Raw genomic sequence first — 54,751 nt, 5'->3', positions numbered from 1 at the left:
CTTCACCAGCTGATTGTCCACGGTGTCCAGGCTCTCGCTGGTTTCCGTCAAAAACTCCCGCAACAGATCATCCATGAAAACAGGCCTTCATACAGGGAGGGCGCGCACACAAGACGTGATGCGCCAATTCGGAATGGGGCCAGCTTCACCGCAAAGCGTTTAATATTGGTTGAGTATGTGGAAAAGAACGGAATCAACAAAGAGACAAGGCGCTCCGGACAAGCCGAAGCGCCTTGTAAAGATTCGATTGACGTTTGAGAGCGGCGACGTGTCTACGAAGCGATAATGGTGATGGCCTCGCCTTCATGCGCGAGCCTCACGGTGAGCCCGCAGGCCTCTGCCAACAGCCGCGTATAGTAAGGCTGGATCGCGTGCGCATCCGCGGCCGGACCGCGCTCGCCGCTCAGCAGCTCGGAGATGTTCTGCGGCAGGCGCGCATTATGTCCGGTCGCGGTGATGCGGAAGCTCATGGTCTCGCCCTCGCCGATCGGATCGATCGTCAGCGTGCCGCCGCGCGGGATCGTGTGCTGCGAAACGACCAGCATGTTGAGCAACAGCTTGACGCGATTCTTCGGCAGCAGGATCCGCGGCAGATTCCAGGTGATCGAGCACTTGCCGTCCTCGATGTGGCCGCGCGCCATGGTCTGGGCATCGCCGAGATCGATCTGCGCGCCGGACGAGCCGGCCGCACCAAAGGCAAGGCGGCAGAACTGGAGGCGGGCGGAGGCGGTTTTCGCGCTCTTGCGAATCAGGTCGAGTGCGAACTCGCGGTCGTCGGGCTTGGGATCGTCGTCGAGCACTTCGAGCCCATTGACGATGGCGCCGACAGGGCTGATGAGATCGTGGCAGACCCGCGAGCACAGCAGCGCAGCGAGTTCGAGCGCATCTGGAGCGGCAACGGTAGCGGGTGACGAAGCGTCAGACATAAAGGGTTCCTGGAATTGCACGGCGCGGACGCGGCGAATCAAGCATGCTTGACGAATGCCGCAGGTTCTAACATTCGCAAGCCCATGGCAGCTAGCTTGCGATCGGTTCGAAGCGGCCCTAATGCCGCGGCGAATCACTCGAGCAGGGATGGAATTGCCGATGAATGAGGCATGCAGGTGAAACGGATCATCGACGGCGCGGCCGCCTCCCATCTGATGGAGCCGCTCACCGCGCTGGTGGTGAAAGCGGGCGAAGCCATCCTCGCGGTCAACCGCGCGGCGATGCGGGTGGACGGCAAGCAGGACGGCTCGCCGGTGACCGAGGCCGACCTTGCCGCCGACCGCATCATCGCGGACGGGCTGGCGCAGCTTGCGGGCGACATCCCGACGCTGTCGGAAGAGCGGACCCAGCTCGCCTCGCCGCCGTTCCGCGACAGCTTCTTCCTGATCGATCCGCTCGACGGCACCAAGGAGTTCGTCGCCGGGCGCGACGAGTTCACCGTCAACCTTGCCCTCGTGACATCGGGCGTGCCGCTGCTGGGCATCGTCAGCGCGCCCGCGCTCGGGCTGCTCTGGCGCGGCATCGTCGGCCGCAGCGCCGAGCGCGTCAGGTTCGATGGCGCGACGATCGGCGCTGCCGAGCCGATCCATACCCGCAAGTTGCCGCCCCTGGGCGAGCCCTGGATCGCCGCGGTGAGCCGTTCGCATGGAGATCCCCGAACCGAGGACTTCATCGATCACCGCCCCAACGCCGTCAGGAAGACGGTCGGCTCGGCCGTGAAATTCGGCCGGATCGCGGAAGGCAGTGCCGACATCTATCCGCGCTTCGGGCCCACTTGTGAATGGGACGTCGGGGCAGGCTACGCGGTCGTGACCGCGGCCGGCGGCAGCGTAACCGACGGCAAGGGCGGCGCGCTCCGCTTCGGCGAGCGGCACGATGGCGGCTTCATCATCCCGGAGTTCATCGCCTGGGGTGACCCGCAGGCCGCAAGACTCTGAAATCGTAAAGGCGCTACTGGCTGAGCTTGTCCTCGAGGGCCGGCCAGCGCTTGCCCACCTCGTAGAGGAAGCGCTCGGGGTTGGCGGCGAAGGCGTCGCGATTGCCTTCCCGGCTGAACAGATAGAGCCGCTGCGCCGCGATCGCGAAGAAACGGGGGTTGCCGGCGATGGTGACCCCGCGGGCGATATCGACCGGATCGTAGCCGCCGAACTGCGGCCCGTAGACCTCGGGATGGGCCAGGAAAGAGGCCCGGTTGCCCTCGTTTCGAAAGCGCCAGACTGCGCCCCACAGGTTCGCCTCGAACTCGGCGGCCCCCTGCACGGCCGTGCCAGCGACGAAGTAGGCCACGGGGTCGAAGCCCTCGATCGCCACGCCGCTGAAGCGGTTGACGACGATCCGCTCGGTGGTGGCCGCCTGCGCCGGCAACCCCGCGCAGAGGATCCAAATGCCCGACAGCATGCAGACCAGAAGGCCGATCAAGGCAATTCCGGGGCGCAAAGGGCTAGCTTCCTGCCGTTCTGCCGTCATAGTTGCTGCGGATAACATCCGAGTCGAGGGGACATCCGGCGCAACCTAGAGCCGCGCCTGTTGGCGTCAGGTTAAGGAAGCGACCGGATTCGATACCAGGGGTTCTTTTATGACTTTCGCATCACGCCTTGCCGCAGTCGCGCTTGCCGCGATGGTCGGGTGGATCATTCCGGCTTCCGCCCAGCAGCCGCCGCCGCCCGATTTGCCGCCGCCGCAGCGGACCCCGACGCCCAGCACCTATGGGCCGGACGAACTCGTGAACGCCGGCCACCGCTTCTTCGGCAACGTCTCGCGCGGTCTCGCCTCGATCATCGAGAAGGCGGTCAGCCAATGGGGCCTGCCCAACGGTTATATCCTCGGTGAGGAAGGGTCCGGCGCTTTCGTCGCCGGCCTGCGCTACGGCGAAGGCACGCTCTACACCAAGAACGCCGGTGACCTCAGGGTCTACTGGCAGGGCCCCTCGCTCGGCTTCGACTGGGGTGGCGACGGCGCGCGCACCATGACGCTGGTCTATAATCTGCCCGCCACCAACGCGATCTACCAGCGCTTCGCCGGCCTCGACGGCTCGGCCTACATCATCGGCGGCTTCGGCATGACGGCGCTCACCGCCAACAACATCGTGCTGGTGCCGATCCGCTCGGGCCTCGGCCTGCGGCTGGGAGCCAATATCGGCTATTTGAAATTCACCCCGCGCGCGACCTGGAACCCGTTCTAGCGTCCCGCTTTCCCCTGCGGCGACGGATCAAGGTTAACGACATGTCGGGGCTGGCTTTTTGCCGGCCCCGCATGCAATGTCCTTGGTAAATTTTTCCTTAGCTTTGGGAGTTCTGGCCCATGGTCGAACCGATCATGTACCTGGCGATCGGTTTCCTGCTCTCGATGCTGTGCGGGCTCGCGATCGTGCCGCTGGTGCATAACCGCGCCGTGCGCCTGACCACGCGCCGGCTCGAGGCCGCCACGCCGTTGTCGATGGCCGAGATCCAGGCCGACAAGGACCAGCTCCGCGCCGAGTTCGCCATGTCGGCGCGGCGCCTCGAGATGAGCGTCGACCAGCTCAAGAACAAGACCACGAGCCAGCTCGCCGAGCTCGGCAAGAAGAGCGACGCCATCAACCGCATGAAGATCGAGCTCGGCGAGAAGAACGCCACGATCTTCGCGCTCGAAGCGCGCGAGAAGGCGGTGAAGGAGCAGCTCCGCGCCACCGAAGAGGAATTCAACACCAAGACCGCGGCCCTGCGTGCCGCCGAGATCGCGCTGACGGACAAGCAGGGCGAGCTCGCAAAGATCAATTCCGAACTGTCCGACCGCTCGATGATGGCGGAGAGCCGTCAGGTCGAGCTGGTTGTGGTACGTGCGCAGATCGAGGAGCTGAAGAACCGCGTCGGCGACGCCGAAAAGGAATTTGCCGCGACGCAGGCGCGGCTGGCGCAGGAGCGTACCGAATCCGAGACCGCCTCGCGCGAGCTCGGCGACGCCCGCGGCCGCGTCGAGAATCTGAGCCAGCGCGTCACCGACCTCGATCGCCAGCTCATGTTGCAGGTGAAAGAGGCCGAGATGCTGTCGGGTCGCGTCGGCGATCTCGAGGGACGCCTCGCCACGCAGGGCAAGCTGCTCGCCGAGCGCGACTATGAGAACAACCAGCTCCGCCAGGCCAATGAGAGTTCCGAGCGCACCATCAAGGAGCTGCGCGTCGAGATCGCGGCCTTGAGCGGCGGCAAATCGTCGGCCGCGATGGAATCGATCCGCGCGGAAAAGACTGCGCTCGAGGAGCAGCTGCGCACCGCCCGCGACGAGCGCGCCAAGCTGCAGCGCGACATCAACGCGATCCAGCAGCAGGCCGAGAGCTCCTGGGCGACCGAGCGGATGGAGAACGCGCTGCTGCGCGAACGCATCAACGACATCGCCGCCGAAGTGGCCAAGCTCGCGATGCAACTCGAAGGGCCGAACTCGCCGATCGAGGCCCTGCTTGCGGCCGAGGCCGGCCAGCCGCCGAGGCCGGCGCCGCGCCCGGCCAATGACGCCGCGACCAACGGCACGGCCGCCGGCACCCTGCCCGAAGGCGGCGGAACACTGGCCGAACGCATCCGCGCGCTCCAGGCCCACGCCTCCCGCGCCCGCCAGCAGGGCGCGTAGGCGGCCCGAAAACGGTCGCGCCGCCGAATTGCGGGTCCGGTGAAGGTTTTCCGGCCCGACAGCGCCTCGAAACTTGACACCTTCGGCCCGCACTTCTAAATCGCGGGCTCCAAAGCGCCGGCGGCCGAAACTCGGGTCGCCTGCATGATGGTTTCGGGTGCATAGCTCAGCGGGAGAGCGTTCCCTTCACACGGGAGAGGTCCAAGGTTCGATCCCTTGTGCGCCCACCATTAGTCCCATAACTACAACAATTTAGCGGGTTGCTTCCCCCATATTGTGCCCCGAAAAGTCTGGGGCATAACAGGGGCACGTGGCAAAAAAGATCGTCCCTCTACCTTCGGCCGCCGCTCCGACCCCGACGGCGAAAGCTCGTTAGTGTTTCACGACGTGATCCGCGTCTGCTCAATCGCCGTGCGACAAGGATCAATGGAGTTGGAGGGATCGCGTCGAATCGCGGTTGCACGATTGTCAGGTCATTCGATGCAGCCCGCAGTGCCTTCAATACGCGGTGGCAGCGGCTTCTTTGCGTTTCAGTCGATTCATTACCATTTCATTGCACCATTCTTCATCGAGAGCTGTATTTCCGTTCTCCTTAAAAACTGTCATTACGGTTTTCAAACTCGGCCAGGGTGCTCTCCTGAGTAGGACACTCGTTTCGGGAAACTAGGACGCGTTCGGATCCGGTACCGGAACTCCGTGCTACTACGGATTTCTCAGGCCTATTGAAGGAGTCAGGATTGCTCCTGCCGGGGCTGTTATTTCATTCCCAACAAATTTTCCGGCAGGGTCGCGCGAATGCGACCCTTTCTTGATTCCACACTCGCGGAGGGATCAGGACAGTCCTCGGCGCCAGGTACTGGCCGAAATAGCCCACTCGGGATTTCAAAGTAGGCCACGCAACGAAAGGCCCGGCTGGCAGCATCCCTTCATCTAGGTTGAGCACCTCGCTGCCGGCGATGGTGACGACTACGACGAGATCTCCCTGGCAACATTGTAAAGCGGTACTGCGAGCGCAACGCGTCGACGTTCTGGAGTACCTTCAGGCGCAGGAAAGGGTAATCGCGCTTGCGAACCCCAACTCGGCGCCGGGCTTCGGGACGATCACCGTCCGCCAGGCCTTCGAAAACTAACTGCCCACCCTCGCGGGAAGGAACGAACGCAGCGCGCGGCTTACGAGAGGTCGCGTCGAGAAGCACATCATGCCCAAGCTAGGGCACCGCAGGGTAATCGATCTCACGACCACCGAACTGGAGACCTGGCAGGCGACCATGGTCGCCAAGGACCCTGACAAGGAGGTGGTGCGCAAGTCGAAGGATTCGGCCAACCGGGTGCTTACGATGTTCAAGGCGTTCCTCAACCATGCTTGGCGGGACGGCAGCAACGGAGTCTCGACGGACGATGCTTGGCGCAAGGTGAAACCGTTCCATAACGTGTCCCGACCGAGGGAAGTGCGCTTTTCTCCGGACCAGGCGCGAAAGCTGATCGGCAACGCAGAGGAACCGAAGTTCGCCGATCTGCTTAAAGGCGGCTATCTCACGGGCGCCCGCTACGAGGAGCTCACTGAGGCGCGCGTTCGGGACTTCGATCGTAAGGGGAAACACCTGTACGTAAACGGAAAGACCGACGGTCGGCATATCATTCTGCAAAAGGACGCATAGACGTTGCTTGATCTGCTGACGCGTGGACGCCCGAATGATGCGTTCATTTTCCTCAAGGAAGACGGCGCGAAATGAAAGGCTTCCGACCAGATCCATCGCATGAAGGACGCGATCTCCCGGGCGGGATTGGACCTCCGAGGTACCTTCTACTCGCTCCGTCATTCGTACATCTCCGAGTCGATCGAGAAGAACGTACCCTTGACCGTGATCGCGGAGAATTGCGGAACGAGCGTGCGGATGATCGAGATAACTTATGCCAAGCTCTTGAAGCAGTTGAAACGTCAGTTCGTCGAAGACGGCGCCCCGAGCCTGCACTGAGGCATCCACATGAGCACCGAACATTTGATACCGAGAGGCGGCATCCGGATCAGCGAAGCGTTCCAGATCCTGTATAGAAGGCTTACGCCCGATTGGCAGGACCTTGAACAGTTCTGCGTCGTGTGGGACGAGGGTGCAAGCGACGACGGCTCCGCCTCGGACGAAAATCCATACGAGCTCATCTTCGAGGCTGAACGTCGGGCCGAACGCGTGCTACGGGCGGCGCTGTCGGACGGAGCTCTCAGAGCACACGTGCACAACGTCAGCACGGGCATCGACTTCGAACTACCGACCAGGGGCTGGTGGCAGTTTGGCGACCATGCCGGAATTCATCGTGATTCCACCGATGACCGCTTTCCAGGCCCGAACTGCGCAATAAATGGCGTTCGCCTACCTATTTTTCTGATCCGCGGTGAATTCGAAAAGTGGCTACCCGACGTGGGATCACCTGAAACCAATGTAGCTGCCTCCGATCCGAGCTCAACATCTCCGGCGGACGCCCTTCCTTCGGGAAGCCGCATGCCTTCGGTTCAAGAGGCCGTGGAACGATCCGGGACCTCCCGAACCAACCTTTATCGCGCCATGCGCTCGCAGGCCCTATCCAGCAAGAAGTTCGGCAAGCGCAGATTGATAATGCAGGCCGAGTTGGACCGGTTCTTAGGAGGCCTGCCCGTTGCAAGTTCGGGGTAGGCCTGAAAAAAGCGCGAACCGCCCTGTTTGCGCGTCGCGAATCGACTGGATCCCGTCATGCGCGAACGGCACCGCCCAGCCCACGTGCGCTGCGCACTCTCGATCTCCATCGATTGAAGGAGATGCAATAATGGAAGACGGCGGTTAGGCGCGGACGAGCTTAGGACGATATCCTTCGATCAAGCCCAGCACGTCATGGAATACGAGTACCTAACCGGAGCAATCCGGCCCCGCGCCGATTCCGATCGTCGGGATCCGGGATTCGGTCGCTCGCGCGGCGAGCTCCGCCGGAATACCTTCAAGGACCAGAGCGAAGCATCCGGCCTCCTGCAGAAGATGAGCGTCTTCGAGCAGCTTACCCGGCTGCCGGGTATTGGGCTCAATCGCCCCTCTCGCTCGGCTGCTGACGGCTCCGCGCTAGACCGCGCCAGCGCCAGCTTCCGTGCAACTTCGGTGGGGTCGCGTTCGGCGCGATAATGAGTGCAGTTGCAAGCCGGACATGGAGCGAGGCCGACCAAGGCAGCTTTACTTGGCGGCCATCGCCTTTGTCGCGGCCTCGCGCTTTGGCCGGGCCCTTGCGGCCTGTGCCAGCTTTAGCCACTCATCGGCGAATATGAGCCACTGTGCCTTGCTTGACGGGATGTCGCTCTTGGCAGCTTCCGCCAGACATTCCTCGCGCTCTTTGAGGAACGCTACCGCGTCCTGTTTGCCGGGTGCGTCCGCCAACTGATCCATAATTGGCTCCCACAACCAAAATGAGCATATTGACCTAAATCAACCTCGGCATTGAAAACCTATTGCGACCGTATGTCCAGCAATGCGGAGCAGACATACGGTGGAGCTTCCGGTGAAGTTGCTGGCCGAGTACATCGAACGCGCGCTGCAACTGGAAGCTCTTGCCGAGGGCGAAGCCGAGCCCAAGTTCAAGGTGCAGTTACTGAAGCAGGCGGATGCGTACCGTAAGCTGGCGGCCAAGCGTGCGGAGCTTTATGGGATGCAAGCGCCGAGCGGCCCTGACAGATCACGTTAGCCGCCAAAACTGGGCCAACTCTCGCGATACCGCCAGTATCCGCCAGTCCTGGATTGGAGGCTTTTCGCTTATCCTACAAAAACGCCGCCCGCTTAAATGTCACGCGGGCGGCGGCTTTCCAGCCCCGGCGGGTTTGACGCAAAACTCCGGTGACGATGATACTGCACAAGTTGTGCCAAGGTTTTGTGTCGCGTTTTGTGACAGTGGTACCGACATGAAAGAGGCCGCCCAGTGAGGCGGCTTTACTGTTCCGGCTCAAATCTTTCGATCTTGGTCGCGCCTTGCCAAAGCTCCACGGCATGTCCGTTGACAAGCTGTTTGGCTCTTTCCCGGGCTATCGTCTCATCAGGGACCGTCAGGTCCACGCGAAGCTCTATGTGCCCGTCTGCCCCGATTACGTAAGCTCGATATTCGCCCATGGTCGCGCAGTTGAATGCTTCGTCGAGGCAAGTTTAAAGCCCCATCTAAAATGATGGACTATCAAATGAGACACCCCGTAGTTTTACGTAGGACACTTACGGGTCCGAAGTCACGAGTCGGCCCCGTGCTCGGAGCCAGCCCCGGTTCCATCGGAACGAAACGCGCACCGAGCGCGGCGCGCGCGGTTGGCGAGCCTCTTTTGGGTTTACCCACACGAGACATGCTGCCGAGACAACAATGCCGTCTCAATAGGATTAACTTCCGAATTGTGAGACATCATGGTCTCATGGTCGTCGGAGCGAACTGGCACCATTCTACAGCTTGACCGGGCGGTCATCGATTGATCCTGAGCTGCTAGTCTGGATGTTGCTGGTCGGCTAGCCCTTAGGAATAGGAACGCTGGCGGAGCCAGCCTGCCCTACGAAAAGAGGCCCCCGGAACGCGTGAGCATAGCGACGCCGCAGGCGGCACGCGGGACGAGTGCAGTCCCGAGACCGGTTAAAAGGGCACCCGAGGAGGGGCAGTGATAGCGACGCCGGCATGAAATGACGGCGGGACCCGACGCGAGTGCCCCCGGCGAGGGACACATGCATTCTTCTCTATCATCGGCGCGAGGGATCGATGCCGCAAGGCCGAGACGCATCCGCGGCTCGGTTTACGAGAGCCCGCCCGGCACCGGCCGGACGCGCCATAAAAGTGAAGACATCGATACAAGATAATCCGTCCGCGCATCGCAAGGCTTGGCATGTGCCTGAATGCACCTGTCACATTTTCGCAGCGCGCCGCATGGGATTCGACAACTTTTAGATGTATTGGTATGGATGGGTATGATGATGAGCACGCCCATTTGGATGCCCTCCGTTTCCACCGATCTCGGTGATGCCTTCAGTCGCCATCTGGCTTTGTTCCGAGGGCAACGAGCTTATGCGCTCGGCGGTATCGAGCTGGACTGGCTCAATGCCCTTCGGGATCGCGCTCTGCGGCGGCGCGAGCAGCCGCTTGTCGATAGCACTGACAAAATGCTCGTCTTGCTTGCGCACCCTTCGGCGAATCCTTCTTTCAAAACGGAATTCGAAACGACGTTCGCTGCGGCGTGGCGTTCAGCCTATCCTCTCAGCGCATTGTTCCAGGACGAGCGCCGCTTTCTCAGCGGCACAACGATGGACTACACACTTAACTGTATCGACCCCGGCCAGGTGCGCGCGATCGAAGACGCCGCTCTGGCGGACCCCTCGATGCAGACCTTTGTGCAGGACATGATAACAAGATTGACAGCGACATCGGCGCAGCCGCGCTACGGCGTCTATCGCGGTGTCTTTGATATTTATTCAGAGGCGCTCGTGTGCCTTTTCCTTCGCGTGCGCACCGGAGGAAGGCTGACGATCACAAAGATACCTGAGACGAAACTGGCGGGGCCTGACTTCGAATGCTCGCTTGATGTGGAGACCAACGGCAAAACAGAGACGCTTGCGTTTTTTATCGAAGTCAAATCGCTCGATATCGTCCATGCGCCACAGCGCCTCCCCGAAATGCTCGATGAGGGCATGGAGGTGCAGATCGACGTGGATCGTCAGATCGCGGACGGCCAGCGAGTGGCGGTGGGAGTCGGAGAGATTGCGCCGCACCGCCCCTATGGGAACGATCCCGATTACGATCCAAGATCGGTGAGAGGAACGATCGAAACCCTCATTGAGAAGGCCGCCGGAAACTTCAAGAATACACAGTTCAAGCGTGGGCCGACTTTTGCGCTGGCGAACATACTCCGCTTGCCAAGGCCAGAAAGCGGAACCGGCACGCTGGCACCTTTCTACTATGATCGGGCAATGGGCGGCGCTTGCGTGAGCGGCGTTCTTTGGAATATGGCGTTTGGAGAAGTCGGCGCACCCATCCACAGGACACCTGATTTCGAAGGAAAAGGTACAGCGGATGGAACGCTAAAACGGGCGGGAATTCTGGTCGACCCGTCTCTTGGGCTTGAGACCCCCGGCCTTATCGTTCTTCACTACGATCAACGGGCCTACCGCTTCGACGGCTTCTACGATCCGCACTGGACGTCAAAAGAGTGGGTCTGGAGCGATGTCCAGGTGGAGGCAGTGCTGTATGCGCTTTGCGGCGAATACAACGACCGAAGCAATGGGCATGCGCATGAGTACGCCATGAACCGCGACCGCACTTAACGCTTCGGCTTATTCCCGGGCTCTTCGAGATAGCGCGGCGGCAATCCATTCACGAGACTGCTTACGACACGGCCGATTTCATAGGTGCCGACTTTCTCGAAACGCCCCTCGATCGGCTCGGCCCAGAAACGCGCCGCCATCGAAGCCGGGAAGCTCGAGTCGTCTAGCTTGACCGACGGGTAGTCACGGCCGCTCTGCTCAGAGTGCTTCTGCCAGGCCGCGCCCAGCTCGACGGCGCCGGAGTAAACGCGAAAGTGCGGGCCCTTGCTCGGGGCGTTCTCGAAGCGCACCAGCTTGACGTTCAGCGTCAGCGTGCGGATCGAGCCGGTGAAGCCATTCTCGGTGGAGGTGAAGGTGCCGATGGTCGCCGTGGTCGTCGTCCTTTAGGGTTGCTCGGGTCGCGCCCGTCGCGACGTCGATAGCGGTCGACAGACTGGAGGCGATCGGCCCGCACCCGAAGGGCCGGAACGTCAGTGGGGGCGGCCGGCAGAGACCTTTTTTTGCGTCGCGAGGAATGCGGCGCAGCCGCAGAGGAAAAAAGCTGGCGACGGCCGTTGCGGTATCAAGATCGAGACGGCGCGATAGCGCCATCGCGCTTCAGTCAGACCAGCCACATCGAGGACGTGATCGGGGCGCCCCTCGGACAAACCGGCGACGACGTCTGCTCGCCTCCCGTGTCGGCCTCACCCCCCGCCGCCGCCAGCTCCACGACGTCAAGGCCGCAAGCGTTCGCCGACGCCGCCGAATGGGCCGTAGCTGTCTGCAGGTTCGGAGAGCGGGGCAACGAGCGCCTGCGCAAACTACCAGGGCGAGTGGATGTGGATGCCGGTCCGATCGCCGAGCCACTTGCCGGCCTTCTCGGTTTCACGGGCTATGTTGCCGGGAGCCTCCTTGATGGTGTCGATCGGCTTCTCCCGCAGCTTGTTGATCTGGTCAACCGTCTGTTGTCCGACCCGGATGCCCGCCTTCACGGAGTCGTCGAGGAATTTCACGATCTCATTGTGCGGACCGATCTCCGCATTATCGACCAGAAGAGCGAGCTCCTGCTCCGGCGCGCATGGCGCCTCTTTCGATTGCTCACGCAGTGCGTCCGCAAGGGCGCTCCGATCGCTATCGGGGGGCCCGCCTGGCTGCGTATCGGAGCCGCTCATCGACAAGCGAGCCTGGATCCTGAGTCCGTCATTTTCCATGACCACGGATGTCGGCGACCACCGGATCTCGACTGCCGGCTTTGGCAAACGCAAACCCTCCGGCTTTCCCGTCGCATTTGGCCGCGGCGCACCCAACCCGTAAACCCGCGGCAGGCTGTCGACCAGGGAAACAGGTGATTGACGGCCACCGCCGACATTCCTCTTCACGCGCACGCCGATTCTACCGACCTTGACCCAGCCGACATTCACCAGCGCAGCCTGACTGTAAATGTCCGCCGCAATTCGCACGCATGACAACTCAGGTTGCAGGATGATGGCCGTTCCCTTCTGTGTTTCCTGTCTGCTGACAGCGATCTGCGACGAGAGAGTACCGCCGGTTGATCCTTCAATCGTCGTATCTCCTCCAACCCCGCCTCCAATTTTTCCGGTCGAGAGGTGGTAATGGATTGCCGCTCGCACTGCGGCCTGAACATCAACACTCACGGTCAGACCCTTATCTGGAGACCAGCTCGGTTGGGCGAAATTCGCGCTGAGCGTGCCTGAGACAAACTCGGCGTGCTGTGGCGTGACCTTGACGCCAGCGTCGCCGAGGAAGTCATCCTTTAGAACATTTCCCTCGGCGATCACGCCGTTGGCGCGTGTGGTGCTGATTGGGATAGCGAACTGACGACCCGAAACCGCCTTCGCGGCATCCAGCAACGGACGGACCGGCAACCGCACCTCGACGTCATTTCCCGCGACGTCGAAAGCGCCGAGAGTGGCGGCCAGTTGATTGCGCTTCAGGTCTATCGCGCTGCGCGCGGCCGCCCGGTCAACCGGCAGTGGGTCTGGAGTCTTGAACGTGACCTTGGCGCCTCCGAGCAGCCAAACCCCTGACGCCGTCATGAGAGGATAGGGTGCCTCGAACGAACCTTTAATGTCGGGACCATCCAATTTGGCGTGGAGCTGATATCCGCCCTGAAAAGGAAAGACGAGGTCTTGGTCCACCGCCAGGTGCACCGGCAGCTTGAACTCTATCTTCAGCGGCGGCAGCGGAATCGCAAGCTGTTGGGCGAAGCGCTCGATGACGGCATGAGAGAGAACCTCGGAGGCAAGCTTGCCCGCCGCAACGTCGAAAAAATGCAGACCGGTAACCGGGGCAATGCGCGCTGGAACAATCTTCAGCACAGCCGGCGTGTCATTGGCGCCGACCGTGGGAAGAAACTCGGCGTCGACAGCAAACCGCACCGACGCGCCACTCCACCACGTTGAGCCTCCAGCAGGTCGAAACCCCACGGTTATTTCCAGGTGTGGACGAAGACGCGATGCCTCGGTTTCGACCTTGAGGCTATCAAGGCGCGCGACAAAGGCGCCTGCTGGAAGCGCGCCGTCGCTGTTCGCCACCTGAGAGCTAAATTCCGATCCGACGAGGAGTCGGGCCGCATCTCGAAGCGAGCCCGCCGGCAAGAACAGCCGCGTATCCCATGCCGCGGGCTGCGTCCCTGCCTGAACAATGTCCTGTGTGTAAGCGATCGCTTTCGCCTCCTCGTCCAGAGCCGCGTACTCCGCGACGCTGTGTAAGGACGAACGCCATGAAGCGATCGCCACACCTGCCAAGATAAGCAGAAACGCCAACGGGCCAGCCAAAGAACGCAGGCGCATGCCATCCTCCCCTCACAATGACGCGGTGCGCGTTCTTACGACCGGAAAGTCGCGCACCAATCTATCGCTACAGTACCATCTCCTGAACTCGAGCATGTGCGAAGCTCGACGAATTTTTGGATGCTTGGCTCATTTCGATAACGCTCGAGCCTGGGACCATTGCTTCGCGATTGCATAACTCATACGGATGCTGCCGATCAGGCAGATCAGATAGAGGTAAATCTGGAATGGTGGATAGATCCACGGCATATTATCGCTGATGTTCCCAACACAGTAGGTCGAGGCGGTGCCGATCATGAGGTACTCGGGATCGTAGAACTGCTTCCAGAAATATTGATTGCAGGCCGTCCCGTGGGGCACAACGTTCAGCAAATACTGAATGATGAAAAACACCGTACTCATGACCGGCACAAAAAACAGGGCCAAGACCGCAATACCAGGCCGCTTGAGCGAGGCAGGTAGCGAAGTCGCTTCGCTCAAGACGACGTCCCTCGCCACGCGCAGGCTGTCAGCTTCGATTTTCAGGCCAGCGAGGAGGAAAACGACAAGCAGTGGTCCGAATATCACGATGATGCCAGGATTGATGTTGAGCGACAGGCCGAGAGCTGAAGCATTCCCGAGCTTTTCGCCAGTTCTGGTTAGGGCACAAAGAAAGATCAACAGCAGGCTTCGGTTACAGAACGCCCGAACAAAAGCAGCTTCGGCTGTAAGATAAGAAAGCATACCACCCCTCCCCACCGCCACCGGGTCCAATTCTATTATGGCCTGAACGATATAGCACTCGCTGTCGCGTGTTGAGGAGATACTAGGCTGATCTATATCGACGGCACGCAATATTCGCATATGTGCGGCCACGGCACGATCGCAGTCGGCATGGCGACAGCGGTTGTCATCGACGCGCAGAAGATTGACGCTTTCGCGAGGCTCACGAATGAAAAGCTCGATGCAGGCGACACGAATACCCGCAAGACGTACATCCGCTCGATCGTTGAAGCGGTCGAAGTCGACGATCGGGCTATCCGGATTGTGGGCAGCAAGGACATCTTGCAGGCCGTGATTGCCGGCAAACAGAACCAGAACGGAAAAGTTCGCGGTTTTGTGCGCAAATGGCGCGCCGAAGTGAATAAAAGTTCGAACACATATGTAATTGAACTTGCTATGTAATTTTTTGGAGCGACTGCGCCCTCGCGTGCGCTAATCCTTTATCGCGAGCTTTCTTGTAGATTGTACGTCCGTTTTGTTAGTCTCGTTCGCCCTATGGATTCTGCGTGTTGCTTCCGCTGTGTTTGATTGGAAAGCGTCCCGAATTGGGGGCTGTTTTTTCGGAGCCGGCCATCGCGCGCCTTCGCCCCGCCCGGGGCGCGCGTGGACGGCCTAGACAGACCCAGGGACAGTTTTTTGGTGAGGTCGGAGCCGCTGTGTGACGATGTCCGCGTCACTTGAGGCGGAGAGCGCAACAAGGTGAGAGCAGGCAGGACGTTAGCAAGCTCCATGCCCGACCGTCGTTTGCGTATTGGAGAGCGGGTGCAACCCATCTGCGCCATTTGCGGCCGGGACATTGAGCCTGACAACGACTCCGAGGAGCACGTTCTTCCCGGCGCGATCGGCGGGCGCCAAACAGTTCGCGCATTCCTGCACGGTGACTGCAATAACCGCTCAGGTCACACTTGGGATGCGGCGCTTGAGAAGCAGCTTCGGCCTCTGGCTCTCCATTTCGGCGTAAAGCGTCAACGCGGACGCACTTTGCGCATGGCGGTCATCACCACTGCCGGTGAGAACCTCCTGCTGAATGCCGGCGGTCAGCTGGAAATGGCTCGGCCGGAGATCAATCGCACGCTGACCCCGAGCGGTGAGAGTATCCAGGTGAAGGCGGGGTCGGTCGCCCAAGCGCTCGATGTTCTGAATGGGATAAAGCGCAAATATCCGAAGTTGGACGTCGAAGCGGCCTTGGCCGGCGCCGAGACCCGACAATCATACGCGAATGGTGTGATGCGCATTGATCTGGACTTTGGAGGCCCATTGTCTGGCAGGTCTCTCGTCAAAAGTGCCTTGGCGCTGGCCCACAACGCCCATCTTCCTATCGATCTATGCCGCGATGCCTTGTCTTATCTACGCCAAGCCGATGCGGAGCCTTGCTTCGGATATTATTACGCCGATGATTTGGTGAGTGGCCGGCTACCGGGGACACCCCTACACTGCGTTGCGATTGATGCTAATCCAGAGACAGGTTTGATTCTTGGCTACGTAGAATACTTCGGCATCCATCGCGCCGTCATCTGCCTCGGTCGTAACTATTCCGGAGACCGCCGGACATCCGTCTACGCGTTAGATCCCCGCACCAGCGAGACCCTCAAAGTTGCGGTTCGCCTGGACTTCGACGTCGCGGATGTCCAGGCGATCTATAACTACGAGCGGGACGACGCGGAAAAGCGGCAAGAAGCCTTCGGCGCTGTGTTCGGACCAGCATTGGCAGCGCACCAAGCAGCCGAGCGTGACAGAGTGATCCGCGACAGCCTGAACTTCGCCTGGGCAAACTGCGGCGGCGTGCCGGATCAACCACTGACCGCGGAGCATTTGGAAAAGCTAAAGGAGCTGTTTGCCGATCGTGCGACGCCGTGGTGGAAGCATGTCACTGGGCTGAACGATACCGCCGCACGTCAACTTGCCCTTGCCTATATCAGCCATGTGCTGACGGTAGCGCAATCGCCTCCGGTTTAGTGTGGCGGGTGCCCGCCATGCGCCTCAATGAGCTCGACAAGCTCGCCGAAGACGCTGAAAGTTGCGGTTGCGACCGAACAGCGCAAGAAGCGCGGGCAGCGTGGCGGGGGCGTATTGGGTGTAAACGGCCAGATAAGCCGCTTCTAGGCCTTGTTGCGGGCGGTCACTGCGAGATGCAGTGGCCGCCGTTTTTGCGCTGACCCGGGTCTATGCCTACCGATTTGCCTATCCGCGCATGCGCGACGCAAAGCGATGCAGATCGACGCGGTCACTATCCATCATGACGAACCCATAAGCCGGATAGTCAGGGACATTAGTTTTCGACACGCGCTGGTCGTCGATCTGCGTGAGGATATAGGCGAATGCGGGATTGAAGCGGCGGAGCGGCCATCCAGATTCTTCATGGAGCGCGGTCGCACCGATGAAATCCTTCTTGTCCTTTACCAAATCCACGAGCGTCGCGGCATCGACGGCCGGATCTGTCTGAAGTGCATAAGGATCGAACGTGAAGTACAGGTTGGGAGTCGTGGTGATGCGCGGGAGGCGCGGGCCGATGTACGACGTCGTGTTCACGAAGTCGTCCCTTGCGAGCTCGGCGACCGCAAAACCAAGTTCATCAATCGTGACGTTCGGAAATGCGGCGATCAACTCGTCTTCAGGTACAAAATCGCTGTAGCCATGCGTAGATTCCTTAGACGCCCACAAGCCTATCTTGATAGCCAGCGGGCTGAGTTCACCAATTTTCAACGGGGCAGACTCCCTGGCCGCGAGCGCAACCACCGGACTGCTCGCCACGTTCTCGACTGGCGGCTGCGCGCCATTCGCCAGCCAGCCATCGATGCCGTTGACGACCGTCTGGGCTATCTCCGCGAATTGAAGAATATCATCGCCGACCAGCGGGACCCTCTCGCCCACACGGGCATCGGCCGCGTGCTCGGCAAAGGCGGCATCCGCGACGCCAAGATTATGCCCGATGACATGACGCTTCTGAATATTTAGCGTGAGTACCGCCAACTCGTCCGGCGACAGGGCGCCATACGGATCGAACGCAAACTCACCAAAACGCTTCCGCCCGCGCTCGATGTTCTGAAAGGCATTTCCGACTGGCTTCACCTCGGGCGAGCCTTCCGGACGCGTCGCCACGTTATGATGATAGATCGTCTTCAGCGTGGCCTCGAAAGCGGTCAGTACATCCTCGTGCGCGTTGCCCAGCAATCGATACGCTAATTCGCTCTGATCTTCGCCAAGGCTGTCAGCCAGCTTCACTTGCTCGCGGACCAGCGCAGCCTCGCGGGCGAAGTGGAGATGGATATTCAGTGCGCCGCAATCGGGACAGAAGAGCGAGATGGCGAATACGCCATAGTCCCGTCCGCACTCGTCGCAAACCAGTTCGCGCAAAAGATCGCTGCGCGCGAAGCGCGGAACGGGTTTGGCGACCGGCCGCAGCCCCGTCTCGACCTTAATGAATTTGCTGCTCGAAAATTTCCTTCCGATATCCGCAAACATGTCATGGAATTGCGCAGCAGCGTCGGCACGAAACGCGTGCTCCACCAGCTTTAAGGCAGCGGCGCGATCGTCGGGGTGAGTAAAGTCATCATCCTTTGCGACAATGCCGCTGTAAGGACAGACCGTCTCCGGAAAACCTGGCTGGTGCGTCATCCTCGGCGTCATGTTTTCAGGCAACGGAAAGCCGTCGACCCGCTGCCCGAGCACAAAATGGCGCGGATGCGCATTTTCATTGGGCGAGTATCGATAGACCCGACCGTCAGGCGTTTGAGGTAGCGGGATGCTTAGCTGAAGCGTGCTGCCCGTCTTCCCGGTCTGATACTTTTCAAGGTTGCGAAATCGCATGCGCAAAAACTTCTCCCGGCACGCCGGCGGGCCTACTGATTCGCATCCAGAATCCCGCGCTTTCCCGGCCCTGGAGTCAATGGCAGATATCGGCAGTGGCGGTCATGGCTCAGCGCACCCGCTGCGATGGGGTGACCGGTCATGCGCAAGCCCAGGCCGGTTTGCAGCCAAGGGCTATCCATCGGCCGCAATATCGAGAGGCAGCCTCGAAAATTAGTCTTCCGGACCCGCGAGCGCTATTCTCTACTGTCTGACCGATGCCTTTTTGAGCCCTTATGGACGATCCCAGTCAAACAGCAGATCTTTCGCGCGAGCAGCAGGACACGACAGCCCTGGTTCGACGACTGCTCGGCAAGCGAATCGCAGACCGCTATGTCGATTTCTGCCGGCTCGCGGCTGGCGGCTTGCCCTTGCGCGTTTCTGCCCCGCTGGCCGCGCACGCCCTACGCGAGCTCGAATCCATTCTCCGGCAGACGCTCGATGTCCCGATGGATGTAGCCATTCAGCCGACGGAAGAAGAGCTCAAAAAATTGGAGGCGGCAAAAACGGCACTGCGGACGCTTGGATATGGAGACGACCTTGTGCTGCGCGCCTCAGGCCAATTGAGGCCGCGCCTCAGTCACAAGGAAGAAATAGAGAAAATCGTCACGCGCCTCGACCTCGCACCGGACGGCGATATCGCGCGGGCATGGAAATCCATCTCGCAAGCCCACGGGCAGGCCCATGGAGGGCGCGCGCTGCACCACTCCACGACGGTCGATGACGCTTTTCGCGCCGCGTGGCAGGCACCGTTCGATGTGGTGCTTCGCGGCTTGATGATTGCTCTCCAAGGAGAATATGCCGCTTTCATGCACAGGATTGACCAACTGGTGGCGATGCCGAACCGAAGCGCTGCGGTCACCAGCTTTTCCAAGGAGATTCCAGGCGCGCTGCCGTTGCTGTGGCATTTCTTCAACGAGCTCGAAACGCCGGACTGGCTCCCGCATCTCATGCAGCGAAATCTGCTGACTGGGCCTTCGTCCGAGGAAGACGAGACTTCCGGCAACAGCGTCCGGTTGCGCCAGTGGCCGGCAAGCCGCTACTTGCTTCGCATGGCCAAGACAGCCGACGATGCTGGCCGGGCGCAAGTCGCTGAAGCGCTCAAACGCGTCGCACGTTCCACCCATCCGGATGTGCAACTGGCGGGTATGGAAATCCTGGCCGCCCTTCCTGCCGCTGAAGCCGCGTCTCTCGTTGACGTCGCCGAGGGGTGGCTGACGCCAAAGGCGCGCTTTATCATGGCGCAGAGCCCTTACGATCTGATCCGCAATCTCGCGACGGACGGCCAGGGCGATGCGGCGCTACGGATCGCGCGGGCGCTATTTCAGGTTTTTTCCGAGAATGGCCGGCTCGCCACGCTGTTCAGCCGGCACATGTACGAGCATTTTCTGCCCGAGACCGTCCGCGCCATTGCTCCCGTTTGCAAACTGGAAGCCGTGCATTTGCTCGCTTGGTTGCTCGATCAAGCGCTCCGAGCGTCAGGTAAAGTGTCGAACGAGCCCCCGCACGACTACAGTTACTACCTGTCTGGCGGCGTGACGGAGCACGGCGTGAAGCACGACGTCATCGATGCTCTCGTCGGTGAGTTGACCCGTGCCGCCAAGCTTGTAACCGAAATCGAGCCGTCAAACACAGCCAATGTGGTAGCCTGCATCAAAGGCTATGGATGGAAACTTTTCATCCGCATCGCACTGCACGTGCTCTCGTTCGGGCCCGGCTCGGCGCCAGAGACCGCGCAAGCGCTTCTGGCGGACAAGGAGCTCATCGACGCCACGTGGGCGCGACTGGAGTACGGGGAACTCGCGCGCAGTTGGTTTCCATCGCTATCACCCAAGATACAATCGGATATCCTCGCTTTCGTCGATGCTGTACCTGAGCGCTTCCGTGAACCAATGAACAAGCGCTTCGAGGAAGTCGAGAAGCGACCGCCGACGGCCGAAGAGCAGAATGCGCGCGACGCCTCTATCGTCAGGGACATCATCTGGCATTGGCGCGACGTGGTGCCCGAGGAGCGGCGGCTGGCCGCCGAAAAGCTTGGCGACCCGGATGCATGGCGGCGTAAGTTTGACGAGCCCGATGTGAGCCCGTTGACTGCACCTGATTTCTCTTCGCGTCCGATCGAAGAGATCGTGGCGTTTCTTCAGACATGGCGACCAACTGCGGAAGAAAAACGCGAAACGACGACCGCGCTTGCTCAGCAACTGCGCGAGGCGGTCAATGCCGACCCGCTCCGCTATTCCACAGATGCAGCAACGTTTGCCAGCCTGGCTCCAATCTATGTGCGACGGCTGCTTGAAGGACTTTCACTTGCTTCAAACAATGGAAACAGCATCGCGTGGGCTGGTGTGCTCAACCTCGTTGAGGCGATCACATATTCAGATTCCCGGTCTGGCGCAAATGGCATGGAAGGCGACGATCCCGACTGGTCCTGGGCCCGCAAGGCTGCCATCGACGTGCTTACGTCCGGCCTCGGGCGGGGCAACGAAGGAATCGCCGCCGCCGACGCGTCGCGTGTTCAAAGTCTCATTCTGGCGCTTTACCGCAGCGCGCCGCGCAAACCGGATTCCGATGACTTCGAAGAGAGCTATCGCCAGTTCCCGCATCACGGTGCGCGATCGACGTCACGCGGCGCTGCCGTGCAGCTCCTCATGTACTTCCTGTTCTGGATGAGCAAGGTCGATGAAGCCGCTATCGGCAAACCGCCGCGCGGCATGATTGAGAAGCTGCCGGCAGTTAGGCGGGTCCTGGAAGCAGAGCTGGCCGATATGTCGGCGGATGGCCGCATTCCACGCGCCATTCTTGGGCGGTTTCTCCAATGGCTCTTCTTTTTCGATGAAGACTGGCTCAAGCGACACCTCGAAACGCTTTTTCCGGAGAAGTCGCGTACGCTAAGCGACGCGGCATGGCATGCGCATCTTAGCGCCGACAATGGCCCGGTGAGTGTCCTCGCTTGCGGATGCAGCGCTGCTACGAGACCGAGATTGATGCGCTAAACGAGCCTGGCTACGCCCGCGACCAGCGGCATGTTGACGACCGGCTCGCCGAGTATCTTGTCATTCTCTACATCGGCGATGCCTTGCCCGACGCGTTGTTTTGAGCGCTTCTGGAATACGGCGCCTTCGTGTGCGCTTCAGCACGCCATGTGGTTTCTGGGCGAGCAGCTCGAACTGCCGCCGAAGAATTTGCCCGAGCCGCTTCGCGCGCGTGCGGTGTCGTACTGGGGGAGGCGCCTTGCCGCGGCCGAAGCGTCATCCACACCCGACAGCTTCCGCGACGAAATCGGCGCGCTCGGACAATTCTTTTTCAGAAAGGGCATCTCCGATGAATGGCTTATCGGCCAAATTGCCGCCGCGGCTGAGGCCGGCTTTGCACCAAGCGATCCCTACAGTGTTCTCGACCGGCTGGCGAAGGCCTCGCCCAAGCTCCCGGATTGTGCAGCGCGTGCGCTTGCCGCCCTCATCAAATGCAAGCATGCCGACGCGTGGACGTATATGACGCAGGGAGCCAGCATGCGGGCCATCTTCGTCAACGGCCTCGCGGTGAATGCGCCCGAGATCACAAACCTCATCATAGAGGCGATCAATTACCTCGCTTCCATCGGTGACACGGGATATCTGGATCTCTTGCCGAAGCGTTCGTGAAAAGCAACGTTAGCCTAATACTTGATCAGGCTGAGCTAAAGGCTCAGGCTCATTTCCCGGCAATTCCGCCGGCAGTTTGAGCGGCGTCGACCAGCGAAGCCGTTGCTGGACGCAGATTTCGAAACCGATGGTTTCAAGATAGTGGACGGCATGTACAGCCGCACCGAAGGCGAGCCGGTCAGCGCGTGCGTTGTCCTACCGGCCTGCTTCGCTTCCAGGCTATCAGCAAGATGGCCATTCCGCGCTAGGAGCGCCGAAGCGCATTCTTCTCTTCTGGAATCGTATTGTATTGGCGCGCGGGCGGTAGCGTTCTCGCCATCGAGCCGAAACTCAGCCACACAGATAAATCATCCGACTTCCTTTGACTTACTGCGATGAAGCCTCAGAGGATCACCATACACGTGCATGGCCAAAGCCTTAGCTGGCTCAGCACCGAGTGCCTTTGCAACATGTTGGTTTGCTAGGAAGTTTGCTTCAATCAAAGTCATACCGGTCATCCAGTTAGCAAGGAATGTTGGCAGCCACTGGTAGGTAACAACAGAATCCAATGGCCAAGGCGATGCCACGACCGCTGAACAACCCTGATCGAGAATGGCCTTCGCCAGTCCTGTCGTGGTGACAGCGTCCGGCACCTTATCCGCCCGCCCACCACTGCAAACGAAGAGAACGACAACACCGACATTACGGAGTGACGCTGCAAGTTCCCGGCCGGTCGTGACAAGGCGACCTTCATCGCTGACCCTCTGGAAAAAACGTCCATCAAGACCAAGTCCTCCGTGGGCGGTGACTATGACAAGCTCGGATTCTGCGAGATTGCTTGGAATGACTGGCCCGGTATCAAGTCCGATCCCGTGTTTCTCTAGCGCCTCGCTTATTCGCGCCGCGATTGCAACGAAGGTCTCGCCAAGCCTATCTTCTTGAGAAATCCAGGCGACCATTCGACCATTTGTAGCGGGTGGATTTGCACGCGCGGCCTTTAGCCAAGAAAGCGAAGGCGCAGAAGCCATCGGTCGTTTCTGGCCCGCAAAGTCGTCACTTATCCGAATAATATTACTGGGCAGTTGTTGCAACTCTGCATCGGCAACAACGACGGCGGGGCCGTCTGGCATGTCAGTAACGCGGAGACGATCGGTAGTGTTGTAAAACAGATTGACTGTCTTTTCGTCGATCCCGTAGCGAAAAGGAAACTCACTGGTCCAATCACGATAATCACTGACGGAGAAAACATCGCTCGCTTCCTTCGTAACGCTTTCATGCCCATCAACCCAGTCGATACGTGTCAAACGTTGCTCGGTATCAGTTCCTAACAAGACAACCGATATACCTTCCTGAGAGACGCCTCTCGCGATATCCGCTGCATCCTCGATCTTCTCCAGTCCGGGAAGTGGTTTGGACGTGATTTGCCAACCTGGCGCCGGGATCGCTCTGTCGGTGAGCATTTCCACGGCGAATGTCGATATGACCCCATCCTCTATCGCCGCGTCCGTGGCTAACAGGCGATGTGCCGCGATTGCAGTAAAACGCGCATCGAAGCCACTGTCGTCCGCAAAGCGTGCGCTTTCGATATTTCGATGGATCTTTAGGATGCCGTTTGCATCAGGTTGGTTCGACGAAAGACTACGGGCTATCGCTGCGACGGGTTGACTTGCCTTCGGCAAAAGCTTCTCGAATAAACCGGCAACAGATTTCGAGATCTCCACGTTCGCTAACCGCGACCAGGCTATCAATTGTCCCAGTAAGATCGTTACTGGATCGACGATATCAAAGCGATCGATAGCTTGTTGGCCAGCCTGTGCCGCCCGGTCTAGAAGGCCAGGAAGTCTCGCCTCAAGATCGTCGGGCTTCTTTATTGCTTCTGTCACATCCAAAGACAACGACATAAACTCATGGCGATGCGCATTAGCCTTGGCCAATCCCATGCGCTCTAAAACTTCACCTCCCTTGGCGTGCATTTGCCGGGCCGTCGGTATCAAACCAATGTCTCTCAACAGACGTACCAACCCGTTGATTTCGTGCCACGCCTCCTCGCTGGTCACAGTTGTATCACCGGCGACGGCGCACGCGAACGCGATCAAGCTTTCAAGTTTGTTTCCCAACCGTTGGTAGATATCGGCTACGGCAAACCAGCTCATTCGCATCCGGGCTGAGGTGTTTTGACCCAACCTCAGTGCTTGCTCGGCCATGTCTCGCGCGAGTTGAACGCGCCCAGCCGTTGCATAAGCGCCGGCCGCGACGCGGATCATCGGAAGGTCGTGACTTTGCGACGCTGTGTGGACGTTAATCCCGATGCCAAGGCTCACCCACATCATCATTTGATTGACGTCAGCATCGTCTTGAATGTGACCGCTTGTATGTTGAATCATCCGCATGACCGCGGGCGCCAGCTTATCCGCCGGCTCAGTTAGCAACTCTTTTGGCAGCACGATACGGTCGAGAGAGATCGGCGATTGTTCGGATAGCCATCGGAAAACCTGCTTGAGCGCGTCAATTTTTGTCGAGAACTCTTCAGCAGAAAAGCCTTGCTCATCGTCGTCATCGATCAGATCGAGCGGCCGTCCTAGGAAATCGAGCACTATAGCTGCGACCAAAGCTATGCCTAGAGTACCGGTGACGTCGAGCGACAAAACATGAAGCAAACGCGTGCGGGTATGCGTGTCGGTCGTATTGCTCGCTAGATATTCGATGACGCCGGCAATCGGGGACTTGAGTTCTTCGGACGAAACCCGAAGCTGGCCTTTTTCGTCACGATCGAGCGCCAACTCTTCAACCACGTCAATAACCGATCGCGCTGTGATTGCCGACGCAATCGGTCGACGCGTTGCAATATCCAGTGCGTGGATCGGCAAGCAGCGCAGCCGCGCATCGCGTGTCAAGATAGCATTGATGTGCTGGACTTGGTCTTCGAAGCGTTTCGATAAACCCGCTTCGATCGCGGCATAGTCAGGAATTCCTTGTTTGGGCAGCGATGCGGAAAGTGCGGTAAAAAGATCGCTCGTTCGCGCGTTGCCTTGGTTCGTCGCCAAAGCGGCAAGACCATCGTAGTCTCCTGCACGGCCAAGCTGCCTCCAGGCCCGCTCCACGAGGATCGCGTGTTCCGGGAATAATGTTTCAAGACGAGCGGCCGCTTGTGCTTCAAGATCCGGCTCCGAGATTTTGGCGGCCGTATCGACTGCAAGGGCAAGCCCTTCCACGTTGTTAAGACCATTGATCGCAGGCTCCAGGAATTTGGCAGCTAATAAGATCGCCCCAGCGTCAGCTGCAATGCGGGCCAACTTCGCCAGCACGAATGAATCAGTGGCAGTGATGGGGTATTTCTCGATCTCTTCGAGAGCTTGGCCATGCAAGCCGCCTCGATGAAACACTTGAACTCGCTGGAAGGCCTTTTCTTCCTGGCTCAAATCGAGCGCTTCAATATCGCGGATGACCACACCGATACGCCCTTCTGCAATGAGCTGATCCCACCTAGCGATGTTGTCGCCGAGGATCGATTCCGTGCTATCGGGCATTTCGCCAGCAAGGAGGCCAACATTGTCGAGCGATTTCAAGATTTCGATGTTAGCTGATCGTCTCGGGACGAGCTCGCCCGTATCGAGCACGATGTAGCAACTCATACTCGTCGCTATCGTAAGCAAATCCGAACACAGAGATTGAACCTGCGGAACCCAGAAATCCTCCGGTAGGCTTGTTCCGGAAGATACCGCTTCGACTTTCTGGTTTCCAAATTCAGCGGCATCAAAGACGATGATCGCGCATTTCTCCGGAACGTCCTGGAGCGCATCTATAACTGACTGAGATCGCAAGTCGGACAGTTCGACAAATCGCAACCGTTGGTCAGGATGGTTGGCTTCGGGCGGACGTAGTTCGCCCTTCTCAATTCCGGCATCCAGCTGCGCCTTCAAATGTTCTAGCCGCCGGCCAGACCCGGGGGGTGCGATCACAATGATCTGGCTCAATAGCGACTTTTTATGCTCATCGTAAAACGAGAGAAGAAGAAGAATAATCTTACCGACACGCGAGATTATTGATCCGCCGCCGATGCAGAATATGTCTCCGCCACCAAAACCTAATCCGTTTTGCCGAAAGAAGTGTTCGAGAGCGATGTCGGCAGAATTACTTTCTTGATTTTCGATATCTTCGCTCATCTGGCATCGGCTCCATAGATTTCATTGCGGCCGTGCCATTTATTTGCTTATGCACGATCTCGCCGCTGAAAGGGGTTCCTAGGTGTAGTAAACAGCACCGTTGATTGCTTTTGTTGGAGCCCGCAGACGAGCGTTTGGTGACTTCGTCGCTTACATGAACAGGCGATACGGATAGACGTTGCGCGGTAAGTCCGGGACGTTCGCGATCGTTCGCGCGAGCCGTTGCGAGTATCGGATGCTGACTGGCACCGGGTCGTAGAGAGCGTCATTATTCCAATCCATCTTGGTCAATGCCAGCGCCTCGTGAGCCGTCAATTCAAGCGGCCCTCTGCCCGCATGACGGATCAGCTGTAGCGGTCGCGGGATGCTCTTCTTACCCTGATAATAATCGCCCTTGGTCGAGACCTCTGGCGCATTGCCGGCAACCCAGACCAGTGCAGAATTGCCGGAACGAATGACCATCGTTCCGCGAGGCACCGGGTAGCCCGACGGCTTGCTCGGTGGTCGTTGTACGCCCGTCTCAATCAGCCAGACGCCACGCCAGCAGGATGCCGAACTGACCTCGACGCACTCGATCTCCGCGACACCAGCCAGCGCATCGAACGCGCCTTCGATCTCGCTGTCCTTGAAGGCCGTAGTTTTGTGTATGACCATCCGCTTAGGCAGATTGCCTCCATTACGCCCTTGGTAAAGTGATAGGCTACGAGCGAGAACGGCGCGCATATCGTCGCGGCTTAGAAACGGATTTCTGCGCGCTTCGATGACATCGGCAACAGGGTCTTGGGCCTCGAAGGCCACGAATTGCATGCCGCCGCCGTCCATGTCGAACACCTGCGAGCAACACGTCACATAATGCGCGTCCCGCTGGTCGCCGCGGATAGCGTAAGCAAGCCCGATATAGGCTGTGTCTGGAGGCACGCCTTTCAACGGAGCTAGTTTCCAGGGCGTGCCGGCGGCCTTAACGTAAAGTGCGGTTGCCAATCGCCATGCAAGCGACGCTTTATGCGTGAATGTAAAAGCCCGGTCGTTCAACACCTGCGTCGGAATATTATACTTAGCGCCTAGTGCCTTAAGCGAGTCATGGGCGTCAAAATATTTACCGCGTGTGGCCGTGTTCCAGCTGTCCGGAAAGTGGACAAGTACAACGTCAAATTCATTGCGAACCAAATCGAGACGCCGAAGCGCGGCCTCCATTGCGAGAAAGAGCCTCGCCTGAGCATCGCCCTCACCGGGCAGTTCGTGCAGATGCTCGGGCCATTTGATGTGAGCGTCGCGCGGTGCCGCGTCGAGCGCGACATGGAACAGTCGCTCGAACCCTGGATAGTGCGGGACATATTCAGACCTGTCGGTCGGGCGATGCGCGTTGCGCAGCGACAACATCAACTCACCACGTCGCTTGAAGGCGCTGTCCGGGCCCACGGTTGCGATCCTGATGCGCGAAGTGAAGCTGCCGAACGACCCCTTCGAATAGGGTCCGAAATTCGCAAGCCCGCGAAGCGGATGAACATCGACATGCGTTGCGTCAGAGGGCGAAAAGCACAGGTCCGGCTCGTCCAGCAGCGTGAACGGAGGAAGCTTTGTTAAAAGGGCTGGACTGCTCATCACGTAGTCCTATCGAAATAGACGTGGTGATGGCCGGGGCGGCTCCAGCCCGTGATAGATGAGACCTCGAACACGGCATCGATTCCGGTTCCATCTTCCAGCCCAAACGCGCGCTTCGTCCCGCCACTGGCGTTACTGAGCAGCTGTGCCCACTCCGAAATGATACTCGCCCAGTTCCTGTTGTACCGCTGTGCCCAGCGTTCCCGGCGCCAGTCGCCTGCCGGATCGCCACCCCGGTCAGGACGCGCACCCATAGGATCCGCGTCGGGAAATTCCGTATGATCTGGATTGCCATGCTGGGGGATTTCTGGCCGCGGAATATGGACGAAGGTGTAGGGCTCGAAACCGCACCACCATCGCCCATTGACGAGTTCTAGCTTCAAGAAAAGACCTTCCTGAAATGAAAAACCGAGACCGGGAACAATGCCCGTGAGGTCGCTCTTGTAGGCGTTTCGAAGGTTGGACAGCAGCTGTGCATTCCGGCGCGCTCGTTCAGGATCGTCTCCCTCGCGTGGTGACGCTATGACGACGGAATGTCCGGCGCGCTTGTAGCGCGGAATTAGCGGAAGGCGGCGCGCCAAACCTCTGACCAGCGCGTCATATAAAAGACCCATGGCCCAACTGTCGGCGATCGGATCGAGCTCGACTTCGCCGCCTAGCGTTGCTCCAAGCGGCTCAAGCGCATCGAGCATGTCTTGATCCCTGCCAAAAACGGCCAGTTCTCGCCCCTGCGCCGCAACTATCGCTTTGACGCCGTTCTCCTTCAACATCTCCCGGACGACAGGCGAGGTCGTATACTGCGCGAGTTTCACACGACGGGCGGTACGCGGCATGTTTTCGATTAGTAGCGAGGAATAGCGCAGGACTGGAAAAGCCCGGGCGTCGATGATAGGCAATTGCACCGCCACCAAGCGCGGTGTCGGGCGCGCTTCCATCACTCGATCGAAGAGTGGTTGGGGAAGATCGGTCGTCTTGATAATTTCGGCCGCAAGTTCATCAAAGGTTGCACACTCGACAATTGCTACGTCCACACCGGCCGTCTGCGCCCGGCTTAGGAATTCAGTGACAGCGGGCAGCAAGCGCGAAGCTGACGAAGTGAGCCAATACAATCCGTTGGGAAATGGCGATGGCGCGTCGAGAACCGTGTTCAAGGCTTCCATGATCGAGGCGTCGCGTCCGCTATACCCGACGAAGATCAATCCGAACCGTTTACCAGCTTCCACCAGCACATGCCGCATACGGGCGTCCTGGTTCTCCAATTCCGATCCAGTATTCTTGATTGCGATCGATTGATAATCGCCGTGGAGCTTCGCGACCAACGGCCAATCGGATTCATTGAGACACCGCATGGCGCGGTCGGCGGAATCGATAGCCGCCACCGTGGGGCGGTTTTGGTCGTCGTTTGGGAGAATTGCATTTGCCGAAAGCGCCGACTCCTCGATGAGCGGATCGAAGTTCGTTGTGAAAACGCAGTTGATTTTGCCGGCCGCCATCAGGCTTCCAAGCACCTTGTGTCCGAAGCTTGGCGCGCCCCGAGAAATCGAATCGTCGATGTATTGCCTGCGATGGCGGGGCTCCGGATAGACCGCTTCGAAGGCTTTCGCATATTCCGTCGGGTCACCGTCAGGCGGCAACAGCGAGGTTCGTCGGAAGAAGGCGTCGATCCGCTCGATCCAGATTGGATCTCCCGTATCGATCTCACGCTTCGACAGGTTGTTCTCACGACAGAAGATTTGCGCCTTGAAATCCTGGATCATGGCATAGCCTGTCGGAATGCCGGAGGCGGCCGATGCACCAGCGCCGAGGAACCACGCCACCAGGTTTGGCCTGAGATCGAAGGTGGTCGCGAGTTGCGCGGCGGAGATGGTTTTAAATGGCTTGATGGTGTTATTCCTTCAACCGATCCCGAAATACGCTCATTGATTCTAAGATGGCAAATGGCTGTAAAGTCATTCCCTTTAAACTACTTTTGTACCTTATTCGCATACCTCATTCGTCAACACCATTCGCAGCCCAATTTTATTGCTTGAACGGGGCTCCGCGGCTTGACATTCTCGCTTGCATTGTTGACAGCTCGGCCCAGTTCATCAGAAATTATTGGCAGAGCTAACAGCAAACTGACAATCAGCTCCGATCCCCGCGAAGGGAGCCGAACATGTCGGACACGCTCCGCTCGCTGGCGCGTTCGTCACGCCATCGCTCCTTATATTCGTCCTGCATGTGGTCGGCATAGGCGTCCTCATGCTCCTCGAATTCGCCTTTCGCCTCTTCCACTCGTGTCAGTAGCGAAGACACATCAACCCCGAGCTGGTCGCGGAAGAGCTCTAGATCCTCAACGAGACCGTCGAACTGTTCACGCGAGCGGCATTCGCGCAGCTCGTCCTGAAACGTTCCTGCGCAATATGCGTCGAATGCCGCACGTGCTGGCGAAAGCGCGGCATCGGCATCGGCGTCGGAGGTGTCGATCACACCGATCAGCTCGCGCAACTCGTCAGAGCGACACCCATCTTGAACATCTTCGAGCAAAGCGGCTTTGATCGCGGCCGTCATGGCATCCAAAGTCACGGGATCGACAGAGCGCGCGCCATCGAGCGCGCGAAGCGCGTCAACGCCGTCATTGATGTCGGGCCGCTCGGTGATCCACTCTTGTTGGAGACGCGCGAAAAGCGGCGCGATGAGGGACGCGATCGAGGACGACCCAAGCCGATCTGCCATGTCGATGACGACCGTCAATCGCCGTTCGAATGTCGGACCTCGGTAGCCGACCGCGCCCTTACCCATGTCAATGCGGCGGCCTTCGGTCATGCGTTGCGCGAGCGAGGCGGCAATCGGGCCGTCGTTGTGCCGAAAAGCGTTCAGGACGGCGCCGCTGCTCCGCGCTTTCGCAAAGGTCCACACATGTTCGATCTGATCGAAATTGTGAGCTGCGGCCACCACGTCGATCGCATTCTCCGGGGTTCGACGGACAATTGCGTTCAAGAGGTCAAGAACGGACGGGTCGATGACCTCGACGCCGTGCGTGCCGAACGGCTTGATGAAGGTGCCGGCGATTTCTCGTAGGGCCGACTTGAAGTCCTCCGGTCGCGTCGCGAATCCGTAACGCTTGGCGCGGTGCTCGTGCAGCTTTATGAAAGTCGGCTTCAGCGCGACTCCCGCCGCCTTGCCGCCCATGGAGAAAAGAACCAGCAACATGGACCGTCCGGCGTCGGTGACTTCCTGTTCATAGGCATGACGCCAGATTTCGGAAGGATCGCGCAGCAGATTGTCGATGAATGTCTGATAGTCGCGGATTGCGACGCTGCGAATCCTGCGGAAGCTGGACAACCATTCGATTAGACGCGGATTGAACTTTTCGTGCTTGATAATGCGAAGATAACAGTCGTCCCGAAGAAGCTCATCCTGATATTCTTCCGGCAGGTCGCTGAAATACAGGTGGTTGTAGAGGATGCGGGCCTTCTGCGCGAAGGAGTAGTCTGGCATACGCAGGTAGACACGCAGATCGTCGATGTCGGAATGGCGCAACCGCTCCGACTTATCCATCGCAAGCGAGTAGATGTGCTCGCGCGTCGTGAGAACCATTCTCGCTGTTTGCGTCGAGCGCACCATCGCGATGAATTCGAGGAGGGCTTTGTCGCTGGTGCTCGTGAGCGCGGACGACCTGTCGCCGAGGAAGGTCGCTCCCATAAAGTCATCAAAATAGAAAATCTGTGGCGTGCCGGGCTGAAAGAGCGAGAGGCCTTCTTCAATGTCGCGCTGGATCACCACGGCCTGGAAGCCGCGCGCAAGGTGTTCGTAGAGCAGGAGATTGGCCAGTGTGGTTTTGCCGACGCCGGGCGGCCCTGCCACCACGACGACGCGCTGCTCATTGATCATCTTTTGCGCTTGTGGATACGCACCACTCTGAACGTATCGTCGGGCCTCGTTGTGAACCTGACGGGCCTTGAATTCGCTTCGCGTGACTGCGGCATTGTGCAGGACGCGGTCGAGAACGGCGCGGCTGGCGAGCCAAAGCTTGTAGTGTTTGCCTTCGATCTCGGAGTGCTGGCCGAGCAGATTGTTCAGACCTTCCTGACCGATAACGTCGCTCGGCGTCAGCAGGTCGGCTCCAATGAGCGCGACGATGGCATCCTTGTTAACTGCCGATAGCGGAACCGACGTGACCAGAACATAGCGGGTCGGTTTTAGGCGGCGGACCTTCGCTGCTTCTTTGGACAACTCCCTCATCAGCCCCGCAAGCCCGGTTCTGACGAAGTGCTTCACTTGAACGATGATCTTGCCGGTGCCGACTGCATATCGCAGATCGATTCCGCCGTCCTTACCGGTCTTGAAGCTTTCGATCGTGACACCCCAATGCGCCTGCAGCAGGTCGCGCGCGAGGATCTCGAGGTCATCTGGCGAGAGCTGGTGAAAGTCGTAGTCAGCCATTGTGGTCTCGTCATGCCTTTAGGCGCGCTGCCGCACACGGTGCGCGACCTGGATGTCGAAGACAGCCGTCGCACGGGTTTGCAGATATTGGCGGAACGTCTGGAAAATCGGCTTCGTGCCGCTCTCGTCTTCCAGTGTCAGGATGAGAGCGAACGTAGAGTTCGCAGGCGCTTGGCGATCGCCGTTTCGTCAAGCCATTCGACCTTGTCGTCAGCACCGCTTCGCAAGGCCTCCAGCCGATCAGGCGTGACGAACTGAATGGCACCCGCGCAGTCCTCGCCGACATGGGAAATAAGGGCAAACACGTTGCGCGCGGACACCTGAAATCTTCGGGCCCACCGTTCGAGCACGCGTTCGTTGTCGGGCAGGAGTCCCCACAGGAAAGCCTGCGCGGCGGAAGGACCGTGCTCTTCGGCCGCGAGCGGCATGGACAGCGACAGCGGATAGGCTCCCTCGGCCTGGCGCCAGCCCTTGTCGTAGACAAAGGTGAGCCGGCCGCGGGCGTCATTGCGCAGGCGGCCGATTTCCTGACCATCCAGCAGAGCAACAAGTTCGCTGGTCATGCCTTTTTCTTCCTGGCCTTGGCCACGATGGCGTTGATATCGACGGCTGGCCTGGTGGCCTCGCGGGCGGGCGCTTGTTCGGTGCCCGCATCCAGGCGAACGTCCAGGGCATCAAGGGCGCGAAGGATCAGCCCGAGCTCAGCGCGCGCGTGACCGTGCTCAACCTCGATCACCCACTGGCGGCTGACGCCAATGCGTTTGGCAAAGGTCGATTGATCGAGTTGCAGCTTCTTGCGCCGGTCGCGAAGGACGGCGCCGAGTTCGGTCGGGGTGCGTATGAGCATGGGATTTCCAAATGTCAGCGTTCGCTTACTTTTAACATATGTCAGCGTTCGCTGACAATACTAAAATGTCACCGCTCGATGACACACTCGAATGTCATCGAGCGCCGACATCTCTACGTGTGACTCGAGGCGAATCGGCGTGAGCGGAAGGACGTGGCCGGTGTTCAATCTCGCAACTGGCCAACAATCCCGGACGCTGGGGCACGGGTTTCGTTGGGCGCTCGATAGGCGCGAGTACTGTTGTGCTCGATGCAACCTTCGCCGAGGTACCTGCTTTGCGCGGGTCTTTTGATGCTCCGCGCTTGCCGGTCTTGGCTGTGTTGTCCACTGCCGCCCTGAGTTGGCGCCAAGGCAATGGCGAGCTCGAAATGGTTCTCGAGACCGCGTCGCCAGAGCAGACAGTGCTCGTTTCAGTGACGACCTGCCGTCCGGTGACGGACATCACATGGGCCGCCTTCAATCATCAGGTTGCCAGCTCATGCACCGCTTCTCGCCACCTGTTGAGCCTGGGGCCCGACTTGGTTCGGATCGCTCCTCTTGCCTACCTCGCTGGCGGCGATGGTGGCTACTACGACGAGATCCCCCTGGCAACATTGTAAAGCGGTAAGAACTAGTGGAGCCGGGAGTCCGCTTTCGGCATCCCCTACCCCGGGGGCGGCTTATGGTCGTCGCCCTTCCAGATCGCGATGCTACTCGGGCGTATTGACCGGTTGCGGTGCCGTAGCGCTCGCATGGCTCGCAACAAAGGACCCAGTTCGGACCCCTCCTGGATCTCGATCGAGTATCACACCTGTTTCGAGCATTGGCGGATCGGGTCTCACCAGCTTGGTGGTGCTCATGGCCGCATTCGGATCAACTGCCATTTCGAAGTCTCGTTCAAGCAGCTCTCGCAGGCGCTCGATGCGAGCGAACCGGAATGGATGGACCAGTTTGATCATCGGGCTAGGCCCCTCGGGTCGAATGCGAACAATCGGATGATGAAAACGACGAGCGTGCGACGGGTGACGCTCATGAGTCGAGCTGTCGTTTCTCCGCTGAATGCCAGTCCGCGCTGTGGAGGCGGATCATCTCCCGACGGGACCGCTCGATGAAGATGCGCTCAACGCATAAGCCGGCTGTAACTGAAGCCGCCAGCGCAAGGCCGCAGGCCATATAGTCATTCATGAAATTCCAAAACATGTTGCAACCGGCAACTCCTACAAAAGTAAGTGCCATGAGCATATTGCGAAATGCCTTAACCATGCTGCCCCCAGTCAGTCGGTCAGGAACTTCTAGCATTGCAACCACGCGATTGGCAGCGTTTGACCCTTGTGATGCGCCGTCTTTCTGCTCGAACAGCCCGGGTCCAGCCGCGCTGCCGACGTGGGCTCGCCCTTCTTATTTAGGATGGCACCCCGGAACGGGGCAGTGATAGCGACGCCGGCATACTTTATCACGGCAGGCCCTTCCCGAGTGCCCCCGGCGAGGAGCTCCGCATGCCTTCGCGCGAGGGATCGACGCGGCATGGCCTGCGCCGTTGTGCCGTGGAAAAGAAACGGCGTGTTCGAACTATGGAGCATGCTGGTTATGGCTCTTTCTTGATCGGCGTTCGGCAGGCTCGCGGCCAGCACTGCCGATCACCGCCACCGCAAAGTAGCGCAAGCGATGGCCCGGGGCAGTGATGCCCGCTTTCATGACGTCTGCGTCGTCTAGGGCTTAGTGGACGACGAACGCTGCCACCAAGCCCGCAATCATTCACTAATCGTTTCGTCAGACCTTTTGGTTAGCAATTTAACCGATATACGGGAGGATTACGGCGCGGACCGTGCCTGCCGATCAGATCACTAACCGCTTCGATGTCGAAGGGCTGGAAAAGTCGCTGAGCGACTCGGCGACGCGCGTCTCCACCATCTGGATCAGCACCCTTCTGTTCGGCTTTACCTTCTTGTCACCGCCAGTACCGCCACGAACAAGCAGCTCTTGCTGGCCGACCCGGTCAGGCTTCCGGCGCTCGGCACGGAAGTGCCGCTCGTTCCCTTCTTCGTGCTGTCGCCGATCTTTTCTGTGCTGTTGCACTTCTATAGACCCTGCTCTTGGGCCGCACAGCCCCGCGCGTATGATGACGCGCTGAACCACACTCTGAAGCCCGGGCAAAACGCGAGTTTTCGTGAGCACCTTGCGAACACGGTTTTCGCCCAGATCTTTGCCGGGGCACCGCGCGAGCGCGAAGGATGGGTCGGCCGGGTATTGCGCGGCTTCTCCTGGTTACACTTGTCGGATCGCCAATTCTGGTTCTTCTCACTTTCGACGCAGAAGGCGATTTCTGCCACGCCAACGAGGGACCTTTGCGACACTGACGTGACGCCAGCCCCTTTTGACTGCGAACGCCCAACCAAGCTTTCGGCAAAATAGGTCAAGATCGTTGACGGGTTGGCGTCGGAGTCGACGCAGTCCTGCGGCTGGCCGACTTAGCCTAAGGTGTTGAAATCGGCTATTTACCGATGGTAGTGTTCTACTTTTACTACTCGCGCTTTTTGCTCTGACGCCATCCTGATAGTGCTTTTTTTGTGCTGGGGAGGACATTTATGCGAGGCTCTCGCGCAATCCTTTACGCCGAACGACTTAGCGAACTCACTTCTCAGCTCTCAGAGTTGGAATATCTGCGAGATCTGGTCGAAGAAGCTGAGCGAAGCGCCCGCGGTGTGCCTCCATTCCGCTTGACATATCGACCGTCGCGCCGCGTTCGACGTCGCGAACGGGGCGGTTTGTCTGTTCGCCTCCGTCGCCACGCGCCACTAACCGGGAATGCAGGAGCTACCAGCCTCCCTGACAACGACAACCAAGTCGATTGGACTTTGCTGGAGCCATTCCCCGACCAATGGTGGGCTTCCTCCTAAACCTCTCCAAGCGCTGACTCGACGAAGAGAGCGATCCAATGCTGGTGGCCCACCCACCCTGAGGAGCAGACAGCTAGCCACCCTTGCAGCCCGCGGGGGCCGAGGCTGGTCCGGCCGCACCTGTCAATTCTGGACCACCCTTCGCCAAACTCCGGCAACCTGCAACGGCGAGTGAGACAGGGAAGACGGTCAGCACGACCTATGCGGGCTTAAAGTGAGCAACTGCAAAAGCGAATGTCACTTGTCGGCGAGAACACCGGCGGCAAGCTGAGGTCATTTCGTAAAGATTGGTTTCAACACCTCTGGAATTGCGATGACTAAGAACGACACCGCCGTGTTCGACGCGATGCGACCTGATCCAAACGGACGGAGACAATGGGCCGGCCGACTGGGGACGCGCGAGGCAATAAAACCGGATGGCCTGGAGCTCGACCCTGGCTCGATCGTTTACTGTCCCCACGAGTGGATCAATGCCGCCGGCTACGTTGACCTCGAACTGGTCCGCAAATACCCGCTGATGTTCGCGGTCTAAAGTCGTGACGAACCAGAGCCGACGCGCAAGCGATCCGGACGAACCAGCGATTCGACGGCTGCTAACCCGAGCGGTAAAACGCAGCCGTACAAAGCCGCCTGTGCCGTTCGGCACGGAAACAGATCCGAACCGTGAATTTTCCCGGGACGAACCGGAGGCCGTTTGGTTCTTCGTCTTCTTGCCGATCTTCGTGCTGCTCTATGCGATCGTCGAGAAAATGCACGTGAGATAGCACAGGGTTGACGTGTCGCAGGTGCTGCCAGCCGCCGGAGATGCGGCGGAGAAGTGTCTCGCCGACCCGTTCAACGCGAGCACCGCATTGGGGTGATCTTCGCACTAACGAAAACAGAAGCGGCACGCATCCCTGTGGACGAGAAATCACCTTCGCCATTGTCGTATTGTTCACTTGCGATCCGCTCGATCGTCGAGCGATGCCTCTTGAAGTTTCGATAACGTCGTTTGGGCTGGATCCGTCTTCCGCAGCTCGATCCCGCAGGGCGGCTATATCTACTCTGCAATCGATGCGGTTGTCGCCCGCGAACATCGCAAAGAACAACGCTTCATTGTTCGCGGCATCGAACTCGCCAGATGGATCAGAGGTAAGGTATCTCGGGAGTCGGTCGCTCAGTCTTCAATAAATGGCGGCTCAGCCGGGATGAAGCCTAACCCTCATCGCAGCGCTAAGCCCTAGCCGAAAGAACGGCTCCAGGCCAAGGTGGCTCGACCCAGGGCTGAGGCCGCTCCCGGCTACTGACCCGATAGCCTCATGCGTCTGAAACGCATGCAGAATAAAATCGGCTGGTAGGCATCGTTCCTATCTGGCTGGGCATGCGAAGCCCACCAGGACCGCTCTTGGGATGGTCCACACGCCTGCGGCTGCGGCGCGGCCGGCGACCCTTGCCCCCGCTGCAATGCTTCCTCGGAACCCTACCGACCTCGACCACCAGCGGGCTTTCGGTTCAGCTTCGGCGTATTGGCGGATTTGGCCCGGTTCTTCCGGAAGAGATAGGCGGCGAGTCTCCCAGGTCACTTACGCCGGCGAGGGTGTGGTGAGCGTCTAGCGTCGCTCGCTCTTCCGCGCAGCTAATTGCTGGTCCAACTCCCTTCAAGCGAACGATCAGATTTTCCACTGTGCAATCGGAATGCCGCAATGACCGCACGCCTCGCGCGGCGAGCTCTTCGCCTGCGCCCTCGACCAATGAAGTGCTGCCGCGGAGAGACGGCTGCGGATCGCCGCGCGTTGATGTCGGATTGCAACATGAGAACGCCCGGAGTGAAACGCTGCATCGGCGGCTGCGCGGCCGACCGCGATCATGCGCTTCATACAGCCTCGATGCGACATTTCTTCACAATCCACCGATAGGTGGATATCATGCATCGCCGCAAATCCATAACGTTGCGGCAACATTCATCTGCGCTCGGACATGGGCCGTTGCGCGTCCGTTCGCTGACACCGGCCTTCCAATGACCAACAGATCACGCCCTCGCATCCTGCTGATCGGCACCGGCGACACTAAGTCGGACGAGCTCCTGTTCATGCAGCGCTGCATTGCGCTCGCCGGCGGCGAGACCGTCTTGATGGACGTCAGCGTGCTCGGCGATCCCCGTTATAAGGCAGCGCACGACAAGCACGCGGTTGCCGCCGCCGCCGACACGACGATCGCCGCCGTGATCGCGAGCGGCGACGAGAATTCGTCGATGACCTTGATGGCCCGCGGCGCCGCCCGGCTGACGCGGCAACTCTGCGACGACGGCCGGATCGACGCCATGATCGCGATCGGCGGCACCATGGGCACCGATTTCGCGCTCGACGTCGCGCTCGCCCTGCCGCTCGGCTTTCCCAAGCTGATCGTGTCGACCATCGCCTTTTCTCATCTGATTCCCCCCGAGCGCATCGCCGCCGATCTGATGATGATCCTGTGGGCCGGCGGCCTCTACGGCCTCAACGGCACCTGCACGGCGGTGCTGTCGCAGGCCTGCGGCGCGATCGTCGGTGCGGCCCGCGGCGCCATCAGGCTGCGGCCCGAGGGCCCGATCTTAGCGCTGACCTCGCTCGGTAAGAGCTGCCTCAGCTACATGGTCGAGCTGAAGCCGCAGCTCGAGGCTCGCGGCTACGAGGTCGTGGTGTTCCACACCACCGGCATGGGCGGCCGTGCGATGGAATCGATCGCAGCGCAAGGCGGATTTGCCGCGGTGCTCGACCTCAGCCTTCAGGAGGTCGCCAACCAGGTGATGGGCTCGGTGGTAAACTCCGGCTCGGACCGTCTGATGAATGCCGGCCGGAACGGCATTCCGCAAATCGTCGCGCCCGGCGCCATCGACATGGTGGACTTTCCCGCCTGGCTGCCGGTGCCGACGGAACTCGCCGATCGTCCGCTCCATGCGCATAACCGCCTGCTTGCGTCCGCGACCTCCGGTGCCGTCGATCGCCGACGGATCGCGCGCGCCATTGCCGCGAAGCTTGCGCAGGCGACGGCGCCAGTAGCTTTCGTCCTTCCGTTCGGCGGCATCCAGCGATGGGATCAGGACCGCGAGACGCTGTACGATCCCGAAGGCCTCAGCGCCTTCGTCACGGAAATGCGTGCTGCGATCCGCCCGCCCGTCGAGCTTCACGTGATCAAGGACCACATCAATCACCCGGGCTTCGTCGCGAAGATCCTGGCGATCTTCGACCGCTGGGTGGCAGACGGCATCGTTCCAGCCGGCAAGGTTCCGGAGGAGCAGACATGAGCATATCCACGCCAAGGGCACTGGTGCTGGATTTCGGCGGGGTGATCTCAAACGCCTTGTTCGAAACGCATGATGCGACAGAAGCCGCGCGGCGTTGCCAAGGGAGCACTGACCTGGCGCTGGCCATGCGCGGAGGACGCCGATCCGCTCTGGTCGGCGATGCAGCGCCGAGAATTGTCCGAGCGCGCATTGGCTGACTCGCAGCCGGGAGGTCGGCCGCTCGTCGGCGAGGACTGGTGGGATATGCAGACCTTCGTCCGTCGCGCGCGCGGCGCCGATCCGATGCTCATCATCCGCCCCGAAGCCGGGCGCGCCATCCGGATCGCGCGAGGAGCCGGCCGCAAGGTCGCCATTCTTTCCAACCAGGCTCGACGTCTTTTAAGGCGCGGAGTTTTCGGCGCAAGCGGCCGCTGCTCGGGCGTTCGAGGTAATCGTCGACGCCACGCACACCGGCATCCTGAAGCCCGCCCCCAGGCCTATGGCGCCGTGTGTGATGCCCTCGAGCTCGCGCCGCAGGCCTGCGTGTTCGTCGACGACAAGGAACGTAACATCAACGGTGCGATCGCCTGCGGGCTCTCGACCGTCTGGTTCGATGTTCGACATCCCCAGAACTCTTACCGGCAGGCCCTCCACATGCTCGGCCTGCCTTTCGACAGCGGAGCCATCCATGCGCGAAATCAATTTTCTCATCGAGAACAATGCCCGCCGGATCTGGCATCCGACGGCGCATCCCAACGACATGCAGGACCATCCGCCGCGGATCATCATGAAGGGCGAGGGCATCCACGTCACCGACATCGAAGGCAAGACCGTGCTGGACGCGGTCGGGGGGCTCTGGAATGTGACGCTCGGTTACAGCTGCGATCCGATTAAGAAGGCGATCGCCGATCAGCTCAAGGAGTTGCCCTATTATTCCGGCTTTCGCGGCGTCTCGACGGGACCCGCGATCGAGCTCGCCTATGAGCTCACCGAATGGTTCAAGCCGGAGGGCATGGTGCGCGCGTTCTTCACCTCGGGTGGATCCGATTCCGTCGAGACCGCGTTGCGGCTCGCACGGCAATATTGGAAGATCAAGGGCCAGCGCGACCGCACCAAATTCCTGGCACTGAAGAAGGGTTATCACGGCACGCATTTCGGCGGCGCATCCGTCAACGGCAATGCCAATTTCCGCCGCAACTACGAGCCGCTGCTGCCGGGCGTCTACCACATCCCCTCGCCTTGGACTTACCGCAATCCCTTCAACGAGACCGACCCTGCGAAGCTCGCGCAGCTCTGCGCCAATGCGCTCTTCGACGAGATCGAATTTCAGGGCGCCGACACCATCGCCGCCTTCATCATGGAGCCGGTGCTCGGTGCCGGCGGCGTTATCGTGCCGCATTTGAGTTTCATGGGACTGGTGCGCGAGATCTGCGACCGCTACGGTATCCTCCTGATCTCGGACGAGGTCGTCACCGGCTTCGGCCGCACCGGGGCATGGTGCGGCGCGCGGCTCTGGAACGTCAAGCCGGACATGATGACAACCGCCAACGCCGTCACATCGGGCTATTTCCCGCTGGGCGCCACGATGATCGGCGATAAAATCGCCGAGGCGTTCGAGAGTGACGAGACGAGCTTCGGCTCGATCGGCCACGGCTACACGTATTCCGGCCATCCCGTCGGTTGCGCGGCCGCCATCGCCGCGCTTGCCGAAACAAAGCGGCTTAAGCTCGACGCCAGGGCCGAAGCCTCCGGCGCCACCCTCAACGAGGCGCTCGCGGCTCTCAAGCAAACGCACGAGATCGTTGGCGACGTGCGTGGCAAGGGCTTGATGGCGGCGCTTGAGCTGGTCGCCGACCGCGGCAGCAAGAAGGCGCTCGACAAGAAGCGCGTCGGAAAGATCGCCGATGCCATCTACGATGCCGGCGTGATGGTGCGCGTCTCCGGCAGCACTATTATCCTCTCTCCGCCGTTGATTATTACGGCCGAGGACGCCAGGACGATCGCTCACGCGATCGACCACGGCCTTGCGACTGGTTATGAAGGCAGGCGTGGCCGCTAATTCGGCCGCGCCATCAACGCCACCACCGCGGAGCGCGTCTCCACGCCGAGCTTTTGAAAGATGTGGATGAGGTGCGTCTTTACGGTCGCCTGGCCCGATCTTAAGGCACTCGCCGATCTCGCGATTGGTGCGGCCGCAGCACAACAGCCGCACCACGTCCATCTCGCGGCTGGTCAGCCCGTAGCGCTGCCCGTCCTCGGACGCGGCGGCGCGGCCGACCAGGTTGAACTGGAGCTACTGGTGCATCTTCTCGGCGATGGTCACGGCGCCCTCCGGGATCCTGGCCTTCCTGTCCCATACGACGCTGATCCCGGCGACAATCTGGTCGTCGCACCGGAAGAAGAAATCGAGCATGTCGACGATGCCGCATTGGCCGATGAACGAGCGGTAGAGTGCTGTCTCGCCTGCTTGCTGGCCGGCCATCGTCTTACTCAGGCGCGCCACCGCAAGGTGACCCGCATGACTCGGATGCTGCGGGTCGAAGGCACTCATGCCGTCGAGGTACTGTAGATGAAACGGCTCCGGAATGCGCGACAGGAGGAAGCGCCGGAGGTTGTAGCCCTCGTCGACTTCGTAAAATGCCGTCGCCGAGCCCTCCAGCATGGAATGGGCAAAATGCATCGCTTCGTTCGTTGCGGTGTCCGAGCGGCCCATGAGCATCAGCATGGCCAACCCTCCTCGATTCCACTCCATTTGGGACATCTGGTAGTTCCTCGCGCAGGCGACGCCCGCAGAGGCACTGCTTTTACTTAGGCAATTTCCGGGCCACCGGTTTAAGTTGCCGCCGAGCCGAGGCCCGAGCCGGTCTGCGCCTCCACCGATTGGCCGATTGACTGGACAGCGGCACCGGCACATTCGCCGCATCCGGTTCGATCCTCGCACCAATTGCCAGCCTGGACGACCAATTGATTGCCGAACGCACAAGCCGCATCACATCGTGACGCCCTGCATTGAGACAAAACAAAATGAATTCGCATCGCGCGACGTTGCACAATGCGGGCAGCATCGATCTACTCGACCTAACCGATGCTTTCATTCGCACGCCACGCGCGCGAGATGGTCCGCTCCGCATTTCAACACACGTACGGCTCACCCCTTGTCCTATTCCGGACATTTTGTTTTCAAGCATACATCTATGGCGCGACAACCAGGATGAGAACGCGGATCTCGGCCGTCCAGACATCAGCGGCACGACGACATCACGGAAGATGATGCCGATCGAGAGCTCAGGGCCTTCCGACGGCTAAGCAGAGAGCCGTACCGTGTTGCGAGCTCACGGTAGGGCGCTTGTGATCAGCGTCCCGGGGGCCGCGGACTTTTGCGCTCGATCGTGTGGTTGGAACGGCCCGCAATGTGGGCGCATGTCTAGACCCAGCTCGAACTTAATCCGGCCAACGCTTGGCATGGACGTTGCTATTGAGAGCTACGACACCAAGCGAGTGGGCGCGGCCAGATGAGCAATATCTTCCTTGGGCCATATCCGAGAGGTGCAACACCGCGCCCGAGCGGATCAACCTTCTCAGCCCGATCATCGAGTTTGACGTCAACGGCTTGCCGGTTTCGCACGCGTCTGGCCCCACCGTGTTGCTGTCCTGGACTACTCCCGCCGCTCGCTAAGCACTCATGGAGGTTGAAATGATCACCCAACCCGGCGCATCCGTACGCAGCCAAACAACAGACGTCGATGCAATGTTGGCCGAACTGCGTTTGAACAATGATCCGCACGATGTCGAAGTCGGCGGCATGTCTTTGCACATCCTGCCCGGGGTTTTGTCACCACGCCTAAGTCACGCACCGGACGCACTGATCTCAAAATGGCACATCGAGCCCGGCGCGGCGGTACTCGATCTTGGGTGCGGATCCGGTGTGCTGGGCCTTGCAGCACTCCGTGCCGGGGCAAGACGTCTAGTCGCTCTCGACATAAATCCGCAGGCCGTTCTCTCGACGAAGATAAACATCGAGCGATTAGGCTATGGGGATCGAGCAGAAGCAATCGAGAGTGACACCTATGCTGCGCTACAACCTGGAGCACAATTTGATACCATTATCTTTGCCGCCCCCTATTGGAACCGCAAGGCCAATGACGATCTGGAGCGTTCGTGTTTCGATCAAGATCACAAGGTCATGGCCGCCGCGGTCGGAGGGGCGCACGTCTGGTTAAGTCCGAAGGGTGCGATGTATGTGATTTTTTCCGATCAGGGAGACGTTGGACATGTCATGAACCTCATCGAGGAGAGCAAACTGCGCGTCAGAGACATGCATATTTTCCGACCGACCATTCCAGGCGGGCACGTACGCATTGTTTGGAAGCTATCCGCACGATGAAAATCTATTCGCCAAGAAGCGCGCGGGACCCACATCAGCGCTTGCCGGTGCAGCAAATCAGGTCAATTTGCATGTTCCCGACCGAGCTGAAATCACTTGGCCGCGTGCAGCGAGTGCGCATCTCGATCGCGACCGTCGAGAGAGCCGGTGCCGTGCTCCAGACAATAGCCTCCCAGAACACACCGGTTGGCTTTACCCCGGAGTGCTAGGTGAGCATTAATCCCGCCCGGGCTCGAGCGGTTCGGCCGGACGCGTCTTGGGGAACGGGCACAATTCGCCGCCCTGACAGTGAGATCTGACGCTGTGGGCGAGATAGCGTTGCGGGCTCGAATTGCGGAACAGCGGCCGAAGGAGATTCAGCTAAACACCAGGCAGTGCGATTGTCGTATTCTTCACCGCAAACGATAAGGCATATATCGACAAAATAATCGAAGCCCTTTCCGTTCTCGCCAAAATCCCGTACGCGCGCCGGCTTGAAGTCGCTCGCAACCGCAGAGTGACCGGCTAAACGAAATTGACGTGATCGTCTACGGTGAGTTCGACAAGGAAAGGCCAGCTCGAAGCCTATAAAGCGCACGAGGTTTACCAGCAATCGATCCGGCAGGTAAGCGGCTGCGAGAGCTACGTCTCGCGGCCGACTACAGCATGTCTGCAGATGCGGAGCCAGTATGTTCGGCAGGCCCTCGCCACGGGCGTGGTTAGCTGACAGGCATATAGGGGTTTTTTTGGTGATATAACGCTCGCCTTCGCCGGTCCGAATTATGAACATCCATATATCGCGGAGCGACAGAGTCATGCAGTAGTGGAACTGCAGTGGATTGAGCCCGTCACAGCCATGCGAGGCCTCTCGCAACGGAGGCACCTCACGTTCCTGGATACCGCATGAGCGACCCGGTACTCGGGCAGCCTCTTATGTGATGTGCGATCACTTCTGCGCTTATATGATCGCGGACGGGAAAGCTATTTGCAACGGAGAGACCATTGTGGGTGATCCGAGGGTGGCACTTCGCGCTCTGCTAGTGACAGCGCTCTGGGACAGGGCGATCATGGCTCTTGCCCATCGCCAATCAAGCGACATACGGCGTGCAGTTCCATCCGGAGTCGATACTCGCATCACAAGGGGACGCACTATTCGCAAACTTCCTGCGGCTTGCAGAGCTTTCTTAAACGCGGCCGTATAGATCGGTTTCACAAATGCGCGGCTCGATAAGATACCGGTCAACGCGAAAAGAGCAGTACTGCGGAAATATGGGTCGAGTTCATTTGCGGCGGGCAGCACAGAGACCGCTAAGCCGCTTGAACCTATCAATACCTTTCAGGTGCTCGGATCAATAGAACTCTATCACGATTGATAATTTCCGGATGCCGTTATAGAATTCTCAGGAGAAGTGGCATCTGCTCACCCGTCCTTCGGCGCTCTGCTTCTGCCGTGCCGATCTTGTAATTATTCGACGCGACGATCCCGTGGCACCGCCGATGATCAGAGTAGCGGGACCAGCTCATTCAGCCGCGGACCCTTAAATCGGGCGAGCGTCCGTAGAGTTCGCTCACGCGCGCCAGCGGTCTCGCTTCCCTCCGCTCTGGTTCAAAACGAGCGAAACGCCGTGGGCGGCACTTCGCGTAGAGCTTCTCCGGGCGCTCTCGCAGTCCATCTCTTGTACGTCCAGTGTCATGTCCAATCCTCGAGCGATAAGATCCGGGAAACGATGAATATCGGTGGGGGCGCGGAGGCTGAAAAGCAGAAGGTCCTGCTCGCTTGCACGCTCGAATCTCGGTTCCAGAATTAACCTCGACCCAGGGCATCAATGTTAATTTGGGGTCTTGATTGCGGCGACGCATCGGAGCGTTACGTTCAGGCACCGGTCATTGCCCCGTCCGGGTTCACCCAATGCTAAGACGGCGCGCCATTCTATTCGGCGCGGCGGCTTCGTTGCCTGGCCACGCGCGTCCGTTTGATTTTGATGCGGGCGTCAAGAGATGGAGCGCTCGAACTCATCGATATGCGACGGCAAATCCCTGCTTCTGCGAAGCTAGCACCCTGACGTATCTTTTGGGCAGGCTAACAATCGCATATCTCAGTGACCCACCGAGCCCTGCTGACGGAGGCAGTTGCACGAGGCGTTCACGCGAAACAATGGCAAGTGTTGAGATCATCAGCAGAGGACCACTCGCGTGCGGTAAGGCTAACAAGTGGATCACATTGCAGAAGGCGATCGCCGGGTTGAGGCTTACCTGCAGCCGCGGAGCTGCCGATGTATCGCGTAAACGGCGCCTTCGCGGCTAGGGGCTGCCGCTGTCACAGGCGGCGGTCCCACCCATGAGCGGACTAGTAAGCACGCCGTACTACTCGGGGCAGGACGGGCAGTCTCGGACAAAACCGGTTGGCAAGCGCGCGCACTGCGGCTTCGTCGGTCTCGAGCTCGATCTTCTGAGCGAGCATCACGTCGCCGGCTACGAGCGCTTGTTCGAGAACGAAACACCACCCGATCTTAGGCTACATGTTTCATCAAGCTCCAAAACTATGGTGCCCTGATGAATTCGATACCGTCGCCCGATGTGAGAGCCGGTGACTTCGAAATAACCATCGCATCAAATTGCGCACGCTGCTCTTGGAGATAACCAATTGCGCAGAAGGCGTCGCGCACGCGCGTCCGGCCATTTTGCTCGATGAAGCTCCGATAAAGCGAACGCGGGGCGCGCAAACGCGCGCTACTTGCGACACCGCCGCGTCTAAGCAAAAACATTTGCCGCGCCGGCGAGTCTGGCTAGTCCCGACAAGGCGCGAACAGAGCAGCGTCTCACCTGCATTCGGATCAAATGCCCGTACGGGTTTAAGATCACCCGCCGCCGTCCGATTGACAGCGATAAACCGCGGCCTGTCAGCTTGTTGAAGCGCGGCTCGGCCTGGCCAGGCCCTTCAGGTCGCTTTGGTCAAAACAATGTCGGCTCCCGCCTGTATGGTCCATCACGATTTGGATAGCCATGGAAGAGAACTCCGCAAGCCCTAGCCCTGATGCAGAAGAACCTCGCGGCGCACCTTAGTGTTCCTGGTCGCGCAGAAATTCGCCGTGTTTTCCGTTGGGCGGCCCGCCTGCAATCGGCGAGGCTCCGGCGTGTCGACTTAGAGTGGGTCCGCCATCGAGCCTGGTCAGCTCACAAGGGGCGCCATGCGGATCGTGACGGGGCGACTTGCAAGCATTCGTGTGGTGATTTTACTCTGCTGTTGGCAGGCGACGGACGAAACAGAACTCGCGGCAGGTCCCGGGGCCTCACTCGGATAGCGCGCTGGTGGGGAGAGGAAGCCCGGGCCAATACTGTCCGTCCTTGGTCGCCCGAGGTCCGAATATCGCCTGACCAACTCTTATGACATCGGCACCTTCCTCGATTGCTATCTCGAAGTCACTTGTCATCCCCATTGAGAGGAGATCAAGTCGCGTCGATGTTCTATCGCGGAGTGCGTCTCGAAGCCCCCGCAGCAACTTGAAACATTCGCGAACCTTGTCCGCCTCTCCGCTCAGAACGGCGAGAGTCATCAAGCCGCGAGGGACAAGGGCTGGATAATCGGACAGCCGAAGAACAAAGTCCTCTACCTCGTGGGGCGGCAAACCGTATTTGCTCACCTCACCCGAGGTGTTGACTTGGACGAACACGTCGAGATGCCGGCCTTCGGCGCTCAGGCGGGCCTGGAGCGCTTCAGCCAATCTCAAGGTATCCAACGCATGAAACTCGTTCGCGAACTTGACCATGGATTTCACTTTGTTCGTCTGGAGGTGACCGATGACACTCCAGTTCAACGACAGGTCGGCCAAATCGCGGACCTTGCTCTCCGCCTCTTGGACCTTGTTCTCGCCGAACTCGCAAAGGCCGAGTTCGGATGCGATACGGATAACCGCGGCGGGTACGGTCTTGCTGACAGGTAAAACACGAACTTCTGAACGCCTGCGGCGAGCCCGCATACAAGCCCGATTTATGCGCTGCTCAAGCTCATCAAGATTGGAGCGCAATAAAGAGCGCGGATCGTCCGTGAATCGGGCGCTATTCATCTGTGACATCGCGAATTCCTCGCTTCCACGTCCATGGTGTTTGACATGGCAAAGGCCGATAATTTCGGTAGCACATAAAGCAGAGTCGAGTCCGGCTAGTTCGTCAGAACCTCTCCCATCGACGCATAATCCAGGCCGTATCCCCTCATAGGGACGTCCTAATCCCAGACAAGGTGCTCCGGATCTCCCGATCCGCCATCGCCCAACTCGCCGCTCTGGCTCAGGGAGGCCAGCACGGAAACTTCTGTGCTGCTCGGGAGAGACAATTCACGCCCCTCCATTCACGAGTAAGGTTCATATTCGTTCAAATCGGGGCAGTTCTGGTTGAGCGCCTCACCATCAACGATGCAGAAATATGCGCTTGTCGGCAGGAAAACCCACTACAATGGCGTCGAGAGCGGCCTTTATCGGTGCAGCCGTCACACGCGGACAGCAATCGAGTATCTATCCGAGAGGCCGCACTTTTTTCGGATGCAACATTTTCAGAAGCGCCGCTCCATACTGCACCGCATCGGCCTGCGCCATCACGCTCGTGCTGCAAATTGTCGGCAGGACTGGATGCGATCACCGAATTTCGATAGGTTTCTCCGTGGAAAGCAGTTCGGGGATGTAGGCCGACAAAACGTGACCCGCCAGATCCGCCAAGGATTTGGGCCAGCGGCGGTGTTTGACTTATACTTCCGACCCTTGAGATGGAGTGTGTAGTCAGTACGCTTTTGCGACGTCACCTGACCCGGGGCCTGCGTGTCCAGGGTCATCGCGATGTCGACTTCGCGCGTCGTGAGTGAATAGAGGCGCGGGAGGTAACAAGCTTGGTCTCAATGTGGAGTCGTGGATCCGAACGCCGCGACTGTCATCTGACTGCTGTGCGCAAGTTGGAGATGGTCGACGGTGCCGAAGATGCTGGGAGCTGAGACGGCTTGCTTTTCGAGCGAACTAGCGGCGAATTCCGCAGAAGCACCGGGCGCGCACTCCATTCACTACGGTCGCCTTTGGCGGCGCCGGGCTCAATCGGACCGGCCCACGTCCACACTGAGTCCGTTCAGGGACAAAACGGCGATGAGTCCGGCGCTGAGCGGCTTGAACTTTGCGCACCCAGCCCTTCATCGCTAAATCCATGTCCGACCCACATCCAGATGCTAAGGTTTGCGCTGCGTCGGCGGAACAAGGGTCGCGGAGTGCGCGACGCTCAAAACCCGGACCTGCACCGTCTCAAATCGCTGGGTTGGGCCCACGGCCTGAACAGGTGAATCGGTCGGCCGATCCGTGGATTATAACGAAAAGATAGTTTATCGGTTTGGTTCTGAATTGCGCTACGGAGTTGGTAGTCCCAGTAGGACGTTGTCAATCAGTCGGGTCGAACCAACGTAGGCTGCGACACAGAGCGCCGCCGGAAACCGCAGGGGACTCTCGGCGCGCTTGAGCGTATCACCGTCGACAAGTTCAAGATATTGCAGCCGATCCACTGTCTCAAGTTGCCGCTCGGCGATCGCAATCAGCTTCTCCACCTCGCGCACTCCTGCGCGGAATTCTTCCGCCGCGGCGAACAGTCCACGACTGATGGCAACGGCTCGCCGACGTTCTTCCTTGCTGAGATACCGATTGCGGCTGCTCATCGCGAGCCCGTCGGGTTCCCGAACGGTTGGCACGGTGCCGATCTTGATGGGAAGATTGAGATCTGTCGCCATGCGACGCACGACCGCGCATTGCTGAAAATCCTTTTGCCCGAAAAACACGACGTCCGGATGCACCATGTTGAACAGCTTGCACACGACGGTCGCCACGCCCCGAAAATGCCCAGGCCTGAAAGCCCCGCAGAGTGGCTTCGCCAGTTCGCCCGGCTCGACGAAGGTCTCGAATTGAGCCGGATAGACTTCCTGTGCACCCGGCGCGAACACAATCTCAACACCGGCATCGCGGCACAATTTTTCATCGCGCACGAAATCGCGAGGATAGCTGCTGAGATCCTCGTTTGGTCCGAACTGAGTCGGATTGACGAAAATGCTAACGACGGTGATATCGCATTGCGCTCGGCTCGCCTCGACCAGGGCCAGATGGCCATCGTGCAAATACCCCATTGTAGGCACTAACCCGACGCGTTTGCCCGCGCTGCAAGCCTTCGCTAGCTCACGACGAAGCTCAGCGACCGTGGTAATCGTCTGCATCGTTGCACCTTACATCAGGTTGGGTTGGGAGGAGCCCAGGTTGCGATAATGTCACTCAGGCTTTCAGGAAGCCGATAGCACTCCTGCGGCGCCGGGAACGCACCGGTGCGGACATCGGCAGCCCAGCGCGAGAGCGCCTCTTGTAACATCTGAAAACCATCTGCATAGGCGCGAACGAATTTGGGCCGATGACCTATGGTTAGCCCCAGCACGTCATGGAATACGAGCACTTGGCCCGAGCAGTCGGGCCCCGCGCCGATTCCGATGGTTGGTATCGATAGCGATTCGGTCGCTCGCTGGGCTAGCTCGGCCGGAATGCCTTCAAGCACCAACGCGAAGCATCCGGCCTCCTGCAGACGGTGAGCGTCATCGAGCAGCCGTAAAGCGTCATCGGCGTTCCGGCCCTGCACCTTGAATCCGCCCATGACATTGACGCTTTGCGGGGTGAGGCCGAGATGGCCCATGACAGGAATTTCGCAATCGACCAAGGCACGCACCATTTCCACGCGCTTGGCCCCGCCCTCGAGTTTCACGGCATCTGCGCCTCGCTGCAGGAACCCTCCAGCGTTACGTATCGTCTCCTCCGGACCAAGGTGAAAGCTAAGAAACGGCAGATCGGCCACGAGCAGAGCACGGGGCCTTGTGCGTGCAACAGCCTCCAGATGATGGTTCATCATTGCCATGCTGACCGGCAACGTGTTGTCGAATCCGAGACAGACATTGCCAACACTGTCGCCCACAAGAATGATGTCGACGACGGGGTCGGCGATGCCTGCCGTAACCGCATCATAGGCGGTGGTCATGGTGACACGCCGCCGCTCCTGCCTCCACCGCCGCAAGATTGGAATTGTGACCCGCTCAACTGACACTTCCGAAGCGTGGCTCATTTTTGATACGTTCCATCAACTAGGCGAACGGTAATCCGATGTTGCGAGCGACGCGGCTGAGTACTACGCGCATCCTGGGACCATGCTTTCGTATGGAGGACAAGAGAAAACTGTCAACAGTGAAAGGAAGAAAGAAACATATGTCTCCAAGGTCGCGACCGAGTGCACAAACATTCCAATGGTCGCGCGACCACCAAGCAAGAATTTCCAAATTCAAATTGTCATGTGGAAGCACCTTGAGTCACGCCGCGCCTCAAGGCGCGCTGGGGCGGTCGGAGCCATTCCAGATGAGAGCGCACGGGACGACGCAGGGGGCGCTGATCTAGTCGTGCCGAAGCGCTGCGATTAGCTTATGGTCTTCCAGTGGCGGAAAGGTGAAGCTGTGGTCAGTCGGGGTCCGGGTCAGTGGTCCCGCGGACTCAGGTCATGCTGTCGACACCGCCTTGACGCTTCACCAGGAGTTCGGCCGTTTCCGCGGTTGTTGGCTCACGCCATTGCACGCTGCCCGCGGCACAAATGATCTCTTGGTCGAGCCGCATTAGCGCTTGGCGAGCGATGTCGGCGATGTCAGAGCGCAGGGTGCTGGCCTGCTTGGTTGCCGCCACCCTGCAAAGCAGGTCGAGGTCCGACCAACCCGCAAATGAATGACCCGCGATCGCGTTCTTCTTCACGTAGCCGAGGCCATTCTCCATCTTCTCTACGTGCGCGCCCGATACGCAGCGCGGGCGCGAGGACGGAAGCCCCAATGCTTCGCGAACGCAATGAGCTTGTTCTTAAATTGAACCGACCGACTCACTGCGTCATGGCGCACCACGAGCGCGCGTGGGTTACCGCACAAAAACGCCACCCATTCGTCGGCGCTGGCACCTACCGGATGTTGTAGTAGACGTGCGCTCTGCATGGCACCCGCGACTAATGCACGCGAGACTTCTTCTGACTTGTGATTTTTTGCATTTGTCGGCGCCTGGATAATGGTCTGGTGCTGCAGGTCGGCTGCGGCGCGCAAGCGATGACATCGATTGTGCAAGAACCGACCCAGATGCGTGGCCGGCGCTGTTCGCATGGCCGCTCAAGGCCAGTCGTCGAACATTTTGAGGCTCTTGCCTATACTGAGATAGATCGGGACTTAGCGGCTGTCCTTCAGTGCGGACTAGGGCTTGCAACATACTATGCCCCACCAACCCTAAGCCTGTTGCAGCAAAAGCAACGGCCCGATCAACCTGCGGCCGATCAAACTGCCTCCTCACCGCTCCGCCGATCGGTTGACCGCAGCCAACCATATTCACACTTGCTGTTTTCTATTTTCCTTCCACAGCCCTTACACGACGATCTACAATCGCTTCATCGCTGGGCAAGCGAGGACGATGGTGCGCAACTTCGAAGCGCTGGCCACGCCTGGCGAAGATGGGGTTGTGCTGTCGCTCGATTCGACCTCGATTAAAGCTCACCGGTGTGCCTCCGGCGGAAAAGGGGGAGCACAATCAAGCAATCGGCCGCTCGCGTGCAGGCCGTACGAGGAAACTCCATACGCTGAGCGATTCCTTTGCCGGCCGGTCGTCCTGCATCTGACGGCAGGCCAGGATGCCGATATCGCAGCGGCTCCCGATGTGCTGGCGCTCGCGCCACCTATGAGTGCGCTCCTCGCCGACAAAGGGTACGACGGCGACAAGCTTCGCGGCGAAATCATTCGTCGCGGCGCGAAACCCGTAATCCCCAATAAATCTAACCGTGTTGCCATCCAGCGCTTCAACAAATGCGCCTACAAAGGCCGAAACGTCTCGAACACTGCTTTTGCAGGCTCAAGGACTCCCGGCGCATCGCCCCGCGGTGCGACAAGCTCGGCCGGAATTTCTTGGCCGCTGCGCATCTTGCCGCTCTCGTCGCATATTGGCTCAATTGAATCTGGATCCTAGTCTTCTTGGGCGCGGCGGCCCCTTGAATTTCTTCTGGGTCCGGAATTTGACGGCGGCCAGCCCAGGCGGAGCCCTTCAGTCGTCACCGCCAGGCTCGAGTGCATCAGGATGCCGCAAACCGTGTGCGAGCTCAGGCAGCCCGCCTTGTCCCCGGCCGCTGTTTATGCTCTTCGTGATTCCGATCGGTCGGAGTTCTATCTTTGATAGCTGACTGGGTCGTATCATCGAGCACTAGAACCGGACCGCCGACGGCAATCGTGCGCTCACGCGCCGATTGAAAGTGGCCCGCCAGAATGTCCGCTTCGCTGACCCGGTCATTAGAGAAGAAGCGATAAGCTGCCTTGGTATTCGCCCAATTGGCAGACGAGCGGAATACTTTGTCCGATGGCGCTTCCAATCTGCGTGAGCAGCGGAATCTGTCGCCGAGCCGCGCGTCCCTAGACTGGCATCCACTAGTCTCTCGATCAATCCAACATTCACCGCCTACAAGTCGCAAACGGCCTTTTGCCGATCGATCCCTCAATGTGAGCCCCATAGAGCACCCCCTCGCGCATCAGGTGCTCAGCAAGGAATCACAAGTGATTCTTCAAGATTTTGCTGATCGGCGGATCAGCTCAAGCGGAGAAAGTTATGGGCAATTGAAAGCCGGTCAACCGCGCCAGTCGCGGCGCTCCGCGCCATGCCTGGCGCACCAAAATAGGCCCCGGCCCATGGGCCAAGGCCTTATCTACCTTTTTGAACGATAGATCAATATTTGAGAAGAATCGGGCCGCCAAACTTATAGTTGAGCCGTGCAGTCAGAAGATCCAAATCTTGGCGGACGCGGTCGATCCCACCAGCGGGCTCGGTGAAGCTGACCATGGCAGGCCGCATGAACAGGTGTGCGTACTCGGACCCAACCGACCAATTCGGTGCGAAGCCGTACTCGATACCGGCTGCCAACGCGCCGCCCCAAAGAACGTGCTTGCTTTCTCCACCCAGCTCGCCCGTCGTCCAGATGATTCGAAACGTGTTGCTCGTCACCGCGGCGCCGCTTTGGCCTAAAGCAGTACGTTGTCGAAGCCCTAACCGATCTGCCCCTTTACCAGGCCGAACGCATCAATCTTGGTCTGGTTGATATCCAAAAAAGCAGCGCTGGGATTCCAGCCGGTCAAATCAGCCCAGTTCCCCTGGCCTTCAAGACCAAGCACGATCGGGCCCATCTGCCATCGATAGCCGATCTGGCCACCCACGCTTCCGCCGGTCGCATCATGACAGCCCTCAGGCTTGCCGCCATCGGAATCCCAGCAATTCGAGCTTGAGGCCAAGCCGCCGTTCATACCGACGTTGTAGCCGCTCCAGTCGTAGATTGCAGCCGCGACGGCCGCGGGGCATTGGTGTAGAGAGGCTTGGCCGGCTGCGCAGCCAGATCCGCGCCGAATGCGGGCACCAACGCGCCAAGCCCCACAATGCTCACAGTCGCAAGCAATAAGTTTTTCATTTCTACTCTCATCTCTTCAGTGCCCCGAGCCTCATGCGTCGTAACAACGTCCGCGCGAATTGCTGTAACTGCATCGCAACATTTGCGTTGAAAGAAATGCGTGAACCGAACGCTGCGTCAGGTTGCGCTGCAGATCATCTCCAACAGCGTCGCAATCCACCTTCGGGTGCGAGCATAGATTGCGACCGCTGATTTCAGCGGAGTAAGCGCACGCAAGTCAGATCGTCGCAAGCCACACCGCAAGTGAGAAGAATGAAGCGGTTTGCAAAACTCTTGCTCTTGTCCCGTGCCGCCACTAAAGACCCCGTTACGACCATGCTCGTGTTGCACCCACCGGCTCCGAGAGATCAGATGACTATTCGATAGAATCAATGTCCTGCAGGTGCTGACCCGTTCGTCGCAGATGCCGCTGTGTCCCGCGGTCGACAGAGCATGCGAAACACAACCTCCGCCCTCGGCGGATGCAGGATGCGGCCCGAAGGATTTTGCTTATTGGTTGAGCGAGCCGTTCTCCACCCGAGGCTTCCTACCACACCGCCAATGCCCAGATCGCCGATAACGCTTGCCGACCGGTGGTGGCCAGCGGCCGCGGTGTGTTCATCTTCTGAGCTGAAGTTCTGAGTCGATAAAGGACAGCGAGTATGTTCGTTTCATTCTTCCCTCGACCAAAGTTGTTCTTTGCGTCGTCAATTCTTTGGACGGCATTGGCGATGGCGTTTTGGTATGTATTTGCCGGCAATCTCTTTCAAGCCCCGGAGAAGCCGGTCGGGCTTGCGACGTTCTGGTCGGCCTCGGCGCTGTGGTTTGATCTCTATTTTGCGCTGG

The 54,751-nt window shown here is 59.5% G+C and carries 44 protein-coding genes, 1 tRNA gene and 7 pseudogenes; 26 read left to right on the top strand and 26 right to left on the bottom strand.

Annotated elements, in window-relative coordinates; genetic code table 11:
- On the top strand, positions 1–258 hold a 258-nt coding region (locus tag AC0L3J_RS34330), incomplete at its 5' end, for a hypothetical protein (protein WP_473350019.1).
- Positions 259–272: 14 nt separating this feature from the next.
- Here AC0L3J_RS34330 and chpT read toward each other — a convergent pair.
- Positions 273–926, bottom strand: a complete 654-nt coding sequence (chpT, locus tag AC0L3J_RS34325; protein WP_027565198.1) for a histidine phosphotransferase ChpT — start codon at positions 924–926, stop codon at positions 273–275.
- Positions 927–1,097: 171 nt separating this feature from the next.
- Between chpT and AC0L3J_RS34320 the strand changes: the two genes are divergently transcribed.
- On the top strand, positions 1,098–1,925 hold the full coding sequence (locus AC0L3J_RS34320) for a 3'(2'),5'-bisphosphate nucleotidase CysQ family protein (RefSeq protein WP_473350018.1): 828 nt from the start codon (positions 1,098–1,100) through the stop codon (positions 1,923–1,925).
- 13 nt (positions 1,926–1,938) lie between these two features.
- Here the strand turns inward: AC0L3J_RS34320 and AC0L3J_RS34315 are convergent, their stop codons facing one another.
- Positions 1,939–2,424, bottom strand: a complete 486-nt coding sequence (locus tag AC0L3J_RS34315) for a YHS domain-containing (seleno)protein (protein WP_473350020.1) — start codon at positions 2,422–2,424, stop codon at positions 1,939–1,941.
- 139 nt (positions 2,425–2,563) lie between these two features.
- Between AC0L3J_RS34315 and AC0L3J_RS34310 the strand changes: the two genes are divergently transcribed.
- From AC0L3J_RS34310 to AC0L3J_RS34285, 6 genes are all read left to right on the top strand, one after another.
- On the top strand, positions 2,564–3,169 hold the full coding sequence (locus AC0L3J_RS34310; protein ID WP_007606270.1) for a DUF1134 domain-containing protein: 606 nt from the start codon (positions 2,564–2,566) through the stop codon (positions 3,167–3,169).
- A gap of 119 nt (positions 3,170–3,288) precedes the next feature.
- Positions 3,289–4,587 carry a hypothetical protein gene (locus tag AC0L3J_RS34305; protein WP_473350017.1) on the top strand — a complete coding sequence of 433 codons (1,299 nt, stop codon included), beginning with the start codon at positions 3,289–3,291 and terminating at the stop codon, positions 4,585–4,587.
- A 155-nt stretch (positions 4,588–4,742) separates the two neighbouring features.
- A tRNA-Val gene (locus AC0L3J_RS34300) sits at positions 4,743–4,817 on the top strand.
- Between the two features lie 969 nt (positions 4,818–5,786).
- A complete protein-coding gene (locus AC0L3J_RS34295; RefSeq protein WP_473350016.1) occupies positions 5,787–6,245 on the top strand; it encodes a hypothetical protein in 459 nt (152 codons plus the stop codon).
- 99 nt (positions 6,246–6,344) lie between these two features.
- Positions 6,345–6,563 carry a hypothetical protein gene (locus AC0L3J_RS34290; protein ID WP_473350015.1) on the top strand — a complete coding sequence of 73 codons (219 nt, stop codon included), beginning with the start codon at positions 6,345–6,347 and terminating at the stop codon, positions 6,561–6,563.
- A gap of 9 nt (positions 6,564–6,572) precedes the next feature.
- Positions 6,573–7,253: a helix-turn-helix domain-containing protein gene (locus AC0L3J_RS34285; RefSeq protein ID WP_473350014.1), complete on the top strand. Its 681-nt coding sequence runs from the start codon at positions 6,573–6,575 to the stop codon at positions 7,251–7,253.
- 150 nt (positions 7,254–7,403) lie between these two features.
- Here AC0L3J_RS34285 and AC0L3J_RS34280 read toward each other — a convergent pair.
- Together AC0L3J_RS34280 and AC0L3J_RS34275 are read right to left on the bottom strand one after the other, a co-directional pair.
- Positions 7,404–7,619: pseudogene (locus AC0L3J_RS34280) on the bottom strand (3-methyl-2-oxobutanoate hydroxymethyltransferase); the annotation flags it as partial.
- Positions 7,620–7,778: 159 nt separating this feature from the next.
- Positions 7,779–7,988: a hypothetical protein gene (locus AC0L3J_RS34275; protein WP_473350013.1), complete on the bottom strand. Its 210-nt coding sequence runs from the start codon at positions 7,986–7,988 to the stop codon at positions 7,779–7,781.
- A gap of 112 nt (positions 7,989–8,100) precedes the next feature.
- On the opposite strand from AC0L3J_RS34275, the gene AC0L3J_RS34270 reads away from it, so the two are divergent.
- Both AC0L3J_RS34270 and AC0L3J_RS34265 read left to right on the top strand, forming a co-directional pair.
- Positions 8,101–8,283: a hypothetical protein gene (locus tag AC0L3J_RS34270; RefSeq protein ID WP_473350012.1), complete on the top strand. Its 183-nt coding sequence runs from the start codon at positions 8,101–8,103 to the stop codon at positions 8,281–8,283.
- 1,175 nt (positions 8,284–9,458) lie between these two features.
- Entirely contained in the window at positions 9,459–10,880 is a 1,422-nt protein-coding gene (locus AC0L3J_RS34265) for a hypothetical protein (protein ID WP_473350011.1), read from the top strand.
- Positions 10,881–11,011: 131 nt separating this feature from the next.
- Here the strand turns inward: AC0L3J_RS34265 and AC0L3J_RS34260 are convergent.
- The 3 genes and pseudogenes from AC0L3J_RS34260 to AC0L3J_RS34250 all read right to left on the bottom strand — a co-directional run.
- Positions 11,012–11,200: pseudogene (locus AC0L3J_RS34260) on the bottom strand (DUF736 family protein); the annotation flags it as partial.
- A gap of 480 nt (positions 11,201–11,680) precedes the next feature.
- The gene (locus AC0L3J_RS34255) at positions 11,681–13,672 is read right to left on the bottom strand and encodes a hypothetical protein (protein ID WP_473350010.1); all 1,992 of its coding nucleotides are present in this window, start codon (positions 13,670–13,672) and stop codon (positions 11,681–11,683) included.
- A 129-nt stretch (positions 13,673–13,801) separates the two neighbouring features.
- Positions 13,802–14,395 carry a hypothetical protein gene (locus AC0L3J_RS34250; protein ID WP_473350009.1) on the bottom strand — a complete coding sequence of 198 codons (594 nt, stop codon included), beginning with the start codon at positions 14,393–14,395 and terminating at the stop codon, positions 13,802–13,804.
- Positions 14,396–14,545: 150 nt separating this feature from the next.
- Here AC0L3J_RS34250 and AC0L3J_RS34245 point away from each other — a divergent pair, with 150 nt between their 5' ends.
- Both AC0L3J_RS34245 and AC0L3J_RS34240 read left to right on the top strand, forming a co-directional pair.
- Positions 14,546–14,836: a hypothetical protein gene (locus AC0L3J_RS34245; protein WP_473350008.1), complete on the top strand. Its 291-nt coding sequence runs from the start codon at positions 14,546–14,548 to the stop codon at positions 14,834–14,836.
- A 327-nt stretch (positions 14,837–15,163) separates the two neighbouring features.
- Positions 15,164–16,390, top strand: coding sequence for an HNH endonuclease (locus AC0L3J_RS34240; RefSeq protein ID WP_249799046.1), 1,227 nt, complete (start codon positions 15,164–15,166; stop codon positions 16,388–16,390).
- Positions 16,391–16,615: 225 nt separating this feature from the next.
- On the opposite strand, the gene AC0L3J_RS34235 is transcribed toward AC0L3J_RS34240, so the two are convergent.
- Entirely contained in the window at positions 16,616–18,241 is a 1,626-nt protein-coding gene (locus AC0L3J_RS34235; protein WP_473350007.1) for a hypothetical protein, read from the bottom strand.
- Positions 18,242–18,516: 275 nt separating this feature from the next.
- Between AC0L3J_RS34235 and AC0L3J_RS34230 the strand changes: the two genes are divergently transcribed.
- Positions 18,517–21,273, top strand: coding sequence for a hypothetical protein (locus AC0L3J_RS34230; protein WP_473350006.1), 2,757 nt, complete (start codon positions 18,517–18,519; stop codon positions 21,271–21,273).
- Positions 21,274–21,303: 30 nt separating this feature from the next.
- Positions 21,304–21,921, top strand: a complete 618-nt coding sequence (locus tag AC0L3J_RS34225; RefSeq protein ID WP_473350005.1) for a hypothetical protein — start codon at positions 21,304–21,306, stop codon at positions 21,919–21,921.
- Between the two features lie 347 nt (positions 21,922–22,268).
- On the opposite strand, the gene AC0L3J_RS34220 is transcribed toward AC0L3J_RS34225, so the two are convergent.
- From AC0L3J_RS34220 to AC0L3J_RS34195, 6 genes are all read right to left on the bottom strand, one after another.
- On the bottom strand, positions 22,269–26,063 hold the full coding sequence (locus tag AC0L3J_RS34220) for a CHAT domain-containing protein (RefSeq protein ID WP_473350004.1): 3,795 nt from the start codon (positions 26,061–26,063) through the stop codon (positions 22,269–22,271).
- A gap of 150 nt (positions 26,064–26,213) precedes the next feature.
- A complete protein-coding gene (locus AC0L3J_RS34215) occupies positions 26,214–27,665 on the bottom strand; it encodes an argonaute/piwi family protein (protein WP_473350003.1) in 1,452 nt (483 codons plus the stop codon).
- Positions 27,665–29,482 (bottom strand): SIR2 family protein, encoded by a 1,818-nt coding sequence (locus AC0L3J_RS34210; RefSeq protein ID WP_473350002.1) that lies wholly within the window; start codon positions 29,480–29,482, stop codon positions 27,665–27,667. Before AC0L3J_RS34210 ends, AC0L3J_RS34215 begins: the two co-directional genes overlap by 1 nt.
- Positions 29,483–29,789: 307 nt before the next feature.
- A complete protein-coding gene (locus AC0L3J_RS34205; RefSeq protein ID WP_473350001.1) occupies positions 29,790–32,090 on the bottom strand; it encodes an nSTAND3 domain-containing NTPase in 2,301 nt (766 codons plus the stop codon).
- Between the two features lie 137 nt (positions 32,091–32,227).
- On the bottom strand, positions 32,228–32,653 hold the full coding sequence (locus tag AC0L3J_RS34200) for a HipA N-terminal domain-containing protein (RefSeq protein ID WP_473350000.1): 426 nt from the start codon (positions 32,651–32,653) through the stop codon (positions 32,228–32,230).
- On the bottom strand, positions 32,650–32,937 hold the full coding sequence (locus AC0L3J_RS34195; protein WP_473349999.1) for a helix-turn-helix domain-containing protein: 288 nt from the start codon (positions 32,935–32,937) through the stop codon (positions 32,650–32,652). Before AC0L3J_RS34195 ends, AC0L3J_RS34200 begins: the two co-directional genes overlap by 4 nt.
- A 242-nt stretch (positions 32,938–33,179) precedes the next feature.
- On the opposite strand from AC0L3J_RS34195, the gene AC0L3J_RS34190 reads away from it, so the two are divergent.
- A complete protein-coding gene (locus AC0L3J_RS34190; RefSeq protein WP_473349998.1) occupies positions 33,180–33,536 on the top strand; it encodes a hypothetical protein in 357 nt (118 codons plus the stop codon).
- Positions 33,537–33,626: 90 nt separating this feature from the next.
- Here AC0L3J_RS34190 and AC0L3J_RS34185 read toward each other — a convergent pair whose 3' ends face one another.
- Both AC0L3J_RS34185 and AC0L3J_RS34180 read right to left on the bottom strand, forming a co-directional pair.
- Positions 33,627–33,875 (bottom strand): hypothetical protein, encoded by a 249-nt coding sequence (locus AC0L3J_RS34185; protein WP_473349997.1) that lies wholly within the window; start codon positions 33,873–33,875, stop codon positions 33,627–33,629.
- 70 nt (positions 33,876–33,945) lie between these two features.
- A complete protein-coding gene (locus AC0L3J_RS34180) occupies positions 33,946–34,179 on the bottom strand; it encodes a hypothetical protein (protein WP_473349996.1) in 234 nt (77 codons plus the stop codon).
- A 717-nt stretch (positions 34,180–34,896) separates the two neighbouring features.
- Between AC0L3J_RS34180 and AC0L3J_RS34175 the strand changes: the two genes are divergently transcribed.
- The 3 genes from AC0L3J_RS34175 (at position 34,897) to AC0L3J_RS34165 (ending at position 36,577) form a co-directional block, all read left to right on the top strand.
- The gene (locus AC0L3J_RS34175; protein ID WP_473349995.1) at positions 34,897–35,328 is read left to right on the top strand and encodes a hypothetical protein; all 432 of its coding nucleotides are present in this window, start codon (positions 34,897–34,899) and stop codon (positions 35,326–35,328) included.
- Positions 35,329–36,126: 798 nt separating this feature from the next.
- On the top strand, positions 36,127–36,345 hold the full coding sequence (locus AC0L3J_RS34170; protein ID WP_473349994.1) for a hypothetical protein: 219 nt from the start codon (positions 36,127–36,129) through the stop codon (positions 36,343–36,345).
- A gap of 4 nt (positions 36,346–36,349) precedes the next feature.
- A complete protein-coding gene (locus tag AC0L3J_RS34165) occupies positions 36,350–36,577 on the top strand; it encodes a hypothetical protein (RefSeq protein WP_473349993.1) in 228 nt (75 codons plus the stop codon).
- Between the two features lie 885 nt (positions 36,578–37,462).
- Here the strand turns inward: AC0L3J_RS34165 and AC0L3J_RS34160 are convergent.
- Entirely contained in the window at positions 37,463–37,753 is a 291-nt protein-coding gene (locus AC0L3J_RS34160) for a hypothetical protein (RefSeq protein WP_473349992.1), read from the bottom strand.
- A 56-nt stretch (positions 37,754–37,809) separates the two neighbouring features.
- On the opposite strand from AC0L3J_RS34160, the gene AC0L3J_RS34155 reads away from it, so the two are divergent.
- The 4 genes and pseudogenes from AC0L3J_RS34155 (at position 37,810) to AC0L3J_RS34140 (ending at position 41,113) form a co-directional block, all read left to right on the top strand.
- Entirely contained in the window at positions 37,810–39,075 is a 1,266-nt protein-coding gene (locus tag AC0L3J_RS34155) for a Tm-1-like ATP-binding domain-containing protein (RefSeq protein WP_473349991.1), read from the top strand.
- Positions 39,072–39,272, top strand: a complete 201-nt coding sequence (locus AC0L3J_RS34150; protein WP_473350021.1) for a hypothetical protein — start codon at positions 39,072–39,074, stop codon at positions 39,270–39,272. Before AC0L3J_RS34155 ends, AC0L3J_RS34150 begins: the two co-directional genes overlap by 4 nt.
- A pseudogene (locus AC0L3J_RS34145) lies at positions 39,235–39,606 on the top strand (HAD family hydrolase); the annotation flags it as partial. The gene AC0L3J_RS34150 and the pseudogene AC0L3J_RS34145, both read left to right, overlap by 38 nt.
- 136 nt (positions 39,607–39,742) lie before the next feature.
- Entirely contained in the window at positions 39,743–41,113 is a 1,371-nt protein-coding gene (locus tag AC0L3J_RS34140) for an aminotransferase class III-fold pyridoxal phosphate-dependent enzyme (RefSeq protein ID WP_473349990.1), read from the top strand.
- Positions 41,114–41,347: 234 nt separating this feature from the next.
- Here the strand turns inward: AC0L3J_RS34140 and AC0L3J_RS34135 are convergent, their stop codons facing one another.
- Positions 41,348–41,779 (bottom strand): hypothetical protein, encoded by a 432-nt coding sequence (locus AC0L3J_RS34135; protein WP_473349989.1) that lies wholly within the window; start codon positions 41,777–41,779, stop codon positions 41,348–41,350.
- 969 nt (positions 41,780–42,748) lie between these two features.
- On the opposite strand from AC0L3J_RS34135, the gene AC0L3J_RS34130 reads away from it, so the two are divergent.
- Both AC0L3J_RS34130 and AC0L3J_RS34125 read left to right on the top strand, forming a co-directional pair.
- Positions 42,749–43,438 (top strand): methyltransferase, encoded by a 690-nt coding sequence (locus AC0L3J_RS34130; protein ID WP_473349988.1) that lies wholly within the window; start codon positions 42,749–42,751, stop codon positions 43,436–43,438.
- A gap of 1,071 nt (positions 43,439–44,509) precedes the next feature.
- Positions 44,510–44,605 (top strand): annotated as a pseudogene (locus AC0L3J_RS34125) (glutamine amidotransferase-related protein); the annotation flags it as partial.
- A 1,159-nt stretch (positions 44,606–45,764) separates the two neighbouring features.
- Here the strand turns inward: AC0L3J_RS34125 and AC0L3J_RS34120 are convergent.
- From AC0L3J_RS34120 to AC0L3J_RS34095, 6 genes and pseudogenes are all read right to left on the bottom strand, one after another.
- Positions 45,765–46,182, bottom strand: a pseudogene (locus tag AC0L3J_RS34120) (hypothetical protein).
- Positions 46,183–46,707: 525 nt separating this feature from the next.
- Positions 46,708–47,490: a YggS family pyridoxal phosphate-dependent enzyme gene (locus AC0L3J_RS34115; RefSeq protein ID WP_473349987.1), complete on the bottom strand. Its 783-nt coding sequence runs from the start codon at positions 47,488–47,490 to the stop codon at positions 46,708–46,710.
- Between the two features lie 1,304 nt (positions 47,491–48,794).
- Positions 48,795–49,646 carry a pantoate--beta-alanine ligase gene (gene panC, locus AC0L3J_RS34110; protein WP_473349986.1) on the bottom strand — a complete coding sequence of 284 codons (852 nt, stop codon included), beginning with the start codon at positions 49,644–49,646 and terminating at the stop codon, positions 48,795–48,797.
- 14 nt (positions 49,647–49,660) lie between these two features.
- Positions 49,661–50,533 (bottom strand): 3-methyl-2-oxobutanoate hydroxymethyltransferase, encoded by an 873-nt coding sequence (gene panB / locus AC0L3J_RS34105; RefSeq protein ID WP_473295520.1) that lies wholly within the window; start codon positions 50,531–50,533, stop codon positions 49,661–49,663.
- A gap of 419 nt (positions 50,534–50,952) precedes the next feature.
- Positions 50,953–51,225: a phosphoribosyl-dephospho-CoA transferase MdcG domain-containing protein gene (locus AC0L3J_RS34100; protein ID WP_035973649.1), complete on the bottom strand. Its 273-nt coding sequence runs from the start codon at positions 51,223–51,225 to the stop codon at positions 50,953–50,955.
- Positions 51,226–51,230: 5 nt separating this feature from the next.
- A complete protein-coding gene (locus AC0L3J_RS34095) occupies positions 51,231–51,539 on the bottom strand; it encodes a hypothetical protein (protein ID WP_446482531.1) in 309 nt (102 codons plus the stop codon).
- A gap of 256 nt (positions 51,540–51,795) precedes the next feature.
- Between AC0L3J_RS34095 and AC0L3J_RS34090 the strand changes: the two genes are divergently transcribed.
- Complete coding sequence (locus AC0L3J_RS34090) at positions 51,796–52,446, top strand: transposase (RefSeq protein WP_473349985.1); 651 nt, start codon at positions 51,796–51,798, stop codon at positions 52,444–52,446.
- A gap of 130 nt (positions 52,447–52,576) precedes the next feature.
- Here AC0L3J_RS34090 and AC0L3J_RS34085 read toward each other — a convergent pair whose 3' ends face one another.
- Together AC0L3J_RS34085 and AC0L3J_RS34080 are read right to left on the bottom strand one after the other, a co-directional pair.
- On the bottom strand, positions 52,577–52,981 hold the full coding sequence (locus AC0L3J_RS34085) for a transposase DNA-binding-containing protein (protein ID WP_473349984.1): 405 nt from the start codon (positions 52,979–52,981) through the stop codon (positions 52,577–52,579).
- A 212-nt stretch (positions 52,982–53,193) separates the two neighbouring features.
- Positions 53,194–53,926, bottom strand: a pseudogene (locus AC0L3J_RS34080) (outer membrane protein).
- Between the two features lie 641 nt (positions 53,927–54,567).
- Between AC0L3J_RS34080 and AC0L3J_RS34075 the strand changes: the two are divergent.
- A pseudogene (locus AC0L3J_RS34075) lies at positions 54,568–54,751 on the top strand (peptide transporter); the annotation flags it as partial.

Source organism: Bradyrhizobium sp. Kon37, assembly GCF_055807535.1.
This window is presented reverse-complemented; position numbering and strand designations above follow the sequence as displayed.

Excerpts from the sequence above, each read along its gene's own strand:
- AC0L3J_RS34130 (WP_473349988.1), top strand. The coding sequence starts at position 42,749 with ATGATCACCCAACCCGGCGCATCCGTACGCAGCCAAACAACAGACGTC.
- AC0L3J_RS34150 (WP_473350021.1), top strand. The coding sequence starts at position 39,072 with ATGAGCATATCCACGCCAAGGGCACTGGTGCTGGATTTCGGCGGGGTG.
- AC0L3J_RS34245 (WP_473350008.1), top strand. The coding sequence starts at position 14,546 with ATGGCGACAGCGGTTGTCATCGACGCGCAGAAGATTGACGCTTTCGCG.
- AC0L3J_RS34305 (WP_473350017.1), top strand. The coding sequence starts at position 3,289 with ATGGTCGAACCGATCATGTACCTGGCGATCGGTTTCCTGCTCTCGATG.
- AC0L3J_RS34285 (WP_473350014.1), top strand. The coding sequence starts at position 6,573 with ATGAGCACCGAACATTTGATACCGAGAGGCGGCATCCGGATCAGCGAA.
- AC0L3J_RS34225 (WP_473350005.1), top strand. The coding sequence starts at position 21,304 with ATGTTGACGACCGGCTCGCCGAGTATCTTGTCATTCTCTACATCGGCG.
- AC0L3J_RS34200 (WP_473350000.1), bottom strand. The coding sequence starts at position 32,653 with ATGACCAGCGAACTTGTTGCTCTGCTGGATGGTCAGGAAATCGGCCGC.
- AC0L3J_RS34135 (WP_473349989.1), bottom strand. The coding sequence starts at position 41,779 with ATGCTGATGCTCATGGGCCGCTCGGACACCGCAACGAACGAAGCGATG.
- AC0L3J_RS34275 (WP_473350013.1), bottom strand. The coding sequence starts at position 7,988 with ATGGATCAGTTGGCGGACGCACCCGGCAAACAGGACGCGGTAGCGTTC.
- AC0L3J_RS34320 (WP_473350018.1), top strand. The coding sequence starts at position 1,098 with ATGCAGGTGAAACGGATCATCGACGGCGCGGCCGCCTCCCATCTGATG.
- AC0L3J_RS34085 (WP_473349984.1), bottom strand. The coding sequence starts at position 52,981 with ATGGGGCTCACATTGAGGGATCGATCGGCAAAAGGCCGTTTGCGACTT.
- AC0L3J_RS34170 (WP_473349994.1), top strand. The coding sequence starts at position 36,127 with ATGACTAAGAACGACACCGCCGTGTTCGACGCGATGCGACCTGATCCA.
- AC0L3J_RS34255 (WP_473350010.1), bottom strand. The coding sequence starts at position 13,672 with ATGCGCCTGCGTTCTTTGGCTGGCCCGTTGGCGTTTCTGCTTATCTTG.
- panB (WP_473295520.1), bottom strand. The coding sequence starts at position 50,533 with ATGAGCCACGCTTCGGAAGTGTCAGTTGAGCGGGTCACAATTCCAATC.
- AC0L3J_RS34290 (WP_473350015.1), top strand. The coding sequence starts at position 6,345 with ATGAAGGACGCGATCTCCCGGGCGGGATTGGACCTCCGAGGTACCTTC.
- AC0L3J_RS34230 (WP_473350006.1), top strand. The coding sequence starts at position 18,517 with ATGGACGATCCCAGTCAAACAGCAGATCTTTCGCGCGAGCAGCAGGAC.
- AC0L3J_RS34215 (WP_473350003.1), bottom strand. The coding sequence starts at position 27,665 with ATGAGCAGTCCAGCCCTTTTAACAAAGCTTCCTCCGTTCACGCTGCTG.
- chpT (WP_027565198.1), bottom strand. The coding sequence starts at position 926 with ATGTCTGACGCTTCGTCACCCGCTACCGTTGCCGCTCCAGATGCGCTC.
- AC0L3J_RS34115 (WP_473349987.1), bottom strand. The coding sequence starts at position 47,490 with ATGTCACAGATGAATAGCGCCCGATTCACGGACGATCCGCGCTCTTTA.
- AC0L3J_RS34235 (WP_473350007.1), bottom strand. The coding sequence starts at position 18,241 with ATGCGATTTCGCAACCTTGAAAAGTATCAGACCGGGAAGACGGGCAGC.
- AC0L3J_RS34100 (WP_035973649.1), bottom strand. The coding sequence starts at position 51,225 with ATGGAGAATGGCCTCGGCTACGTGAAGAAGAACGCGATCGCGGGTCAT.
- AC0L3J_RS34185 (WP_473349997.1), bottom strand. The coding sequence starts at position 33,875 with ATGATCAAACTGGTCCATCCATTCCGGTTCGCTCGCATCGAGCGCCTG.
- AC0L3J_RS34220 (WP_473350004.1), bottom strand. The coding sequence starts at position 26,063 with ATGAGCGAAGATATCGAAAATCAAGAAAGTAATTCTGCCGACATCGCT.
- AC0L3J_RS34250 (WP_473350009.1), bottom strand. The coding sequence starts at position 14,395 with ATGCTTTCTTATCTTACAGCCGAAGCTGCTTTTGTTCGGGCGTTCTGT.
- AC0L3J_RS34195 (WP_473349999.1), bottom strand. The coding sequence starts at position 32,937 with ATGCTCATACGCACCCCGACCGAACTCGGCGCCGTCCTTCGCGACCGG.
- AC0L3J_RS34140 (WP_473349990.1), top strand. The coding sequence starts at position 39,743 with ATGCGCGAAATCAATTTTCTCATCGAGAACAATGCCCGCCGGATCTGG.
- AC0L3J_RS34160 (WP_473349992.1), bottom strand. The coding sequence starts at position 37,753 with ATGTTGCCGCAACGTTATGGATTTGCGGCGATGCATGATATCCACCTA.
- AC0L3J_RS34155 (WP_473349991.1), top strand. The coding sequence starts at position 37,810 with ATGACCAACAGATCACGCCCTCGCATCCTGCTGATCGGCACCGGCGAC.
- AC0L3J_RS34240 (WP_249799046.1), top strand. The coding sequence starts at position 15,164 with ATGCCCGACCGTCGTTTGCGTATTGGAGAGCGGGTGCAACCCATCTGC.
- AC0L3J_RS34180 (WP_473349996.1), bottom strand. The coding sequence starts at position 34,179 with ATGGTTAAGGCATTTCGCAATATGCTCATGGCACTTACTTTTGTAGGA.
- AC0L3J_RS34310 (WP_007606270.1), top strand. The coding sequence starts at position 2,564 with ATGACTTTCGCATCACGCCTTGCCGCAGTCGCGCTTGCCGCGATGGTC.
- AC0L3J_RS34295 (WP_473350016.1), top strand. The coding sequence starts at position 5,787 with ATGCCCAAGCTAGGGCACCGCAGGGTAATCGATCTCACGACCACCGAA.
- AC0L3J_RS34205 (WP_473350001.1), bottom strand. The coding sequence starts at position 32,090 with ATGGCTGACTACGACTTTCACCAGCTCTCGCCAGATGACCTCGAGATC.
- AC0L3J_RS34265 (WP_473350011.1), top strand. The coding sequence starts at position 9,459 with ATGCACCTGTCACATTTTCGCAGCGCGCCGCATGGGATTCGACAACTT.
- panC (WP_473349986.1), bottom strand. The coding sequence starts at position 49,646 with ATGCAGACGATTACCACGGTCGCTGAGCTTCGTCGTGAGCTAGCGAAG.